This window comes from Streptomyces sp. NBC_00354 (assembly GCF_036106915.1).
Lineage (GTDB): Bacteria > Actinomycetota > Actinomycetes > Streptomycetales > Streptomycetaceae > Streptomyces.
This window is the reverse complement of record NZ_CP107983.1, coordinates 8,343,186-8,398,303: the sequence shown is the minus strand read 5'-3', so window position 1 is coordinate 8,398,303 and position 55,118 is coordinate 8,343,186. Positions and strand designations below refer to the sequence as shown.

At 69.1% G+C, this 55,118-nt stretch carries 56 protein-coding genes and 5 pseudogenes (2 of these 61 cut by a window edge); 28 read left to right on the top strand and 33 right to left on the bottom strand.

All coding sequences use genetic code 11. From position 1 onward, the window contains the following. Both OHT74_RS38730 and OHT74_RS38725 read left to right on the top strand, forming a co-directional pair. A pseudogene (locus OHT74_RS38730) lies at nt 1-760 on the top strand (FAD-dependent oxidoreductase); its annotated part reaches 44 nt to the left of the window's first position; the annotation flags it as partial. Between the two features lie 215 nt (nt 761-975). Beyond that, entirely contained in the window at nt 976-1,791 is an 816-nt protein-coding gene (locus OHT74_RS38725) for a sulfite exporter TauE/SafE family protein (RefSeq protein WP_328622942.1), read from the top strand. A 16-nt stretch (nt 1,792-1,807) separates the two neighbouring features. Here OHT74_RS38725 and OHT74_RS38720 read toward each other — a convergent pair whose 3' ends face one another. The 3 genes from OHT74_RS38720 to OHT74_RS38710 are packed head-to-tail and all read right to left on the bottom strand — an operon-like array spanning nt 1,808 to nt 3,200. After that, the gene (locus OHT74_RS38720) at nt 1,808-2,173 is read right to left on the bottom strand and encodes an ArsR/SmtB family transcription factor (RefSeq protein WP_328622941.1); all 366 of its coding nucleotides are present in this window, start codon (nt 2,171-2,173) and stop codon (nt 1,808-1,810) included. Between the two features lie 43 nt (nt 2,174-2,216). Next, entirely contained in the window at nt 2,217-2,969 is a 753-nt protein-coding gene (locus OHT74_RS38715) for an NAD(P)-binding domain-containing protein (protein ID WP_328622940.1), read from the bottom strand. Nucleotides 2,970-3,029: 60 nt separating this feature from the next. Continuing rightward, nucleotides 3,030-3,200 carry an FAD-dependent oxidoreductase gene (locus OHT74_RS38710; RefSeq protein ID WP_328623481.1) on the bottom strand — a complete coding sequence of 57 codons (171 nt, stop codon included), beginning with the start codon at nt 3,198-3,200 and terminating at the stop codon, nt 3,030-3,032. Nucleotides 3,201-3,264: 64 nt separating this feature from the next. On the opposite strand from OHT74_RS38710, the gene OHT74_RS38705 reads away from it, so the two are divergent. Both OHT74_RS38705 and OHT74_RS38700 read left to right on the top strand, forming a co-directional pair. Next, nucleotides 3,265-4,620, top strand: coding sequence for an NAD(P)-binding domain-containing protein (locus OHT74_RS38705; RefSeq protein ID WP_328622939.1), 1,356 nt, complete (start codon nt 3,265-3,267; stop codon nt 4,618-4,620). A gap of 8 nt (nt 4,621-4,628) precedes the next feature. Continuing rightward, complete coding sequence (locus tag OHT74_RS38700) at nt 4,629-5,861, top strand: MFS transporter (RefSeq protein ID WP_328622938.1); 1,233 nt, start codon at nt 4,629-4,631, stop codon at nt 5,859-5,861. A 195-nt stretch (nt 5,862-6,056) separates the two neighbouring features. On the opposite strand, the gene OHT74_RS38695 is transcribed toward OHT74_RS38700, so the two are convergent. After that, nucleotides 6,057-6,635 (bottom strand): TetR/AcrR family transcriptional regulator, encoded by a 579-nt coding sequence (locus OHT74_RS38695; protein ID WP_328622937.1) that lies wholly within the window; start codon nt 6,633-6,635, stop codon nt 6,057-6,059. Between the two features lie 90 nt (nt 6,636-6,725). Between OHT74_RS38695 and OHT74_RS38690 the strand changes: the two genes are divergently transcribed. Both OHT74_RS38690 and OHT74_RS38685 read left to right on the top strand, forming a co-directional pair. Continuing rightward, complete coding sequence (locus OHT74_RS38690) at nt 6,726-7,172, top strand: DUF1772 domain-containing protein (protein ID WP_266671576.1); 447 nt, start codon at nt 6,726-6,728, stop codon at nt 7,170-7,172. A 229-nt stretch (nt 7,173-7,401) separates the two neighbouring features. Then, on the top strand, nt 7,402-7,827 hold the full coding sequence (locus OHT74_RS38685) for a DUF4267 domain-containing protein (protein WP_328622936.1): 426 nt from the start codon (nt 7,402-7,404) through the stop codon (nt 7,825-7,827). A gap of 132 nt (nt 7,828-7,959) precedes the next feature. Here the strand turns inward: OHT74_RS38685 and OHT74_RS38680 are convergent, their stop codons facing one another. The 5 genes and pseudogenes from OHT74_RS38680 to OHT74_RS42285 form a co-directional block, all read right to left on the bottom strand. Further along, complete coding sequence (locus OHT74_RS38680; RefSeq protein ID WP_328622935.1) at nt 7,960-8,589, bottom strand: transposase family protein; 630 nt, start codon at nt 8,587-8,589, stop codon at nt 7,960-7,962. 209 nt (nt 8,590-8,798) lie between these two features. Next, entirely contained in the window at nt 8,799-9,347 is a 549-nt protein-coding gene (locus tag OHT74_RS38675) for a hypothetical protein (RefSeq protein ID WP_328622934.1), read from the bottom strand. 475 nt (nt 9,348-9,822) lie between these two features. After that, nucleotides 9,823-9,972 carry a hypothetical protein gene (locus OHT74_RS38670; RefSeq protein ID WP_328622933.1) on the bottom strand — a complete coding sequence of 50 codons (150 nt, stop codon included), beginning with the start codon at nt 9,970-9,972 and terminating at the stop codon, nt 9,823-9,825. A gap of 127 nt (nt 9,973-10,099) precedes the next feature. Continuing rightward, nucleotides 10,100-10,288 carry a zinc-ribbon domain-containing protein gene (locus OHT74_RS42290; RefSeq protein ID WP_443047760.1) on the bottom strand — a complete coding sequence of 63 codons (189 nt, stop codon included), beginning with the start codon at nt 10,286-10,288 and terminating at the stop codon, nt 10,100-10,102. Between the two features lie 158 nt (nt 10,289-10,446). Further along, nucleotides 10,447-10,806: pseudogene (locus OHT74_RS42285) on the bottom strand (zinc-ribbon domain-containing protein); the annotation flags it as partial. Here OHT74_RS42285 and OHT74_RS38665 point away from each other — a divergent pair. From OHT74_RS38665 to OHT74_RS38655, 3 genes are all read left to right on the top strand, one after another. Further along, nucleotides 10,805-11,323, top strand: a complete 519-nt coding sequence (locus OHT74_RS38665; protein ID WP_328622932.1) for a MarR family winged helix-turn-helix transcriptional regulator — start codon at nt 10,805-10,807, stop codon at nt 11,321-11,323. The pseudogene OHT74_RS42285 and the gene OHT74_RS38665 sit on opposite strands and share 2 nt — an antisense overlap. 172 nt (nt 11,324-11,495) lie before the next feature. Next, nucleotides 11,496-11,891, top strand: a complete 396-nt coding sequence (locus OHT74_RS38660) for a hypothetical protein (protein ID WP_323139639.1) — start codon at nt 11,496-11,498, stop codon at nt 11,889-11,891. Nucleotides 11,892-12,005: 114 nt separating this feature from the next. Further along, complete coding sequence (locus OHT74_RS38655; RefSeq protein WP_443047645.1) at nt 12,006-12,872, top strand: NmrA family NAD(P)-binding protein; 867 nt, start codon at nt 12,006-12,008, stop codon at nt 12,870-12,872. A gap of 363 nt (nt 12,873-13,235) precedes the next feature. Here OHT74_RS38655 and OHT74_RS38650 read toward each other — a convergent pair whose 3' ends face one another. Continuing rightward, nucleotides 13,236-13,673: a hypothetical protein gene (locus OHT74_RS38650; protein ID WP_328622930.1), complete on the bottom strand. Its 438-nt coding sequence runs from the start codon at nt 13,671-13,673 to the stop codon at nt 13,236-13,238. A gap of 614 nt (nt 13,674-14,287) precedes the next feature. Here OHT74_RS38650 and OHT74_RS38645 point away from each other — a divergent pair. Further along, the gene (locus tag OHT74_RS38645) at nt 14,288-14,953 is read left to right on the top strand and encodes a hypothetical protein (RefSeq protein WP_328622929.1); all 666 of its coding nucleotides are present in this window, start codon (nt 14,288-14,290) and stop codon (nt 14,951-14,953) included. A gap of 277 nt (nt 14,954-15,230) precedes the next feature. Here OHT74_RS38645 and OHT74_RS38640 read toward each other — a convergent pair whose 3' ends face one another. Beyond that, nucleotides 15,231-15,419 carry a hypothetical protein gene (locus OHT74_RS38640; RefSeq protein WP_328622928.1) on the bottom strand — a complete coding sequence of 63 codons (189 nt, stop codon included), beginning with the start codon at nt 15,417-15,419 and terminating at the stop codon, nt 15,231-15,233. Between the two features lie 417 nt (nt 15,420-15,836). Between OHT74_RS38640 and OHT74_RS38635 the strand changes: the two genes are divergently transcribed. After that, entirely contained in the window at nt 15,837-17,477 is a 1,641-nt protein-coding gene (locus OHT74_RS38635; RefSeq protein ID WP_328622927.1) for an alpha/beta fold hydrolase, read from the top strand. 589 nt (nt 17,478-18,066) lie between these two features. Here the strand turns inward: OHT74_RS38635 and OHT74_RS38630 are convergent. Next, nucleotides 18,067-18,900 carry a hypothetical protein gene (locus OHT74_RS38630; protein ID WP_328622926.1) on the bottom strand — a complete coding sequence of 278 codons (834 nt, stop codon included), beginning with the start codon at nt 18,898-18,900 and terminating at the stop codon, nt 18,067-18,069. Nucleotides 18,901-18,968: 68 nt separating this feature from the next. On the opposite strand from OHT74_RS38630, the gene OHT74_RS38625 reads away from it, so the two are divergent. Further along, complete coding sequence (locus tag OHT74_RS38625) at nt 18,969-19,445, top strand: hypothetical protein (protein ID WP_328622925.1); 477 nt, start codon at nt 18,969-18,971, stop codon at nt 19,443-19,445. Nucleotides 19,446-19,518: 73 nt separating this feature from the next. Here OHT74_RS38625 and OHT74_RS38620 read toward each other — a convergent pair whose 3' ends face one another. The 4 genes from OHT74_RS38620 to OHT74_RS38605 form a co-directional block, all read right to left on the bottom strand. Then, nucleotides 19,519-20,841, bottom strand: coding sequence for a hypothetical protein (locus tag OHT74_RS38620; protein WP_328622924.1), 1,323 nt, complete (start codon nt 20,839-20,841; stop codon nt 19,519-19,521). A 114-nt stretch (nt 20,842-20,955) separates the two neighbouring features. Continuing rightward, nucleotides 20,956-21,108 carry a hypothetical protein gene (locus tag OHT74_RS38615; RefSeq protein ID WP_328622923.1) on the bottom strand — a complete coding sequence of 51 codons (153 nt, stop codon included), beginning with the start codon at nt 21,106-21,108 and terminating at the stop codon, nt 20,956-20,958. A 45-nt stretch (nt 21,109-21,153) separates the two neighbouring features. Further along, complete coding sequence (locus OHT74_RS38610; RefSeq protein WP_328622922.1) at nt 21,154-22,047, bottom strand: nucleotidyltransferase domain-containing protein; 894 nt, start codon at nt 22,045-22,047, stop codon at nt 21,154-21,156. 146 nt (nt 22,048-22,193) lie between these two features. Further along, nucleotides 22,194-22,619 (bottom strand): contact-dependent growth inhibition system immunity protein, encoded by a 426-nt coding sequence (locus tag OHT74_RS38605; RefSeq protein WP_328622921.1) that lies wholly within the window; start codon nt 22,617-22,619, stop codon nt 22,194-22,196. A 296-nt stretch (nt 22,620-22,915) separates the two neighbouring features. Here OHT74_RS38605 and OHT74_RS38600 point away from each other — a divergent pair, with 296 nt between their 5' ends. Continuing rightward, nucleotides 22,916-23,215 (top strand): hypothetical protein, encoded by a 300-nt coding sequence (locus tag OHT74_RS38600; protein ID WP_328622920.1) that lies wholly within the window; start codon nt 22,916-22,918, stop codon nt 23,213-23,215. On the opposite strand, the gene OHT74_RS38595 is transcribed toward OHT74_RS38600, so the two are convergent. Genes OHT74_RS38595 through OHT74_RS38585 form a run of 3 tightly spaced genes read right to left on the bottom strand, consistent with a single transcriptional unit; the run spans nt 23,176 to nt 25,372 of the window. Then, nucleotides 23,176-24,099: an ABC transporter permease gene (locus tag OHT74_RS38595; protein WP_328622919.1), complete on the bottom strand. Its 924-nt coding sequence runs from the start codon at nt 24,097-24,099 to the stop codon at nt 23,176-23,178. The two genes, OHT74_RS38600 and OHT74_RS38595, sit on opposite strands and share 40 nt — an antisense overlap. Next, entirely contained in the window at nt 24,096-24,986 is an 891-nt protein-coding gene (locus OHT74_RS38590) for an ABC transporter ATP-binding protein (protein WP_266671546.1), read from the bottom strand. Before OHT74_RS38590 ends, OHT74_RS38595 begins: the two co-directional genes overlap by 4 nt. Continuing rightward, nucleotides 24,983-25,372, bottom strand: a complete 390-nt coding sequence (locus tag OHT74_RS38585) for a GntR family transcriptional regulator (RefSeq protein WP_053789090.1) — start codon at nt 25,370-25,372, stop codon at nt 24,983-24,985. The genes OHT74_RS38590 and OHT74_RS38585 overlap by 4 nt, the downstream gene beginning before the upstream one ends. A gap of 37 nt (nt 25,373-25,409) precedes the next feature. Here OHT74_RS38585 and OHT74_RS38580 point away from each other — a divergent pair, with 37 nt between their 5' ends. Further along, nucleotides 25,410-25,589 carry a hypothetical protein gene (locus tag OHT74_RS38580; RefSeq protein ID WP_266673463.1) on the top strand — a complete coding sequence of 60 codons (180 nt, stop codon included), beginning with the start codon at nt 25,410-25,412 and terminating at the stop codon, nt 25,587-25,589. Between the two features lie 448 nt (nt 25,590-26,037). Here the strand turns inward: OHT74_RS38580 and OHT74_RS38570 are convergent, their stop codons facing one another. Then, nucleotides 26,038-27,579, bottom strand: coding sequence for a hypothetical protein (locus OHT74_RS38570; protein WP_328622918.1), 1,542 nt, complete (start codon nt 27,577-27,579; stop codon nt 26,038-26,040). Nucleotides 27,580-27,839: 260 nt separating this feature from the next. On the opposite strand from OHT74_RS38570, the gene OHT74_RS38565 reads away from it, so the two are divergent. Beyond that, nucleotides 27,840-28,007: a hypothetical protein gene (locus OHT74_RS38565; protein WP_328622917.1), complete on the top strand. Its 168-nt coding sequence runs from the start codon at nt 27,840-27,842 to the stop codon at nt 28,005-28,007. Between the two features lie 137 nt (nt 28,008-28,144). Here the strand turns inward: OHT74_RS38565 and OHT74_RS38560 are convergent, their stop codons facing one another. Further along, complete coding sequence (locus OHT74_RS38560) at nt 28,145-29,197, bottom strand: hypothetical protein (protein ID WP_328622916.1); 1,053 nt, start codon at nt 29,195-29,197, stop codon at nt 28,145-28,147. 199 nt (nt 29,198-29,396) lie between these two features. On the opposite strand from OHT74_RS38560, the gene OHT74_RS38555 reads away from it, so the two are divergent. Further along, nucleotides 29,397-29,627, top strand: coding sequence for a hypothetical protein (locus tag OHT74_RS38555; protein WP_328622915.1), 231 nt, complete (start codon nt 29,397-29,399; stop codon nt 29,625-29,627). A gap of 15 nt (nt 29,628-29,642) precedes the next feature. Here OHT74_RS38555 and OHT74_RS42280 read toward each other — a convergent pair. Beyond that, nucleotides 29,643-29,732 (bottom strand): annotated as a pseudogene (locus OHT74_RS42280) (hypothetical protein); the annotation flags it as partial. An 88-nt stretch (nt 29,733-29,820) separates the two neighbouring features. Then, nucleotides 29,821-31,032: a hypothetical protein gene (locus tag OHT74_RS38550; protein ID WP_328622914.1), complete on the bottom strand. Its 1,212-nt coding sequence runs from the start codon at nt 31,030-31,032 to the stop codon at nt 29,821-29,823. A 267-nt stretch (nt 31,033-31,299) separates the two neighbouring features. On the opposite strand from OHT74_RS38550, the gene OHT74_RS38545 reads away from it, so the two are divergent. Beyond that, a complete protein-coding gene (locus tag OHT74_RS38545; protein ID WP_328622913.1) occupies nt 31,300-31,593 on the top strand; it encodes a hypothetical protein in 294 nt (97 codons plus the stop codon). A gap of 542 nt (nt 31,594-32,135) precedes the next feature. Here the strand turns inward: OHT74_RS38545 and OHT74_RS38540 are convergent. Both OHT74_RS38540 and OHT74_RS38535 read right to left on the bottom strand, forming a co-directional pair. Beyond that, nucleotides 32,136-32,315: a hypothetical protein gene (locus tag OHT74_RS38540; RefSeq protein ID WP_328622912.1), complete on the bottom strand. Its 180-nt coding sequence runs from the start codon at nt 32,313-32,315 to the stop codon at nt 32,136-32,138. Between the two features lie 170 nt (nt 32,316-32,485). Next, nucleotides 32,486-32,794, bottom strand: a pseudogene (locus OHT74_RS38535) (VOC family protein); the annotation flags it as partial. Nucleotides 32,795-33,195: 401 nt separating this feature from the next. On the opposite strand from OHT74_RS38535, the gene OHT74_RS38530 reads away from it, so the two are divergent. The 4 genes from OHT74_RS38530 (at nt 33,196) to OHT74_RS38510 (ending at nt 35,630) form a co-directional block, all read left to right on the top strand. Further along, nucleotides 33,196-33,501, top strand: coding sequence for a hypothetical protein (locus OHT74_RS38530; RefSeq protein WP_328622911.1), 306 nt, complete (start codon nt 33,196-33,198; stop codon nt 33,499-33,501). Between the two features lie 576 nt (nt 33,502-34,077). Then, the gene (locus OHT74_RS38520; RefSeq protein ID WP_328622910.1) at nt 34,078-34,257 is read left to right on the top strand and encodes a hypothetical protein; all 180 of its coding nucleotides are present in this window, start codon (nt 34,078-34,080) and stop codon (nt 34,255-34,257) included. A gap of 252 nt (nt 34,258-34,509) precedes the next feature. Continuing rightward, nucleotides 34,510-35,040 (top strand): hypothetical protein, encoded by a 531-nt coding sequence (locus tag OHT74_RS38515; protein ID WP_266671518.1) that lies wholly within the window; start codon nt 34,510-34,512, stop codon nt 35,038-35,040. A gap of 86 nt (nt 35,041-35,126) precedes the next feature. Beyond that, nucleotides 35,127-35,630: a hypothetical protein gene (locus OHT74_RS38510; protein ID WP_328622909.1), complete on the top strand. Its 504-nt coding sequence runs from the start codon at nt 35,127-35,129 to the stop codon at nt 35,628-35,630. Here OHT74_RS38510 and OHT74_RS38505 read toward each other — a convergent pair. Beyond that, a complete protein-coding gene (locus tag OHT74_RS38505; RefSeq protein WP_328622908.1) occupies nt 35,617-36,354 on the bottom strand; it encodes a VOC family protein in 738 nt (245 codons plus the stop codon). The two genes, OHT74_RS38510 and OHT74_RS38505, sit on opposite strands and share 14 nt — an antisense overlap. 690 nt (nt 36,355-37,044) lie before the next feature. Between OHT74_RS38505 and OHT74_RS38500 the strand changes: the two genes are divergently transcribed. Continuing rightward, the gene (locus OHT74_RS38500; RefSeq protein ID WP_328622907.1) at nt 37,045-37,704 is read left to right on the top strand and encodes an MSMEG_1061 family FMN-dependent PPOX-type flavoprotein; all 660 of its coding nucleotides are present in this window, start codon (nt 37,045-37,047) and stop codon (nt 37,702-37,704) included. 213 nt (nt 37,705-37,917) lie between these two features. On the opposite strand, the gene OHT74_RS38495 is transcribed toward OHT74_RS38500, so the two are convergent. Further along, nucleotides 37,918-38,040 (bottom strand): hypothetical protein, encoded by a 123-nt coding sequence (locus tag OHT74_RS38495; protein WP_328622906.1) that lies wholly within the window; start codon nt 38,038-38,040, stop codon nt 37,918-37,920. 108 nt (nt 38,041-38,148) lie between these two features. On the opposite strand from OHT74_RS38495, the pseudogene OHT74_RS38490 reads away from it, so the two are divergent. From OHT74_RS38490 to OHT74_RS38480, 3 genes and pseudogenes are all read left to right on the top strand, one after another. Further along, nucleotides 38,149-38,271 (top strand): annotated as a pseudogene (locus tag OHT74_RS38490) (ATP-binding protein); the annotation flags it as partial. An 840-nt stretch (nt 38,272-39,111) separates the two neighbouring features. Further along, a complete protein-coding gene (locus OHT74_RS38485) occupies nt 39,112-40,356 on the top strand; it encodes a PP2C family protein-serine/threonine phosphatase (protein ID WP_328622905.1) in 1,245 nt (414 codons plus the stop codon). 889 nt (nt 40,357-41,245) lie between these two features. Then, nucleotides 41,246-43,039: an ice-binding family protein gene (locus OHT74_RS38480; RefSeq protein ID WP_328622904.1), complete on the top strand. Its 1,794-nt coding sequence runs from the start codon at nt 41,246-41,248 to the stop codon at nt 43,037-43,039. A 238-nt stretch (nt 43,040-43,277) separates the two neighbouring features. Here the strand turns inward: OHT74_RS38480 and OHT74_RS38475 are convergent, their stop codons facing one another. Beyond that, complete coding sequence (locus tag OHT74_RS38475) at nt 43,278-44,141, bottom strand: helix-turn-helix domain-containing protein (RefSeq protein ID WP_328622903.1); 864 nt, start codon at nt 44,139-44,141, stop codon at nt 43,278-43,280. 1,775 nt (nt 44,142-45,916) lie between these two features. On the opposite strand from OHT74_RS38475, the gene OHT74_RS38470 reads away from it, so the two are divergent. Next, nucleotides 45,917-46,222, top strand: a complete 306-nt coding sequence (locus tag OHT74_RS38470) for a Ku protein (RefSeq protein ID WP_328622902.1) — start codon at nt 45,917-45,919, stop codon at nt 46,220-46,222. A 2-nt stretch (nt 46,223-46,224) separates the two neighbouring features. After that, a complete protein-coding gene (locus OHT74_RS38465; RefSeq protein ID WP_328622901.1) occupies nt 46,225-46,650 on the top strand; it encodes a hypothetical protein in 426 nt (141 codons plus the stop codon). 244 nt (nt 46,651-46,894) lie between these two features. Here OHT74_RS38465 and OHT74_RS38460 read toward each other — a convergent pair whose 3' ends face one another. The 5 genes from OHT74_RS38460 to OHT74_RS38440 all read right to left on the bottom strand — a co-directional run bounded on the left by OHT74_RS38460 (nt 46,895) and on the right by OHT74_RS38440 (nt 54,221). Beyond that, nucleotides 46,895-47,257, bottom strand: a complete 363-nt coding sequence (locus OHT74_RS38460) for a DUF6188 family protein (RefSeq protein WP_328622900.1) — start codon at nt 47,255-47,257, stop codon at nt 46,895-46,897. Nucleotides 47,258-47,390: 133 nt separating this feature from the next. Continuing rightward, entirely contained in the window at nt 47,391-51,671 is a 4,281-nt protein-coding gene (locus tag OHT74_RS38455; protein WP_328622899.1) for an nSTAND1 domain-containing NTPase, read from the bottom strand. A 135-nt stretch (nt 51,672-51,806) separates the two neighbouring features. After that, nucleotides 51,807-52,274: a CU044_2847 family protein gene (locus OHT74_RS38450; protein WP_328622898.1), complete on the bottom strand. Its 468-nt coding sequence runs from the start codon at nt 52,272-52,274 to the stop codon at nt 51,807-51,809. A 199-nt stretch (nt 52,275-52,473) separates the two neighbouring features. After that, nucleotides 52,474-53,730 (bottom strand): MFS transporter, encoded by a 1,257-nt coding sequence (locus OHT74_RS38445; RefSeq protein WP_328622897.1) that lies wholly within the window; start codon nt 53,728-53,730, stop codon nt 52,474-52,476. Continuing rightward, nucleotides 53,721-54,221, bottom strand: a complete 501-nt coding sequence (locus OHT74_RS38440; RefSeq protein ID WP_328622896.1) for a MarR family winged helix-turn-helix transcriptional regulator — start codon at nt 54,219-54,221, stop codon at nt 53,721-53,723. Before OHT74_RS38440 ends, OHT74_RS38445 begins: the two co-directional genes overlap by 10 nt. Nucleotides 54,222-54,472: 251 nt before the next feature. Between OHT74_RS38440 and OHT74_RS38435 the strand changes: the two genes are divergently transcribed. Beyond that, a protein-coding gene (locus OHT74_RS38435; RefSeq protein WP_328622895.1) for a type III polyketide synthase crosses the window boundary here: on the top strand, nt 54,473-55,118 show its 5' portion. Its footprint extends 407 nt past the window's final position; the window shows 646 of its 1,053 coding nt (coding positions 1-646); it begins with the start codon at nt 54,473-54,475; its stop codon lies beyond the right edge, outside the window.

Here is a 55,118-nt window from a genome sequence, read left to right as displayed (position 1 = left end):
AGGACTCGCCGCCGGATACCACCTGCGCCGCCTGGGCATCGAGTTCGTCATCCTCGACGCCCAGGCGGCACCGGGCGGAGCCTGGCAGCACACCTGGGACTCCCTCCGGCTGTTCTCCCCGGCCGCGTACTCTTCGCTGCCCGGTCGGCTCACGCCCGTCCAGCCGGGCGAGGTCTATCCGGACGCACAGCACGTGGTGTCGTACCTCGCCGACTACGAGAAGCGATACGAGCTTCCCGTCCAGCGCGGCGCGCAGATCGCCGCCGACCTCGCGGGTACGGCCGATCTGACCTGGGTCACCCAGCGTCCGCCTCGCTACCTGCCCGACGAGATCGATGGCCGCGCGCTCTTCGACGCCGCGACCGCCCGTCGCCAGGCCCTGGACGCCGGCCGCACGGACACCGGTGGCGTTGCCTCGCTCGGCGACATCGTCGCCGTCCCGCCCGTACGCGCGGCCCGCGACGCCGGCCTCCTCACCGCCGCGCCCATGTTCAGCCGTCTCACCGAAGAGGGTGTCGCCTGGGCCGATGGAACGAGCGCGCAGGCCGACGCGATCATCTGTTGCACCGGCTTCCGCCCGGACCTGGCCCATTTCGCCCCGCTCCGCCTGCGCGGCACCCGAGGCCACATCGCCACGACCGGCACCCGCGCCGTCGATGAACCTCGCCTGCACCTACTCGGCTACGGCGACTGGACCGACCCCGCCTCCGCCACCCTCATCGGCGTCGGCCGCCCAGCGCGCGAAGCCGCCCGCGAGATTTGCGGAACTGCTCCGAGCCTGACCCGCAAGTCAACGAGCCCGCAACGCCACGTGGTCGTCACTGGCCGCAGAGGAGCGTCAGCCCGGAAAGAGCTCGGGCGTCGCCGCAGACACTCGGAGGTCCGGACGAATCCCGAGCGGACACCCGGTGCCTTTCCCCGAAGGTGGGGTCGTGGCGTAGCAGGCAGGCACGGCGACCAGCGAGTACGCCCGTCGTGACCACTGATCAGAACCTCGCTCCCCTCCGCCGGACGCAGTCAGCGCCCTTGGTGTTCGGTGCGGGAGCGGCCATCGGCGTTCTGGGCGGGATGATCGGGCTGGGCGGGGCGGAGTTCCGCCTGCCGCTGCTGATCGGCCTCTTCGGATTCGCCGCACTCTCGGCCGTCATCCTGAACAAGGCGATGAGCCTGGTGGTGGTGCTGGTTGCGCTGCCGGCCCGCCTGGCGGCGGTCCCGGCCGCCGAAGTGGCTGCACGCTGGCCGGTCGCCGTCAACCTTCTGGCCGGGAGCCTGCTGGGCGCCTGGGCCGGAGCATCCTGGGCGGTACGTATGCGCTCGGCCACCCTCTACAAGGTGTTGGCCGCGCTGATGGTGCTCATGGCGGCCGCCCTGCTGGTCGCGCACACCACCACGCTGGACACGCTCGCGCTGCCGCTGTGGGCGCAGGTGCCCTGCGGGGTCGTGGCCGGGTTCGGCATCGGGGTGGTCGCGGCGATCATGGGCGTGGCCGGAGGTGAGCTGCTGATCCCGACGATCGTGCTGCTCTTCGGGGTGGACATCAAGACAGCGGGAAGCCTCTCCCTGCTGGTGTCGCTGCCGACGATGCTCGTAGCCTTCGCCCGCTACAGCCGTGACGGCAGCTTCGCCGTGCTCGGCGCGAACCTGCGCTCCACCCTGGTGATGGCTGCAGGCTCCGTCGTCGGCGCCGTACTGGGCGGGCTGCTCCTCGGCGTGTTCCCGGACCTGGTGCTCATCCCCGCGCTGGCCTTGATCCTTCTCGTTTCCGCGGTCAAGCTCGCCCGTCACGACTGACCGGCAGGGGCAGGACCTAAACGCTGGCTGCGCGGGTCAGGAGCTGGGCCATGGCCGCGAGGACCGCCGGTTCGACCCGGTAGTACACCCATGTACCGCGCCGCTCGGAGGAGAGCAGTCCGGCCTCCTTGAGCTTCTTCAGGTGGTGGGAGACGGTCGGCTGGGAGACGCCCACGTCGGAGATGTCGCAGACGCACGCCTCGCCGCCCTCGTGCGAAGCGACTGCGGAGAAGAGCCGCAGTCGCACGGGATCGCCCAGGGCCTTGAACATCGTGGCCGTGCGCTCCGCCTCGTCCGCGGTCAGCGGACGCTCGGTGAGCGGCGGGCAGCACGGCACGAGGGCTTCCGGCTCCAGCAGCGGCAACACGTTCACATTCGACATGCGTCTATGTTGACACATGTCGAACTAGTCGGCCAGGGGCGTCTCACCTGCGGAGGCCGGATGCCATGCGGCGAGCGACCCGCTCGGCGTCTCGCCCGACCCCGCGCAACGCGTTCGACGACAGGCTGCGCTGACATTCCAGCCCCACGAACGCATCGACCTCCTCCTTCACGCTGTCCGACCACACGACCTGCTTGCCCGCAATGGAAGTGAAGAGCGGGCGGCGATCCGGGGCAGCGGCATTGACGGCGGCTCGATATCGGCCGGTGTCGAAGACCGGCTGGGTCGGCGGAGTTCGCAGGAAGCGCCCGACGGGGGCGGAATCCACGCCTGAGCGGACGAGCCAGAAGTGCATGTCGCGCCCGAGGATGCGCTGAGGAGCGAACTTCACGGGGTTGCGGCTGGCCAGCGTCACCCGGGCCACGGAGGCGAGTTCGACCGCTATCTGCACCGCCGTGTTGCCCGCACCCGTGACGATCACCCGCTGACCCGTGAACACCTCCGGACTGCGGTACTCGGAGGCATGCAGCACCGCACCCTCATAGCGGTCCAGGCCGGGAAGAGAGGGTCGGTAGGGGCTGCCGAAGCTGCCGGAGGCGGACACCACGGCCCCGGCCGACATTCGGGCACCGTCCTCCATCGTCACGACGAACCCGCCCTCGCGACTCACCTCGACGCCCTCCACGCGCCTACCGGTACGAATGTCGGCGTCGAGGCGAGCGGCATAGGTCGTGAGGTAAGCGACGACCTCGTCCCGGTGGGGGTAGCGGTCCGGGTCCCTGCCGCCGAACGGCATCCCGGGCAGGGAGCTGAACCGTGCCGACGAGAACAGGGTGAGGCTGTCGCAGTACCGCGGCTACGATCCGGCCGGCTGGTCGGACGCTTCCAGGACGATCGGCTTGAGCCCATGCCCGACCAGGGCGTATGCCGTCGCCAGTCCGGCTTGGCCTGCTCCGACCACGACGACGCGTCGACGTGCTCCATTAAACGATCTCCCGATTCGATGAATGTCTATGTTGACCCTCATCGAATCAAGTGCCATGCTGGCTGCGCAAGCCATCGACAGATGTCGAAACACCGAGGAGTCGACCGTGAACGCGCCTGCCAACATCGAGCTGCCCGTCGTCGTCATCGGAGCGGGCCCCATCGGCCTGGCCGCCGCCGCACACCTCGTCGACCAGGGCATCGAGCCCCTGGTCCTGGAGGCCGGACCGGTCGCCGGCAGCGCCGTGCGGGACTGGAGCCACGTACGGCTGTTCTCCACCTGGGGCGAGGTCGTCGACCCGGCCGCGGAGAAGCTCCTGGCCCCCACCGGCTGGGTCAAGCCGGACGAGGCCGCCTACCCGACCGGCGGCGACTGGGCCGAGCAGTACCTGCTGCCGCTGTCCGCCGTCCTGGGCGAGCGCGTCCGCGTCGGCGCCCGCGTCACCGGCGTCTCCCGCCTCGGCCGCGACCGGGTCGTGGACGCCGACCGTGAGACCCAGCCCTTCACCGTCCACATCGCACACACCGACGGCAGCGAGGAACGACTGACCGCCCGCGCCGTCATCGACGCCTCCGGCACCTGGTCCACCCCCAGCCCCATCGGTGGCGACGGCCTGCCCGCCCTCGGCGAGCGCTCCGCGGCTGGCCGGACCTCGTACCGCGTCCCGGACCTGAAGGACCCTGCCGTCCGCGCCCGGTATACCGGCAAGCGCACGGCGGTCATCGGATCCGGTGCCTCCGCGTTCACCGCGCTCGCCTACCTGGCCGACCTCGCGAAGGACGAAGCGGGTACACACACCACCTGGATCCTGCGGCGCGGCATCAGCGGCTCCACCTTTGGAGGTGGCGAAGCCGACCAGCTGCCCGCCCGCGGCGCCCTCGGTCTGGCGGCCAAGGCCGCCGTCGACAACGGCTACGCCGACGCCGTCACCGGCTTCCGCACCACCGCCGTGGAGAAGGCCGGCGACCAGCTGGTCCTCGTCGCCGAGGACGGCCGGCGCCTGGACCCGGTGGACGAGGTCATCGTCCTCACCGGCTTCCGTCCCGACCTCACCTTCCTCGACGAGCTCCGCCTCGGCCTCGACGAGCGCCTCCAGGCCCCGACCGCGCTGGCCCCGCTGATCGACCCGAACCAGCACTCCTGCGGCACCGTCTACCCGCACGGCGTCAACGAGCTCGCCCACCCGGAGAAGGACGTCTACCTCGTCGGCATGAAGTCCTACGGCCGCGCCCCGACCTTCCTGGCCATGACCGGCTACGAGCAGGTCCGCTCCATCGCCGCCGCCCTCGCCGGCGACCAGGAGGCCGCCGAACGCGTCGAACTCACCCTCCCCGAGACCGGCGTCTGCGGCGGTGCAGGCCTCTTCGACGAGCCCGAGGCCGCCGCGGCGACCGGTGGCGGCTGCTGCGCAGCCCCCGCCACCCTCACCATCGGCGCCCCCGCCTCTTCCGGCGGCTGCTGACCAGCGAAGTGACAAACCTTCACAGCGGCGTGGCCGCAACCGGGACGGGGGTCCGGTCGCGGCCGCGCGCCGCGCTGCCCGCCCTGTGCGCCACCCAGATCACCGGCTGGGGCATCATCTACTACGCGTTCCCCGTCCTCCTCTCACGCCTGACCGCCGACACCGGCTGGTCCGCCAACGCGGCAACGGGCGCGTTCTCCATGGCCCTTCTCGTCTCCGGCGTGGTGGGAATCCCGGTCGGCCGCATCCTCGACCAGCGCGGTCCCCGCGCGGTCATGACCACCGGCTCGGTCATCGGTGTGCTCGCACTCCTGCTGATCGCGGCCGCCCCCAGCCTGCCCGTCTTCTTCCTCGGCTGGATGCTGGCCGGTATAGCGATGGCTGCCACCTTCTATCCGCCCGCCTTCGCCGCCCTCACCCGCTGGTGGGGCCCCGACCGCATCCGCGCCCTGACCATCGTCACCCTCGCCGGCGGACTGGCCTCCACCGTCTTCGCCCCGCTGACCGCCGTCCTGGCAGAACACCTCAGCTGGCGGCAGACGTACGCGGTCCTCGCCGTGATCCTCGCGGCCATCACCATCCCCGCCCACGCCCTGGCCCTGCGCGCCCCCTGGCCGGCCGCACCACCCCAGCCACCCACAACGGACCGCACCCCGATCCCCCGAAGCCGCCCCTTCCTCCTCCTGGCCTCGGCCTTCACCCTCTCCAGCTTCGCCATGTACGCCGTGGTCATCGGCCTCATCCCGCTCCTCACCGAGCGCGGAGCCAGCGCGTCAACAGCCGCCTGGGCACTGGGACTCGGTGGGGCAGGACAGACCCTGGGGCGCACCCTGTACGCAAGCCTGTCGGCCCGCACATCCGTCACGACCCGCACGGCCACCCTCATCGCCCTCGGCGGCGCCACCACAGCCGCCCTCGCCCTCATCCCAGGCCCGATGCCCCTGCTGGTCGGACTCGCGGTCCTGGCAGGAATCGTCCGCGGCAACCTCACCCTTCTCCAGGCCACCGCCGTCACCGACCGCTGGGGCACCACGCACTACGGCCGCCTCTCCGGACTCCTGGGCGCCCCCGCCCACATCGCCGCAGCCCTCGCCCCTTGGGCCGGCGCCGCCCTCGCCAGCCTCCTCGGCGGATACCCGACTCTCTTTGCCGTCCTGGCAGCCGTCTCCGGAGCCTCTGTCCTTCTCGCCCTGGGCACCGCGCCGAAGTCCATCATGGAGCGCCCAGGACTCACGCCGTAGACACGTCGTCAGCGCGGCCGGCGCTTGGGAGGAACGGGACCCGGGATGACATCGAGGTCGAGATGTTCTCTGGTGCCCGCCTGGGGTACGGGTCCGGCGATCTGCGGCTGTGCCGTGTGGGCGCGAGCGACCGGACGCGGTGCCGCAGGCAGCCGGGCCCGAGAACCCCGGCTGCGTGCCCGCTGGGACGGTGTGTCAGACCATGGAGAGCCGGTCCACCAGCAGTTCCACCCTCTGCTCGGTGTCCTCCGGCGGCAGTCGTCCGGCCCGGGTCAGGGTGGCCAGCCCGTGCAGGGCCGCCCAGAACGTCTCGGTGAACAGCCCCGGGTCGACGCCGTCCCCGGCGACCTCGCCGAGGCTCTCCAGCAGCGCGGCGAAGGCGTCCTTGAGAGGTGCCGGGGTGTCCTCCTGTGCGTACGGGAGACCGCCGTCGAGCTGGAAGATGGCGTCGTAGACCGCCGGGTTGCGTGCGGCGAAGTCGAGGTAGGCGCGGGCGAGGGCGTACACCCGCTCGCGCGGGCCCTCTGCGGCGGCGGTCGCGGCACGCACCGCCGCGGCCAGCTCGGCGGCGCCCTCCAGGGCGACGGCGCCGATGATCTCCCGTTTGCCGCGGAAGTGGCTGTAGAGGACGGGCTGGCTGTATTCGATGCGCTCGGCGAGCCGACGGGTGGTGACCGCGTCCCAGCCCTGCTGCTCGGCGAGTTCGCGGGCCGTCGCCACGATGAGGCGCTCGCGCTCCGCCCGTTCGCGCTGCTTGCGTTCCTGTACCGACATGATTCGATCCTAGCACCGCTAGACAATCAAGCGGCAGCAGTACTAGCGTTGCCTCGTCAGCTAGCGGCACTAGATACCAAGAGGGTCATCATGCTCAACGCACTCGAGGTCGTCACCATCGTGGTCGTCGGCGTGATGGTGGGGGTGGAGCTCTCCGTCGCCTTCGTCATGAACCCGATCCTCAACGCCCTCCCGGAGGACAGTGGCCAACTCGGCCACGCCCACGGGGGCCGGATGCTCGGCGCCGTGATGCCGGTCTGGTACATCGGCTCGCTCGTCCTCGTCGCGGTCTGGGCCATCGCCGGATGGCACCACCACGGCACCGGCCTCGTCGTCACAGCCGGCGCGCTGCTGCTCCTCAGCGTGGTCATGTCGCTCCTGCTGCTCGTCCCGATCAACAACCGGAACAAGACGTGGACCCCCGAGAACCGGCCCGAGGACTGGAAGGAGCAGATGCACCGCTGGGAACGCTTCCACTACGTCCGCGTCGCCGTCATCATCGCCGCCTTCACCCTGCTCGTCGCCGCCCTCGTCTGAGCCCGCAGGCCGGCCCCGCGCCGGCGGCGCACGATCCCCGCTTCCCGGGCGGCAGCGGGCCACCGAACTCCCGACATCCGGGAATGCGGCTGCCGCTCAGATCCCACAACTGCGATCCCGACAAATGACGCCCCTCGATCAGCCGCGTCCGCGCGGCCTGATCAGGCCCCACACGACTCAGCAAGCTCCACGCTCACCAAGCTGACGAAGACTCGCAAGGAGAAGAACAATGTTACTGAAGAAGATCAACACTGTCCTGGCCGCCACCTTCATCCTCTTCATCCTCTGGTTCGGGACGGAGTTCATCCTGAGCCCGGAGACGACGGCGCCGGGCTTCGGCCTGCCGAGCTGGCCATCCGGCGACGGCGGCGGCTTTCTGATCATCAAGGGAATCCGCGACGTCGTCCTGGCCCTGGTCCTGGGCATCCTGCTGGTGACGGGCCACCGGCGGGCGCTGGGCTGGGTGCTGCTGGTGGAGGCCTTCGCCGCGTACGGCGACATGACCACCGTGCTGGCCCACCACGGCTCCGTGGCCACCGCGCTCGGCATCCACTGCCTGACCGCGACGCTGATGGTGGTCAACGGCCTGCTGATAATGCGCGAGACCCGCAAGGCCGCGACCGCTCCGGCAACCCCCGCCACGCAGCCCGCCTAACGCCACCTTGGCGCGTGTCGGTATTCGCCCGTCAGTGCCCGCCGGGAAGGCGAGGCGCACGAACTTCTTCCAGTGGGCGGCGGCCTGGTCTCGATTCTCCGGGACGGCGCAGCGCGCCCCCCTGCCCGATTCTCATAAACGGTGCTTGTCGCCGTCGCAGGCGTCGTCCTTCGGACTCTTCGGCGGGGCGCTCACTTGGCGGGGAAACTCCTTGGCCGGCCCTTGATACCCGGAGTCGACCTCGGCTTTCACACCGGGCCGGTGGCGGAACTGCTCGGCAATGCCCTCGCTGCGGACCGCCGTCCGGTCATGCATGCGGCCCTGCCGGACGACACCGGACAACAGCATGCGGCCCTGGCCGTCACTGAACGTCGTCGTCTTGATCGTGTTCTGCCTGCGCTTGCCCGAGACGAACGCCCGCCGGCCGGGCCGCCCCGCCTGCGGGCGGCGGACCTGAGTCTCCGCCCCGTCCAACCGCAGCTCGACCCCCTCGGCCTCGGCATAGGCAAAGACGTCCGCCAACGTCTTCAGCCGCAGGCCGGGACGGTCGGGCACTGCGAAACCCCGGGCCGCGAGCAGGGGACGGACCTGGCGGATCGCGGCGGAGACAGTGGAGCGGTCCACGCTGAAGGATTCGGCCAGGACTGCGTGCGGCAGCCCGTGCCGCAGGTGGATGAGAGCGACCAGCAACCGATCGACGAAGACCAGTTTCGGCTTGCGCCGGCCCCACCGATCGGCGCTGGGGACCGCCACGCTGATCACGTAGCGCGGACTCGCGCGCTGCTTCCCACGGAGCTGCGAGTTCTTCGAGCAACTCGCTGAAGTGCGCGCGGGAGATTGCCGGACAGGGCTGGATGGGAGCAGGCCGCACGGGCCCAGGTCAGCTTCACAACTCACCCAACTCGTGCGGCCCGTCTCATGTCACGGTCCGCAGTCCCGCATGGCCGATCCGCGGTGGCAATGTCGGCCTGTCAGCTCTCCACCGGCAGCAGCTTCTTGATCGCCGTGACGGCGGCCTGAGGTTCGTCGGCGTGGCAGCGGACCGTATGAACCTCCGCGCGCTGCCCCAACAGACTTACGGTGGTGACTGGTTGGGTCAGTTCGATAGTGATCGAGGTCTGCGACGCGATGGCCACGTCCAGCACACCGTCCTCGGACTTGTTCGCGTCCGGGAAGCGGAGTTCGTAACGGGCGGACGCGATCCGTTCCAAGGGAATCCGCAGATCGAGCCGTGCACCGCGCCGCACCCGCAGCTCGCCCGGCCCCACGACGTGTGGGCGTGTGACCGCGGCGGCGTGCAGCCCCAAGACCAGAAGCACCGTGTAGAGGTCGAGAAGCAGCATGACCAGGTGGGCGACCGGATACGCGGCGAGCATGAAGGACACCCCCAGCGTCTCGACCACGAACACGAACACCAGCCCGTACGCCGTCGGCGCCTGAGCACGCGCGTACCCGACAGCGATGTCCGCTTCCCCGACCCCGTGCGAGCGCCGAGCCACCCACAGCCCGAGGCTCGCCATCCACCGCCCCTCGTGTGCCGCCAGCAGTCGCGTCTGTGTGATGAATGCCCCGATCCCCATGTGTCTCAGTGAATCAGAGGGCCCCATAAATTCTCCCCAGGTCGTAAGTGTTGTGGTCAGGAAGATCCTTCGACCGTGCTCCCAGCGCGGGAACCCGCTCCCTGTGAAGTCCAGGACGTCGCGCCGGTTCTGCTCGGCGTCCTGCCGTACCAGGTCCTGGCGGCAGCTGCGGGCACGCCGTGCGGCGCTCGACGCCGGCGACGAGGCACTGCCCGCCCTGGTCACCAGCCGCCGTCACCTCTGGCCCCAGTTCAGGTGCCCGGAGTGTGGCTGAGTCTGGTACTTCAGCGACACCCCGTTCGGCCGACGGAAACGGTCGGACAGCCGGTACTGCTCGCCCCGGTGCAGGACAAGAGCATGGCGGCGAAGGCAGTCACGTTCGGGAAGCGTCACGGTGTGACGCCTCCCGGTGACGCTACTGCCGGGTGCCGCCGTCCTCATACAGACGACGCCGCAGACGCAGGAGCACAGCGAGATCCCCGACAGTGGCCAGACGGGTCAAGAGGCACCGGATCGCTGGATCGTCGCCGTTCCTGACCGCAAGAACGATCTGCTCGATCAACATCTCATCAGCGTCGGGAACGACCGGCGGCCGGGACGAGGCCCAACCATGGTCGTCCCGACCACTCGGCCCTGCCGGACCCGTCAGCTCTGGTGGCATCCCCACATTCAACGGACGCCGCAGCCTGAGGTCACCCCGCCGGGACCTTGACACCACAGCTGGAGTGGAGCAGTTCGGCGACTTCCAGCTCGAAGCGGGAGCGGCCGAAGCCGTTGCATCGCGGGCAGCCGGAGCCGTTCGCGCGCACGTAAACCGGGGACGACCATTCGTGACCGCGGCTGCACCGCAAACGGCACCGGTCGTTCGCCTGTGCGGGCATATCGGGAACCATCCTGCCGAAGTGAGTTTCGTTGGCCACGAGCTGACCGACCAGGTGAGGATGCGTATCGGCGAGGGACATGCCCGGGCGGGGAGCACGACGGGGCGCGGCGCTCTGGATGACTCCGCACCTCGGGCAACCGCTGCTCTTCGCACCCGATTTGCGATTGTGGCCTCCCAAGCGTGGCCACACTCCATACAGCGCCACACGCACCGGTCGATCGATGCCGACCGACGCTCCTCCAGACCAACGCCGGGCGAAGTGAGATTCTCGATCAGTTCCGCGACGAGAGCCGGTGCTCGATCCGCGGCCGAGACGTCCTCGCGGACCGCTCGCCGAGCAGCTGCGCAACGCTCGTTCGCGCACCGGGGGCAACCTCTTCCCGCTGTTCGGTTGGCCACAGTCGCCACCCACTCGTGTCCGCAGCACGCGCATCTCCAGCAGCACCTCTGTTGTGAGCCTGCACGCAGTCGGGGCGCCTTGACAGCCCAAGTGGTTAGCCGCCATATTACTTGCATGACGAGGGACGGCATCGATGGCGAGGCACCCACGCTGGACCAGGCCAGGCGGCAGGTCGAGCACTACGGCCTGGAGGTCGACCCGCAGGCGGTACTGGTCGCGGTGCGGCTGATCTCGGCGGGCGCGCGGGTCGGGCGGGCGGCCGAGGCGCACTTCGCCCGGTTCGGCCTGTCGACGGGGCGCTACCGCCTGCTCGCCGACCTCGAAGGCCACGGCGGGGAGAAGTCCCCCTCGCACCTCGCGGTCGACCTCGGTGTCTCCAGGGCCACGGTCACCGGACTACTGGACGGTCTTGAGCGCGAGGGCCTGATCGCCCGCCGCCCGTCCACGGAGGACGGCCGGGGAACGGTGGCTGTCCTGACCGCGCGCGGGGCGCAGCGCCTGCGCGACATGGCATCCGAGCATTTCGGGCGGCTCGAGGCGATGGTCGGCGGACTTTCCGTCGAGGAGCGCGCGGTGTTCCTGGATCTCCTCGCCCGTGTCGTGCGCGGCAGTGCGGCCCTGGCCGCCGACTGACGCGACCCCAGCCGGTTTGGCCCCACCCTCCAGGTAGGGCCCTTTTTACGAAGTAATAGTTAGCCCCCTAATTATTAAAGAGAAAGAGGCCAGCATGTCCGCAACGAAGGACAGACCCAGCCGAGTCCGGGCAGCCTCCCGGCCATCCCGGCCATTCATCCTGTGGCGCGAGGTGCTGACCGCCTACGCCGCCCCCGCGCTCATGGCCGGTACCGCCGGAGTCGTCACCGGGCAGCAGGACCTGGCCGTGGCCGCTTGTACCTCCATCGCCGGCACCTCCGCCGCAGTGGCATTCCTCGTCGGCACCTGGCTGCGACACGGCGGGCAGCCCCGACGGTGGACCACCACCACGCCGCGCGTCGCCCTGACCGCCGCACTCGTCATCACCGCCGTCGGCGCGGCAGCCCTGCTGGGATGGTTCACCGCCCAATGGCTACCCGCCCACACCCCGATCCCCGCCACCCCGTGGCTGGAGCGCCTGCGCATCGACCTGCCCGTCTCCGCAGCCCTCGCCACCACCATCGTCACCCTGCGCTGGCGCAGCACCACCACGGCATCCCGGGCATAGCCCCCTCCGATACCGGCCCACCCGCCCCACGCCCCCAACCCGACCGACCCCGACCCGACCCAGCCCACCCCGGCAGCACCCGCCGCCGGGAAGTCACCAAGGAATGAGCACACGATGATCGTTGTCATGGGAGCGACCGGAGCAACCGGGAACGCCCTGCTCCACAGCCTGCACACGCTCGGCACACCCGTCCGCGCACTGACCCGCACCCCGCACAGGCCGATCCCCGGCACGGCCGACGCACACCAGCCGCCCGTTGAGGTTCAGTACGCCGACGCCACCGACCCCCACTCCCTGCGCACCGCCTTCAAGGGCGCCGACCGGCTCTTCCTCGCCATGGCCAACAGCCCGGCACAGGTCGAACTCGAAACCCGCGTCATCGACATCGCCGCCCACACGGGCATCGGACACATCGTCAAGATCTCCGTGCCCGCCGCCGAACCCGACTCCCCCGTCGCCATCTCCCGCGGACACCACGCCGTCGAGGAACACCTGCGCGCCAGCGGCCTCGGCCACACCATCCTGCGCCCCTACGCGTTCATGCAGAACGTCCTGCGCCTGGCCCCCACCGTCGCCCAGGGCGTCATCCTCGGCACGACGGGCGACGCACTCTTCAACTACATCGACTGCCGCGACATCGGCGATGTCGCCGCCGCCGCCCTCACCAGGCCCGACATCGCCGGTGGCACCTACACCCTGACCGGACCCGAGGCCGTCTCCTACCCCGAACTCGCCTCACGACTGACCACCCTGACCGGCAATCAGATCCGTTACGTGAACCTCACCTCGGACGAACTGCGCGACAACCTCGTCAAGAACGCCCACATGCCGACCTGGCTCGCCGACCACGTGACGGAGATCCAGCAACTCGCCGTTGCCCGACCCGAGGCCCCCAACACCACCGTCAGCGACATCCTCGGCCGCCCGCCCCGCACCCTCGACGTCTTCCTGCACGAACACCAGGCCCGCTTCCGCCGATAGGACGCCGCCTCAAACCTGGTCAAAGAACTGCGAACCGCCCCGCCGCACAAGGCAGATGGCCGGTCATCGGCTCGGCGGTGGGCGGAGCGGGTGATTCTCCGCCCGGCCGCCGGGATGCCGGGCATGCCGATCGGCGACGACGTCCGCTCGGGAACGCCACGAAGCCGGAGGTGCAGTGGCAGCGCGTTCGAACAGCCAGACAGTCGCCTCCACCAGACCCCTGGCGGCCTCAAGAGGTGTGGTGAAGGTCCGTGCCGTCTCTGCGACGGTATGGCCGCCGCAATCCACTTCGGGAGGCACTGGAGTGATCCTGGATTCGAACAGCCTCTGTGCGGAGATGAGCTGATCTCCCTCTCTGAAGGTCTACTTCGAGTCATGTGACTTTTGATCCTGCCGATCGGATCCGGGGAGCGTGGCCGAGCCCGCCGCACACGCCTCTTGCGGTAGTTCCCGGATGGAGGGCCGCGGGGCCCTGAGAGCCGGGGGCGGCACCTCGAAGGCGTAACAGCCTGCCACCGACCGCTCATACACGAAGATGAAGGTCCGTGGCGGTCCCTGACCGAGCACTTCCGCGACCACGGTGACGGCCTCGCCCTGCCGCGTCACACCGACGAAGCCCTTGGCGGACTTCGACGGAGGGAAGACCTGAGCGATCTCCGTATCGGGAAGGCTGCCGTCGGCCGCTGCCTCGCCCAGCCGGCCGCGGAGCACTTCGACGTTCTCCCGCAGGTCCTTGCGCGCCTGGGCCTCATCACGCGCCGGCTGTGTCTCCAGCCAGATCCACACGCCGACGACGACCACGAGCAGTAGTCCCAGAAGGGTCAGGCATCCGTTGAGAAGGCAGCCGCCCGGCGTACCCGTCCGAACCTGTGATCGTCTCGCCATAGACACAGCGTGTACCGCAGGTACACGACAGGCCAATCCACTGCCCCAAGTCGTGACCGAAGTGCATCATCACCAGCGAAGCACCTCGCGGGACCCTACATCGCCGCCTCTCATCGGCACGCCCTTCGAACGCTCCCGGACTCACCGCCCTCCCGAAGTGGTGAACATGTGCTGTCGGTTCTCGGGTTCTGGCTCAACTTCTGTGGAGCTGCGCCATGCGTGCTCGTGCCCGTGTCAGGCCAACTCGCTGACCTGCAGATTCTCGTCGTTCGGTGTCCCGGCGTACTGAGTGTCGAACCGGCACCACAGAAGTTGAGCCAGAGCCGGTTCTCGGGAACAAAGCCAATCAGTGGTGTGGCCAGCCGGGGGTGCCGGTAGGCGGCGTAGGTGACGGCCCCGAGGGGCACCTCGGTCAGCCGGCTGCGGCGGCGGATCTTGTACCAGCAGCGCGCCGAGGGCCGTAGGGCTGGTTCATGCCCTTGACCACCAGGCCTTGTGCACATTCGGTCACTGGCCATATACCTGGCGCCATGATTGTGACCGCGTGGCGTGTGCGGGCCACGGCGGAGGAATTCGACCTCCCTCCCGACGGAGTGCCTTTCGATGTACGGCTGCTGACGGAGGGCCGGGCGGAGTGGCTGCGTGAGGTGGGCGTGGAGGCAGGGACACCCTTCCTCGTCTCACCGGTGTTCGAGTACGACGTCGTCCTGAACCGCTTCTTCCGGTCACCGGGGATGCGGATGCACGCGGTGAACACCCAGTTCGGCTACGCCCGGGACCTTGCGGCGTTCCTGACGTTCCTGTGGCAACGAGTGCCCGCCGCCGGCCAATGCCCGGCCGCGCCGACGTTCCGAGCCGCTGCCGACGCCCCGGCCTCGGAGACCGGCCGCAGCCCGAGCGTGCTGGCACTGGCCACCCGGCTTGGCCTCGCCAACACCACCTTCCGCCGCAACTTCCCCGACATCTGTGCAGAGCTGGCAGCCGCCCCGATGATGGCAACCGCCTCGAAGGCCGTCGACAACTTCACCGCTGTGAAGGCCGACAATGCCCGCCTGCACCGCGACAAACGCGAGCTCGCCGAGCAGGTCGAACTCGCCATCGCCGCCATTCAGCGCCTCAGCGTGGACAACGACCGGTTGCGAACCGCACTGCACGAAGCACGCTCCATCGCCCCACTACCCCGGCGGCCACGCTGACCGCTCAGTTTGCCGTTTGACCGGCTGCCCATCCTCACCGAGGGATTGCAGGTCCCCGATCCACTCGAAGCGTGGTACTCAGGCTGGGCCCGCCGAGCCTCGTTTGTCCTCAACGTGGACGACGTGAAGCTCGGTGCCGTCCCGGTGGCGCTTGGAACGTCCGAACAGCCCTACAGCGATGTGCGACTGATCCTGAGGCTCATCGGGGCCGACATAGGTAAGGACGTCGCTGTGATGACCGGTGGCGACCCATCCCGCGAAACGTCCTTGAGGTCGATCACCCCAAAGCTCCTGCCCAAGATCCGGCGTGCGCCGGGCCGAACTTCTTCAGGAGGTCGGTGGCCTGTTCGGCAAGCTTCCCGTCCGGAGCGGTCAGCACGACACAGGTGCCATGCTCGAACAGCACCAACGACTTGCGAGGGTCGGCGAGAAGCTGCTGCCAGACATCCAGTCTCTCGATGCTCACGCCGATCATCATGCCGCAGGGCATCGACACAGGTTGACGATCGGCCGACGGCTCCTGCGAATACGCGGCTCCTGACCATGCGGGCCTACCAGTCCCAGGCCGGGATGGCACCCCCGCAATCGGCTGAACCCGGTCAAGCGGTCAGCCGCGAACCCTGTCCACAAGACCCCTTGTCGCTAGCTGTCGTCGGTTGTCCTCCCTAAGGGGGACGGGACTACGAGTGGACGGGCGGGTCCGTCCCGGAAGCCCCGGCGGATACGCGGATCTTGGGGATGAGTCTCGGCCACGTGTCCGGATTTCAGGTGGTACGTGCGGGGGACGGAAGGTCCGTTCTTGGGAGGGATCCGGCCTGACCTGCTCGTCCAACACAGTTGAGACGCAAGCGATTTCACCCGACGAAGGAACGAAACCACGCGCATGAAACGTCTCACACGGCTGCTCGCCACCGCCGGACTCCTCGCCGCCGCCCTTCCCGGGCTGGCGACGCCATCGGCCTCCGCCGCCCCGACCCCCGCGTACCTGCGACAGACGCCGGCCTGGCACCGCTGCAGCCCCGATCGGCCGGCGGCGTACGAGTGCGCCACCCTCAAGGTGCCGCTCGACTACCAGCGTCCCGAAGGGCGCACCCTGGACCTCGCCATATCCCGGATGAAGAGCGAGAACCCCGCCAAGCGGCGTGGCGTCCTCCTCCTCAACCCGGGCGGCCCCGGAGCCTCTGGTCTCTACCGGCCGATACGGACGAATGCCGAGATGCCCAAGGACGTCCGCGACCGCTACGACCTCATCGGCTTCGACCCGCGCGGCGTCGGCGAGAGCAGCCCGATCGGCTGTGGTGATCTGAGCGAAGTGGAGGTGGGCGTCGGCGGGGCGTACCGGCCCGAGACCTTCGCCTCGGACGTGTCCTGGGCGCGCGGAATCGCCGACAAGTGCCGTGAGAAGTCGGGCGATGTGATTCCGTACATCACCACCCGCAACACGGCGCGCGACATGGACGTCATCCGCGCCGCACTAGGGGAACGGACGGTCTCGTACCTGGGCTACTCGTACGGGACGTACCTCGGCGCGGTGTACTCCCAGATGTTCCCGGAGCGCACCGACCGGTTCGTCCTGGACAGCGGCGTGGACCCGGGGCGCGTCTGGCGCGGCATGATCCAGGCGTGGGGGACCGAAGCCGAGCCCGCCTTCGAACGGTGGACCCGGTGGGCGGCGGAGCGCTCGGACACTTATGGGCTCGGCGCCACGCCCGAGGCGGTCTCGGCCACCTTCTGGGCGCTGGTGGCGCGGGCCGACCGGGACCCGATCATCCACCACGGGGAGAAGGTGACGGGTGACTACATCAGGGCCGACCCGTCGCTCTTCTTCGATCCCCACGGCGCCTCGGCCGTCGTCAAGTCCATCAAGGCATCGGCCGACAAGGCGCCCCAGCCGCCGGGTGGCACCGCTCCGGGCGGCATGGCTCCGGGTGGCATCGATCCGGGCGCGAGCGGGAAGGGCGCCGACAGGAAGGGGCCCGTCGCGCAGTCACCGCTCGGCGGCGTCCGGACCGGCGTCCCGGGCGTCGACGCGGGAGGGGCGTCGGAAGGTCCGGACGCCACCCCCGCCAGCAACGCCACCGCCGTGTACTGGGCCGTGGTGTGCGGGGACACGGACAGCTGGCCCCGCGATCCGGAGCAGTACGCGCGGGACGCGGCGCGGGACAAGGTGAAGCACCCGCTGTACGGGGACTTCGCGTCGAACATCAAACCGTGCGCCTTCTGGCAGCGGCCGCTGGAGCCCACCACGCCCATGAAGACCCGGGCCGATGTCCTGACCGTACAGAACGAGTGGGATCCGATGACCCCGCTCGGCACCGGCCAGGGGCTGCACCAGTCGCTCAAGGGGTCACGGATGGTGCTGGCGCTGGGGGGTGAGGGGCATGGTGTGTATCTCTCCAACCCCACGGCCTGCGCCAACATACCCGTCAACGCGTACCTGTCGACGGGACGGCTGCCCGCGAAGGACGTGACCTGCCACAACCCGCCGCCCACCCCGGATCCGGAGGGTGCTGGAGCCCGCTAACGACAGGGCCCGGCCGCCCGGCCCCGCTGCAATCGGCTGAACCCGGTCAAGCGGTCAGCCGCGAACCTGTCCACAAAATGCCCTCGACGCCGGAGACGTCCGTCCAGTCCTCCAGCCACTCCCGCGCCTTGGCCAGGTCGGTAGTCATCGGACACAGCGTCCACGGGGCCGACAGGCCGTGGTCCGTGAACAGGGCCTCCAGCAGGGCGCGGCGCTCCCGGTACGACGGGCCAGCAGCTCCACCCCGTCCAGCTGCAGGACGTCGAACGCAACGAAATAGGCCGGCCACCGGGCGGCCAGGCGAGATGCGCTTGCGTATCGGCTCTCGCCTCGCCTGACCCCCTGGGAGCGCCCCTGCGGCGGCAGCCGGCACCGTGCGGGAGGTCAGCTGCTCAGGCGTGCCAGTCGGTACGCCTCTTGGAGGAGTTGGAAGGTCTTGTGGTCGCCGTCGCTGGTGTCGGGGTGCCACTTGAGCGCGGCTGTTTTTGTACCGCTTGCCTGTCGCCGTCTGGCGCATCCGAGCACAGTGGAGCCGCCGGCCGACAGGGGCCGCACATACCCGGCCCAGTGCGAGGGGAAGCGGCGGCGGTCAGCCGATCGGCTGCCGGGACTCGGCTCGCACCTTCAAGGTGGTCTCGGCGACCTTGACCAGGTCAACGGACCCGGGCTTCTGCCCCACGATCTCCGGGGTGACCACGCCGACCGAGGCACCGGTGTTCTCATCCGCCCATGCGCACATCGGCAGGGTGCTCTCGGCACCGCCCTGCCTCATCGTCAGCACCTGGCAGGACAGGGTGATGCCGGAACCAGGGGGCGTGATCTCCCGGGCGGGGACCGCCAGGGTCGCGCCTTCGGCGTCCGCCGCGCCGCCCAGCATCTTCCTGCGGGCGCCTTCGGGGTCCTTGAACTGGCCGTACATCCCGGAGAAGACCAGGGCACCCTGTCCCTTCGGGGAGTTGGAGTTGTACTGGCCGACGACCGGCTTCGGATTGCGGATCTTCGAGTCGTAGCTGCCCTTCAGGGCTTTCTTTCCCTCGGTGTCCGACAGGTCCTGGACCAGCTCGTACTTGCCGTCCAGCATGGTCTTGGGAACAGTGAGCCGGTACCGGGCCTCGGGGAAGCCGGATCCGCTCGCCAAGGATCCGGCCCCCGCCAGCAGCCTCACGCCGAATCCGAGGACGCCGAGCACCACAAACGAGCCCGCGACGATCCCGATCACCATGCCCGTCCGCTTCTTGCGCGGCGAGCCCGTCGGGGGCTGGCCCCACACACCCTGACCGGGATACGGCTGCGGCGGGTAGGGGTGACCCGGGTACTGCTGCTGGTACGGGTGGGGTGAGGACTGCGGGGCGTGCAGCTGTCCACCGTACGGATTCGGGGGCTGCGAAGACCCGTAAGGGCCAGGGGGCTGCGACATGCTCATGCCCGAACGCTACGTCAGCCCCGCATGCCGGAGCCGACCCAGGGTGCGCCGGTCGTAGGGTTCACTGGGTGAGTGACATCTATGAGTTGATGATTGCCGTCGATTTGAGGGACGAGATATCCGAGCAGGAGCTCGCCGAGCTGAGCTGGCATCTGGGGACCGGGCCCCAACCTGAGCGCCTGTCCATCGTCACCGAGTTCCCGGTCGTAGTGGTGGACGACTCTGGGGTCCCGGAGATTGAGGACGACCCCTATCCGCTGCTGGCCGGGGACGGCACAGCCTGGCGGGTGGGTGGTGTGCTCTGCTCGGCACTGACCCGTCGCGCGGACCTGCCGTGGAAGGGCTGGTCGCTGACGTCCCGCCAGGAGATCCACCCCGACGAGTTCGAGAAGGTCGGCGAGCTGCTCTGCTGGCTGGCCGCAAGGGCTCACGAAACGCACCAACTCGGGGATGGCTCAGTCGGGATCGGATCCTTCAGGTTCTATGAAGACGAGGCTCCGGATGCACTTCAGGTCAAGAGCGAGCAGGTCAACTGGCCGACCTGAGAGATGCAGCGAGCAACCTCGGGCCCCCCCAACGGACCGAAAAAACGCCCCTCTTGCCCGAGCCCCGCGCGCCTCAGAAGCGGTGCACCGGCGCCGCCCCCGCCACCCAGTGCCAGTTAACCGGGGCGTACTGCCGCTTGAGCGCGTTGCGCGCAGGACCGTAGCCCTTCAGGGCGGCCCGCACCGCGTCCTCCAGGTCGCCGAGGTCCTCCGGCACCGGCACGCGCAGCAGCAGGTGCTGCTTGTGGTGGACCAGCAGCAGCTCGCCGGCGGGGGTGCAGTCCATCAGGGCGAAGTGGGTGAGCGCCTTGAAGGGCGCGTCCCCGGTGGGGATCCGGGCCCGCATCCGCCCCTCGGCGTCCCACGCGTACAGGCCGTAGCGGTTGAGGTGGAAGGCCCGCGCCCGGTACGCGTCGCCCGCCACGGTGTAGCAGAGCCCGGTGAACGGACTGTCCTCGTAGCGGTGCATCCCCTCCAGCTTCCCCCGCGCCGCGCCCTGCCCGTCGAGCAGCAGGAACGAGAACACCTGCCCGCGGCTGCCCGACCGGTACGTCCGGCCGAAGACGGGGACGACGAACAGGTCGTCGCCCATCGCCGCCGGGCGGCCCATCCGGCAGTCCGCGTAGTCGTAGCGGGCGCGGTCGTCCGTGGAGACCATCTCGGTCAGCGAGGGGGAGGGCCGGTTCGCGCCGCCGACGGGGGCACCGTCGAAGACGACGTGCGGATTCCGGTCGGCCGCGGTCTGCCGGTCGGTGCGCGCGTCGTGCGTTGCGATGGCCCGCAGGGTGGCCTTGGCGCCGGGGCCGAGCGTGCTGCCGGGCTCGGAGAGCGAGACCAGGTTGGTGACCCTCCCGGCCCGGTTGGACACCCCGTACTCGGCCGTCGCGCACAGCAGCCGGCCGGAGGGCGTGACGTCCACCGAGACGGCGAACGGATCACCCGTGCGCTCCGTTTCCCCCGCCCATCCCCATGGCGAGCGCCAGGACTCCACGAGGCAGTCCAGACTGGCCGAGAAGAGGTGGGTGTTCCCCGGCTTGGAGCTGACCGCCACCGTCCCGTCCGGGAGGACGGCCAGGTCGAAGTCCGAGCCCTCGGTGAGCCCCGTCGGGACGTTGCCGGGCGTCGGACCGCCGAGCAGGGCCGTGGCGGTGGGCGTCCCATCGACGTCGTACCGGATGATCAGGTGGTACGTGAAGTTCTGCCGGAAGGGGTCGTGGGAGGCGACGTCCTGCGGCCGGTAGCGGACCGCCGCGCACAGCACGTACGTCTCACCGGCCGCGTTCGCGACAGCGTCGTGTGCCCTGAACCCCCACCCGTCGGAGGGCCGGGCGGTCAGGTCGACACGGTGCCCGTCGACGACGGACGCGGGCAGGGTCAGGGGCAGGATCGAAACCATGATCACCATCATGCCCCCGGCCACTGACACGACCCACGCCCCCGTCCTCCCAGCCTCCCCCGACACCCACCCGACCAGGCATCCACCGCGCCCCACCCACACCAGGAAGCACTACTACAGCCGCCGGTAGCGGTCCAGGAGCTCCTGGGCCTGGTCACCAGTGATCCCAAGAGCCGTACCGAGTTCGTCCGGCTCCATTGACGTGCTCGCGGCACGAGCGGCGGGCGACATGGCGAAAGCGACGTCCCGGGCCGCCGCAGGCAGCATCGCTTCACCGGAAGCCTCCAAGTCGTATGCCGCTGGCCCGGACGGTCAGCTCCGGAAGGCTGCCGCCTTGGGCCCGGGCTGCATCAGCAGCGCGTTCAGGGGGCGCGTCCGTGTGGGCTGGACCACTTCCAGCCAGCCGTCTCCGTCGGCGAGGCAGTACGGGATGCTCTGGTAGCCCTGCCACTTCCAGTTGATCCACCAGCGAGGTTCGCTCCGGTGTCCCGCGCGGCGCCGCACCGTGGGCAGCCGCTGACCGGCCAGCTCAACGTCGTCAAGTTCGGCCTCGAATTCCTTCATGCGGGCCAGGCCGGCCAGTGCCGCGCGGCGCAGCGGGCTGTCATCGCGCCACCGGCGAAAGGCGAAGCGCATGTCCGGGGTCGTGAGCAGGTCGGTGTCGTCGGGCGGGTCGGGCAGTTCGATGCGGGAGATGATGACGGCTCCTTGCTGCTGCCACCCGATCAGTTCCGCCCTCACCTGGCGGGGGATGTAGCGTTCGAAGCCTTCGAACGCGTCGATCATGTCGTGGCGCTCGGCCCGGTCCGCGTCCGGGTCCTCGGCGACCGCGTGGAGCACACCGAGGGCCTGGGCAAGGGTGCCGCCCCGCTCCCACAGCGCAAGCATGGACGCGCCCTCCGCCTCCAGTTGTTCCCGCGCGGAGTTCTCGAACTGGAATTGCAGCCCGCGGGAAGACCCGGCGAGGGCACGGCGCAGCGGCGCGTACGGGTTGCCCCCGGAAAACACGGCGTGGACGACGGCCTGCGTCATCCGTTCGTCGCGGTCGAATCGGATGGCGACGTCGACATCGTGGGGCTCGGTGGCGCCCCGCGTGAAGCTCCCGAACAGCCACATCTGCCGCACCAACGGGAGCGGCCATTCCTGGTCGCTGTCGAGGCGCTGAAGCATCGCTTCGACCAGTCCAACGGCTCGGGCTCGCTTCATGTCAGGCCTCCCTCGTTCACGCCGGGTGCCGGCCTAGCGACCAAGAGAGACCGTCGTGTCCGCCCGTGTACGTGGATGCAGGTGCACAGTGGTGGACCATCGCGCGCCCTGGAGCGGAGTCGGGTCATCCTTCACCTGCGCCTTCATCAGCGAATTGATTCGGCACGCGCGACGAATCGGGCGAGTTCCTCGGCGGCGCCGCGGGGCAGGCCTGTGAGGGCTGCCTCCGGCAATGCCCTGATCACGGCACACAGCTGCGCGGCGAGGTCGGGCAACAGGGACCAGGCCGAAGCGGGGACGTTGACGGTGGCAAGCAGGAGGTCGCCCTCGTAGAAGTAGGCGTCGAGCAGCGGCTCCTCAAGCAGCAAGCGCACTGCGAGCGGAAGCACGTACGACAGCGCCACCTGCTGTGAGATGAGGGTCCGCAGATCCGCCGGCCCGAGTTCGCCCAGCGGAACACGCCGCAACTCATGGACCTTGCGGACCAAATGGGTCGCGTCAGAGACAGGAGGCGCCCAGCGGGGCGGGTCCAGCTCATCGAGCGGGCGGTCGAGGTGCAAGAGATGGTCCATGGTTCATTCTCGCCAGAACAGGCAGAGAGTCTCCGACTCAGGTCACCGGGCCAGTTCGGCCTGGTGCCACGGCACGCCCGTCTTGGCCTGCCCGATCAGGCAGCTGATGCCCTGATTGTCGTCTGGGCTGGTCACAGGCTGTCACCGAAGACCATCGCCGCCTTCGCACCCTCGCCGAGCCGCCACCACGTCAGCCCGAGGCCGTGCAAGGCCGGTGGAAGGGGCGGTAGTCGAGCTCCCCCCCAGGCGAGGACTGCGGTGAACGTCGACGGCAGGGACAAGAATGAGGGACTGTGATGACAGTCCTGGTGGTCGGCGTACCGGAAGGCGAGGAACTGGAGCGGCTGAGGTCGCGGATCCAGCGCAACCCCCACTTCCAGGTCATCTCCCACGCCCGCACGCCCGACATCGCCCTCGCGCACGCCCGGGTCCTGCTCCCCGACATCACCGTGCTCACCCTGGCCGGAGGCTTCCGCGACGACACTGTTCCACGGCGCGAGGCCGGCACCCGGAGAGGGTGCCGGCCTCGCGCCGTGTCCGCGGTGCCGGTGGGTGGTCAGCCGCGGCGGACCCGTACGAGCCGGAAGGCGGCGTAGAGGGCAGCGGCGGCCAGGGCCAGGACGATGGAGGTCTCGATGAGCTGCGTCGGCCAGTAGTGCGAGGCCGGGTGGAAATCCGTGTACCGGGCGATGATGTTCATGTCCGCCGGGCAGTCGCCGCCGCTCTGGGCCCGCCGGAAACAGGCGTCATAGGGCAGGCGCTCGCCCGAGGCGGTGAGGTATCCCGTGTCCATCAGCAAGGCGGAGTTCGGCATCAGGTGCACGGGACTTCCGGGGTAGGGCGCGGTGCCGGTCTCCGTGGGGAGGAACGACCACCGCAGGGCGCCCAGGGCCAGCAGGGTCAGGCCGGTGAGGAGACCGGTGACCGCCATGGCGGCGAGGGTACGCCGTACCAGCTGGCCGACGAGGACTCCGAGGGCCACGCCGAGCAGGCAGTATCCGACGAGGACGGGGCCGGTGGCCTCGTACGCTCCGCGGTCGGCCCAGTGGAACTGGTAGGTCATGGACACCCGGGCCCAGCCGAGGCGGTAGACGCCGACCAGCGCAGCCGAGCCGAGCGCCACCGCCGTCGCGGCCACGAGGACCTTCGCACCGAGCCAGGCCTTCGGGGTGAACGACTGGGTGAGGGCGAGCCGCCAGGTGCCGCTCTCCAGCTCCCGGGCGGTCATCGGGCCGGCCACGAAGGCCCCGACCAGCAGCGGCAGGAACACCAGGCACTTGCCTGCGAACTCCATGAACAGGCGCAGGGCGCTGTAGGCGTGGTTCGAGTACAGAGCGCCGTCGTGGGGGTCGGAGGCCCACGCGCGCAGGGCGAGCACCGCGGCGAGGCCGGCAACCGCGAGGGCGGGCACGGTCCACAGTGCGAGCCGGTGCTGGTGGACGGTGACCCAGTACGGGCCCTTCAGGGTGAGCGCGCTCATGCCCGCACCTCCGCGGTGGCCGGGGAGCCCTCGGCGTCGAACGGCGGAGCGTCGGGGGAACGCAGGTGGGCGAGCAAGAGCTCCTCCAGGGAGGGATGCGTCGTCTGCCAGGTCCCGCTGTCGACGGGGCCCCGCAGCCGCACGAGTGCGGTGAGCTGGCGGCCCGTCGTACGGGACTCGACGACGGTGTGCGCGGCGAGTTCGGCGGAGGCGGTGACGGGGCCGGTGAGCAGCCGGTGGGCCGCACTGACCTCGTCGATGGGGCCGGAGAGGCGGATCCGGCCGCCGTCGGCGAGGAGGAGGTGGTCGCAGGCGCCCTCCAGCTCGGTGAGGATGTGCGAGGACATCACCACCGAGGTGCCGTTCTCGGCGGCGTCGGCCATCAGCGTGCCCATGAGCTGGTGCCGGGCGAGCGGGTCGAGATCGGCCATCGGCTCGTCGAGAAGGAGCACGACGGGGCGCTTGCCGAGGGCCAGGGCCAGGGCGACGCGGGTGCGCTGGCCGCCGGAGAGCGTACGGACCTTCGCGTGCGGGTCGAGTGCCCCGGCGTCGACGATCCGCTGCGCCGCCTCGGCGTCCCAGCGGCCGGGGTTGAGCTCCTGGCCCATGCGCAGGGTCTCGCCGATGGTGAGCTGCGGGTAGAGGGCCTTGTCCTGGCCCACGTAGGCCAACGTCTCGCGCGACGCCGCCGTGCGCAGGGTGCCCTCCGTGGGGAGCACGAGCCCGGCCGCGAGCATCAGCAGGGTCGATTTTCCGGCACCGTTGGGGCCGACGAGGGCACACACCCGGCCTTCGGGCAGCCGGAAGGAGCAGTCGCGCAGCGCCCAGCCTCCCCGGCGTCCGTAGCGCAGGCCGAGGCCTTCCGCCTCTATCACGGTTTGCGTCATGCGTCGCCGTCTCCCTTGAAGTGTCGTTCCAGTACGGATGTGAAGAGCGCGGCCACGTCGTCCCGTTCCAGCCCGGCGTCCCGGGCCCGCCGTGCCCAGTCGGCGAGTTCGTCGCGCAGCGGGGAGTCGGCCGGGGCGCTGCCCAGCGACTTCCGGATGAAGGTGCCCAGGCCCCGCTTCGCCTCGACGAGCCCTTCGCGTTCCAGCTCGCGATAGGCCTTGAGGACGGTGTTCGGATTGATGGCGGTGGCCTCCACGACCTCGCGTGCGGTCGGCAGTTTGTCGCCGGGCTCCAACAGGCCCAGGCGCAGGGCCTGTTTGGTCTGCTGGACGATTTGCAGGTACGTGGCGATGCCGCTACGCCGGTCGATGCGGTATTCCAGCACGCCAACACCACCCTTTCACTAGGTAAGTAGTGAAAGGGTGGTGCAAGGGTGGGTCGCCTGTCAACTCGTCCCGCTCGGCCCGGCCGCGTCCACCGGTCGGTGGACGCGGGTTCAACCCGTCGAGCCTGTCGGCGCGAGCACCACCGCCCGCGAGGTCGGCGACCGGATGGCCGGGCTCCCCGAGGTCGCGGCCGTCGGCGCCCCGACGTGGCTCTGATCGACCTTCGGACGCCGGTCATGGACGGGGGCGCGGCCACCGCCGAGATCGTCGGCGGGCCGAGCGCGACAAGGGGCTCGTCCTCACCACGGACGACACGGACGTGGGGACGAGGATGCCGAGCCACGTCCCAACGGTGTTGACGTACTCGGGGTCAATGGACCGCTGACCCAGCGGGAGGCCGCCGCGTGCGGCGTCAGCTGGTCTCCTTCTCCGCGCGCAAGCGCTCCGCGTCCGCCTCGGCCCGCTCCCCCGCCGTGCGACGGTGCTCCGCCGCTTCCCCCGCCACTTCGCCGGGAGGGCCAAGGCCTCCTTCACGGTGTAGCTGCAGGGCGCCGCCGTCTCTGAGCCCGTCACGTTCGTTATCCGCTGAGGGTGGTCGCCCACCCGCCGGGCGCTCACGGGCCGGAGCGCAGGCGGCCGACGATCCGCCCGGGCCCTGGGCCGCTCACCCCATCGGGGGGTAGCCGTACGTCTGGTCGTCCGTATCTCCCGGGGCGACGGGAGGGGTCCCTGCGTAGCGCACGCTCAGGGAGATGAGGAGGGTCCCGAGCAGGAAGAGGCCGCTGCTGGTGAACCACCATCCGGCGGCCGTCAGGCCGGTGGCCGTCTCGGGGGCGCGCTGGAACTGCCCGATGACGATGAGCACGATGCTGACCACGATGATGCCCACGGCCAGCAGCGCCAGCCCGTCGAAGCCGGCCTCCGTGGACTCCGGAGGCATCTCGGGGCCGGCCGCGGGGGGCGCGTCCTTCGGGGGGATCGCGGCGCTTGGGGGAGGCACTTGGTACGTGGGAAGAGAGTGGGCCTTCCCCACATGGTCGTACGCACGCTCGAAGGCGTTGACTTCCTCAGGGGTGGCGTCCAGGGCTGTGACCAAGGCGGCGAGGTGCTCCCAGGTCATGGGCATGCCCCTGCCCATGCGCAGCACCTGCGCCGCCCACCGCTGGGCGGTGTCCGGCGCGTCGCCGAAGGCCTTGGCGGCCAGCTCGTCCTCCGTTAACCAGATCAAGCTGCCGTCGCGCTCGTCCAAGTGCTTGAACGAGCGCGCCAGGTCCACCGGGGTCTGCGCGGTCTCCAGCAAGTCCAGGAGTCCTTGGTTGTCCCTCTGCTCGGTGCCGTCGTTCTCGCTGTTCACAGCGTTGTCCTGGCTGTCCTGTCGTTGTCCCGGGACACCCGGATCAGCTGCCTGGCCGCGCTCGTCCGTCAGTTGTCCCGGGACAACCGGCGGCCCGGCCGCCACGGTGCCGGCACTGGGCGGGTGGGCGAGGCCGACGCCCTCTCCAAGCTCGTCAAGCTCCGCATCCTGGGCCTCCAGCCGCTCCTCGACCACTTCCAGGAACTGCTCGATCTCCTCCAGCCGAGGCAGGATCTGGTCCTCGGTGAACACGGCCAGCCCAGCCCCCGGCGCATCCCTGCCAAGGTCGCGCAACACCGCTTCGTCGCGGATCACCTGATTCGCAGCCGCTGTATGGACCGTGAAGGCCTTCTCCTCCAGGCGGCGAGCGTGCTCCAACTGCCCGCCCGCCCGGTCCCGGAACCCCCGCAGCTGCTCCAGCTCCAGCTCCAGCTCGGCGCGGCCCTCCTCAGCCCGCTCCAGCTGGACCTCCAGCGTGGTGCACCTCGCCCCCAGCAAGGACACCGTCTTCTCCAGGGCCTGGCGCTGGAGCTCGGACTCGTGGAGCTTCTGCCAGGCTTCGGCGTTCTTCTGCTGGGCGGCGGCTAGGTCCTTGTACGCCTGCGCCACCGGACCCAGCCGCGCACCGCGCGGCGCGGCGGATGGAAGCGCCCCGTCTCCCCGGGCCTGATCGGCCTGCCTGGCCGCTTCCAGAAGCTGCAGGCCGTCCCGGAGCCGTTCGTCCGGCTCCATCGTGACGTAGAGACGCACCACCGTCTCGACGAACTCGTCGGGCGGGAGCCGGCTACCGCGCAGGACCTCGCCGCACGAGGACCTGCTGTACGGGAACTTCGCCGTCTTCAGCCTCTCCACCAGCTCCCGTAACGTGCTCTCCTTCGTAACGCCCCTCAGCCACGCAGCCAGCGCGTCGGCTTCTTCCGTCCGCCCTCGCGGCTCCCCATACGGCCGCCCGGCCATCGCGCCTCCCGAAAAAGCCTCTGTCCTGCGGGACAACCCCCGGCTGTCCCGTTCTTCCGGCCTCCGACCTGCGTAAACGCTGATCAGCCGAAGCGAACATTGTCGTTACTCGCGACGCTGAGTCTCCACCCAATCCCAGAAACCGGAGACTCGTCATGACTGCTCCCAGCACGCCCCCGCGCCGCAGCTGGCCCTACGTCGTCGTCGCCATCGTCGTCCTCGCCCTCCAACAAGGCTGGGACGCCCAGCAGGTCATCACCCTCGCCGTCAGCCTCCTCGTCCTCATCGCCGTCATCACCGCCGCCGGCCACAACCGCGAATAGCACCCCAAGGGCGCGGCCACGCCGCCCCACGCGAACACGCCGTACAAGGGCGACCGGGCCGTGAGCAGCACCCGCTACGGCCGGCACCGGCCCTCCACAGCCCGGACCCTTACGCCCCGGCACTGTCCTCGCCAGCGCTAGCGGGCACGGGCCTGCGGGGCACAGGGGTCGGGCTTGCGGGGCGCCGTCGGCGTCGGCGTCGGCGAGGAGCTCGGAGTGGGCACAGGGCTCGGTGTCAGAGAGGTACCGGGTTCGGGAGAGGCCCGCGCCGACGGGATGGAGGAGGGAAAGCCCTGGATGGGCCTGACCGGGCCCGGGATGAAGGAACCCGGCACCCAGGCGAACGCCGCCGACTGCACGGCTCCCTCAGTTTCGAAGCCAGCTCGGGGAACGAGCTGATCGCCAGCCTGGATCTGACGGCACCCGCCGGACGTCCCGGTCAGGGAGTCCCCCGCCAAGATCACGGCCAGCGCCAGACCCGCCACCACGGTCGCCGCGGTCAGCGAACGTAACGCCGGCCGCAGCACAAGGCCCCTCCCCAGGCGCCGCAACCGGCCGCCGACGCCGTCGGCGGCCGCCCGGGCGTGCAGATCTTCTCCTTCTGCGGGTTGCAACCCGCGGGCTTGGGCGGCCCTCTGGCCAGCTCGGCGCAGGAGCTCGTCCGCGTCGTTGCGGGCCTGGGCGCGCAGTCGTGCGGCGTCGGCTTCCGCGCTCGTGCGGATGCGGTCGGCCTCCGCGTGGGCGTCCTTGCGGAGGGCTTCGGCTTCCAGGGTGGCATCGTCGAGGGTCTGCCGCACGGTAGCGCGGACCCGTCTACGTGCAGGCTGGGCCTGGCGCTGGAGCAGCTTCACGTCCTGCCAACGGCCGCGCCAGGCATCCGCATCCGCGAGTGCGGGATCGACCCGGCACCCGGTCGCAGCGGCCGGATCCATGTCCCCGGAAGTGGTGACGACCCGGACGAACTCGAGCAGCGCCTCCCGCGAGGTGAACCGCGTGCCGGCCAGCATCTCGTTGAGACCGGCCTTGGTCAGCCTCGGCCTCACCGAGGCAGCGGCAATCGTCGCGTAGGACGGAGCGCCATTGGCGATATGAAGCCGGTTCAGCTCATCCGTGAACTCCCCCAGCGCGTTCTCGAACGCAGTGATGGCGGTGGCGTCATGCGGTTCGATCCCGGGACCTTCTTGTGCCACCGGATCACCCCCTTGTCCGGAAAGCAACGCTAGAGGGCCCCGACGCCGTAGGTACACGGAATCCGCCGAACGATGCTGAACGCCCGACGGCGTTCGAGATCCGGCCCGGTTCCCCAGGGCTGTGACCAGCGACGTCCGGGTCCATGCGGGCCCGTACGGATCACTAGGAACCCGCCCCGAAGGCCGCTCTCCTGGAGACATGACCCACAACGACGCGACACCCCAGATGCCCGACCCCGTACGGCCCCCCACCCACCCGGAACCGCCCGCACCCCCGACAGCGAACCGGAACGCAGCCCACGACACCCTCGTGCTGATCGCCCTCCTCGGCACCTGCGCAGCCGTCTACCTCACCGTCGGGGAAGCCGGCTTCGCCGGTGTCGTCAGCGCCGTCGCCGGCCTCTACGGCACCTGGCGCATGCGCCACTGAACCCGTGCCACATCACTCGACGCGCCGACGCTCGTCGAAGTCGATGTCGGCATCGGGCACGGAGACTCGCTCGGGGTTCAGGAACCGCTCGAAGATCAGGCCGTGGGCTCAGTGCCAGGCGGCGAGGCTTCTTGGCTGGCGGGGCGGGCGCCCTCGGCGCTCCCTTCGCTGGTGGGCAAGCGATGCCAGGAATTCAGCAGGCCGGAAGTGAGTCCCGGCCGGTGTCGACGTAGATGCCGGGGATGTATTCGCCGGTGGACATGCGGTACCACAAACCGTTGCGCTCGGCCGGGCCTCGGTAGGCGCCCAGCGAGACGGCTCGCCCGGCAACCTGGCACAGCACCACGATGTCCTGGCCGATGTCGTAGCCGTGCCCTGTGGCCGATCCACGTCCGTGATCGGTGTCGGTGTAGTCGGCGTAGACCCGCACGACCGTTGAGCCGCCGTTGTCGGACCAGGCGATGCGCGAGACGTACCGGCCGGACCTCGAGTCCGCAGGAGACGCGGATGGACTGGGCGATGGGGTGGCGGGCGGTGTCGGGGAGGGCGCTTGGGACTGTGGTGTCCGCGTGGACGATGTCGCCGTCGTCTGGTTTCCCGGCTGGCCTGCCTTGGCATCATCCTTGTTCCCGCCGGACAGGGCGAAGGCGCCGTATCCCGCAAGGCACAGCACAACTCCGGGTGCGACGCGCGCGATGGCGCGTCTCACCATCCATGCCATCACCAGCGCTGGATCTGCTTCTTCCTCCGCCTCCGGCGGTACTGCGAGGTGGTTCGCATGCGAACTGGCCTGCTCAGGGCCTGTTTGCCCTTGCGTTCCAAGGCCCGGACTCTGGCGAGCAACGACGGGGGCCTTGGCTGTCCTGGACTCGGCCAGATCCGTCTGAGCCCGGTCACGACACTCGACAGCGGCCTGCCGCTCCGAGGCGAGCCGGGAGTACTCCTGGCTCAGCCCGTCGAGCCGGCTCTGAAGGTCCTGTCGGCGCAGACGCTCGCCATCCCGGTCCTCGCGCAGTGTCTCCATCTCCGCCCGGAAACCGGATTCCTGCCTTCTCACCTCGTTCATGGCGACTGTCATCTCGCGGATGACCATCGTGGACTTGTACTCGGCCAGCATCGCCACGTGCACGGAGTGCGGCTTCTTCCGGGCACAGTAGAGCGCGAGCAGCTCGCCGTACTCCCGTACAAATGCATTAGCTGCATCGGCCTGGACGTTGCCCCTTTCCTGGGCCTCACGCAGGAGTGCCTCGACGAAATCGAGGGGAGGCAGGTTCGGCTGGTTGCGGGAGGGCGTGGACCACAGGCTCACCTTGCCGTCAGGGAGCCCGATCTTCTTGCCCAGCGCGTTGCCCGAGAGACCGGTCTCCTTCACGAGGTCGCGCACCTTGTCCTTGAAGGTGCTCATGGCCCGAAAAGCTCTCTCATCCGCATCGCCGTCGTCGCCGAGCACAGGTAACCGCTGGTCCGTCACTGGTTCTCACATCCGATGAGGGGTCGGGCAAGAACAGCAGTTTCTCTCACGTGCGCACCCCCTCCGACCACCGTTCTAGTACTCCCCGTGACCGCATCCGCCGGTCACCCCCGGACCAGGTGCGGGGACACCTCGCGGGATGTCGTCCTGGTGCTCGGCCGACACCAGGGCGGCGGAACCGACAATGTGAAGGAATGTCACATGAACGGCCATGACCCGATTCTCATCCTTTTGATCCTGACTCTGGTTGGTCTCACCGTCGGCTACGTGCACCACCGCTGGCCCACGATCGGAGCCTCGATCGACATCGCCGGCAAGGTGCTGCTCGTCGTCATCGGAGTACTCGTCTTTACCGGCGCCGGCGCCAACCCGCCCCAATACACGGTTCCTGCACCCACACCGTCGATGACCGCACCGGCTGCGCCCGGTACCCCGGGCGGGGCGCTGGCACCGGCCCCGTCCACGACGGCTCCAGGCAGCCCGCAGCGCAGCTGATAGGCCGATTTCGCAGCCGTCTGGACCCTCGGAGAGCGGGACCGGACTGCCCGGTGCCGCGCTGTACGCCGGGGGCGACCGGGGCGGTGCCGACAACGGCGCCCACGGCGCTGCGGGCGGTTCTGCCGGGGGCCACGGCGACCTTCAGCACATGGCCCACCGCCGGAACTTTCAAGATCATGTGAACGGCGATCCCCAGGGCAATGACGGTGATGCGGAGGCCGGTGACGACGTTGCCCTGCCCAGGGCAGGTCTCGAACGCCGGGGCGAGGCCGATGACGATGATCGGCTCAACCATGATGAGCGCGATCAGGACCCCGTCCCACCGGCGGAGCTTGCTCCAAATCGCCCTACCTGCTCTCCCGGATGGCCGCGGCGACGTCCAAGAGCGCCCGCGCGCCAGTCCCGGTTGACCAGGCTGGAGTAGACGACGACGGAGAGCAGCGCGCCACTTGGCCTCGCTGGAATCAAGGGCCACGTACTCAACGACTCCGAAGAGCCCGACCCCGACTGGGAACCCGACTTCGACACGTACTGAGGGCTCAGGCGGAAGCTCCGCCGACCGTGCCCCATCCACCGAAGAACTCGGGCAAGGTGCGGCGCTGTTCTTCCTTGTGAGCGACCTGGCGGGCGAGGATGTCGCGGCCGATGTACGGATCGACGGCGGCGAGCACCAGGCGCTGGAGTTCGTCCGGCTCCAGCGCCTCCACCTCCCACTGCACCGGGCGGCGGAGGTCGAAGCCGTAGCGGCGGGCGAAAGCCGGCCACCTCGGGTCGCCGCTCTTGCCCTCGGTCGCCGGGAGCCCGCAGCGGCCCTGGCCACCGGGGCCGCGACGGGAGCCGCGCCACGACAGAGCGAGAGCGTCCGGCTGCGCGGTATCGTTTCTCGTTCTCAGCGCAGTTGCTCGGCCAGTCCGATGATGATGCCCTCCGGGCCGCGGAGGTAGCAGAGCAGATGGCTGTCCTCGAACCGGGCGATCTCGCCGACGAGTTCGGCGCCGTGAGGGCGCAGTCGGGCGACGGTGTCCTCGATGTCGTCGACGGCGAACATGACGCGGTGCGTGCCCAGAGTATTGTGCGGCCGGTTGCGCGGCCCGGCGCTGATCACCGCGGGGCTGCGGTACTTCGCCAGCTCGAGCCGGCTGTGACCGTCCGGGGTCCGGACCATCGCGATGTCACAGCGGACGCCGTCGTGTCCGGTCATTCCTGCGGCTGCGGCCGGGTTCCGCCGAACCGGGGCACGTCGTCGATGGCCGCGTCCAGGCGCAGGCGCACGTACCGGAGCGGGTGCCGGTAGACGCCGCCCCGGTCGATGGAGGTGTCGGCGCTGATCTCCGCGACGAGGCCAGGCTGGACGAGGGTGGTGTCGAGGACGTCGCGGGTGCCCCATGCCGAGGAGAACTTCGCGCCCGTCCAGGGATGGCCGGGTCCGGCCGGGGTGAGGTGCTCGGCGACGTGCGGGCCGCGTCGGGATGCAGTTGGACCGTTCCTGAACTTGTTAAATGATCATGACTCCTCGTAGCCTTACCCGCCGGTACGGGGAGTTTGGCTCGCTGTGTCCCGTACCGGGCGTCTTCGGCGGGCAGCATCGAGGAGAGAAAAATGAAGCACGCAGTACGCCGCATCGGCGCCGCCGTGGCCACGGCGGCGCTCGCCGGCGGGATGGTCGTCGCACTTCCGGGAATGGCAAGCGCCGCAGGCCCCGGATACCACTGCAAGAACTGGCAGACGTCCAGCCACAAGTGGACTGCCTCCTGCACCGTCACTTCTGGCCAGGCGCGCGCCACGACGGAGTGCGGCAACGGCAAGGTCATCTACGGCAAGTGGGTCGGCCGCGGGCAGTGGGCGTTCGGCGGCGAGTGCGGCCAGTACGCGCTCATGGCTTACTCGGTCGACTGGAAGAAGTAGCCCCCGACTCCGCGCTCAGCCAGCCCTCCGATTGAGTGCGGACCGGTGGCGATCTCGGTCCGTGCGCTTGGGACGCGTGTACGTGAGACCTTCGGCGGGACCTGGCACCGCGCTGGATTCTGCCGTCCGCAGCCCCGGCCCCGGAGCTTGACTCCGGACCGGCGTTGCGGATCGCCCGGCCTGCCCGGGACGCTGTCTCGCTCTGTGCCCTGCGGGCGATGCGATGGGCGATCTCACGTCCACGTAACCAGCACCGCAGGTGAGCGTCGTCGTAGCCTTTGTCGGCGTGAATCTTGCCGGGGTGGATGGGTGTCCTACGGAGAGCTGCCCACCCTCCGGGCGGGAGGCTTGCCCAGCGATCAGGTGGCTTGCCCGGGGCGGAAGCGGGAGCGCCAGCCGCGGGCCTTCTCGGCGGTCGCGGTGGCCACCTGGTCCGCTGCCGCGACCGTCTTGTCCTCGCACGGTTCGTAAAGCGTGGGGTCCCACCGGTAGTCCGGCTTTGGGGAGAGCCGGGTTCTCCGGTCGGGCGTTCTCGAACTTCGTCCCGCAGCCGCCGCAGACAGGGCGGGCGGCCTCGTGCTCGGCCCGCTTCTGCTCGGCCGCGCGGCGCCGCTGCTACTCCTCCTGCTGTGCCTTCATCTGCTCCGCCCGGCGGGCGAAGGCGGCGCCCCGCAGGGGCTGCATGTGGTGCGGCCGAACCGCGGCACGTCCTCCACGGTCACGTCCGGACGGATCCGCTGGAACCTGAGCGGGTGACGGAAAACGCCCTGGTAAATGGCCCTGTCGGCGCTGACTTCCGCCACCAGGTCCGGGCGGACAAGCACCACGTCCAGTAGGAAACGCCCTAGCTAGCCGAGAAAGCGAAGTAGTGGGCTCCGCTCCCGGGGGTTTGGCTGCCGGGCACCGAACGGGATGTGTCAGACTCCGCTCGAATGATCATTCGGGGGGAGTTTCACGTTGAACGCGTTCTTGAAGAGGGTGTGGATCGGACTGGCCGCGACTTTGATCGTGAGTCTGGCTGCCGTGGTCCTGCCGGACCAGGTACAGATCGACGACAACGGGCGCGTGCACCTGGGCGCGCCCTTGTCCAAGCCGTCCGAATCCGCGTCGGCGCCCGCGCCGGAGCCTGAACCCACGTCGCCACCCCTCACGCGGGACGAGGTGGACGAAGTGATCCGGACGGCGGTCCGCGCGGCGGGCCTCGACCCGGAGCAGGGCAAGTCGACGGTCCCGGCCGGATCCAACCTCAACAGGACGGGCTGGATGGCCGTCCGGGAGATGGCCGCCGCACAGTCCGAAATGAAGGCGATCTGTGCGGACTTGGAGCGCCAGGGCTGGGTGCTGAACCCGAACGGCGACAGCGCCGACGCCTCCCGCAGTTACAAGCGCGGGGGCTGGTACCTGCTGGTGAGCACGCGCGGGAAGACCCAGGCACCGTCCAACACCCTGAGCGACTCGCAGACCTACCTGACCATGACCGGGCTCCAGCTCAACCTGTCCGACATACCGCTCCCCGAGGTCACCGTCCGCATGCGCTGACCACTCACAGCACAGCCCACACCGTCTTCCGGGCCGACGACGTCGAAGCCGCGGCCGACTTCGCCGCAACCGAGCCGTGGATGCCCGTGCTGCTCGTGGACATCGCTCAGCGCGTCGTCATCCCGGTCACCAACCTGCCCGACCCCGGCACGGAGGGAGTGCCGTGCGACGACTCGTTCGCGCTGTTCGAGCTGGGGATCTGCTTCCTGGGCACCCTGCGGTCCTGGCACGAGCAGGCTGGCCCCGCCGCGGCCGAGGGCATCGCCCGCGCCGTCATCCGCTTCACCGTCCAGATCCTCACCGAGCCACACGAGGACGTCGCCGACATCCTGGAGCAGCTGATGGCCGTCGCGCTGGGCCAGGCACTCGATGCGCACCCTGCACCGGGCCCGCACCCAGTGGGCAGGCACCACCGCCGTGTAGTGCGGTGTGGGGTGCACTCCGGCCGGTGCGGGTTCGGTGCACCGCATCCGGCGCGTGCACCGCGCCGGCTGGTGGTGCGCATCGGCGCATTGGGTGCGCACGCCACGCGGTCTTCGCCGCTAACCCGAAAACGGCCGGAGCCGTTGCTCAAGGTCAGCGAGGAGTGAGGAGGCAGAACTCGTTGCCTTCCGGGTCGGCCAGAACCGTCCAGGAGATTGCGGACTGGTCGATACCAGGGTCCGTGGCGCCCAGGGCGCGCAGTCGGGCTTCTTCTGCTTCCAGGTCGTCACCGGGGTAGGGGCAGACGTCGAGGTGGACGCGGTTCCACACACTCTTGGCGTCGGGGGTGCGGAGGAACTCCAGGTAGGGGCCGACGCCTTTGGCGGATCGCATGGTCGCGTGGTCGTCGGTGACCTCGTGCAGCGTCCAGTCCATCGCCTGGCCCCAGAACCGGGCCATCCCTCGTGGGTCGGTGCAGTCGACCACCACCGCGGCGATCGGCCCCGTGTCCTGGTAGATCGGGCGGGGCTCCAGGACGCAGAACTCGTTGCCCTCCGGGTCGGCCATGACCGTCCAGGGGGCGTCGCCCTGACCCACGTCGGCGAGCGTCGCGCCGAGATCCTTCAAGCGCGCGACCAACTCCGCCTGATGGGCGGTCGAGGTGGTGGCCAGATCAAGGTGCACGCGGTTCTTGACCGTTTTGGGTTCCGGGCGGGCGACGATGTCGATGCAGACGGCCACGGGGTCTGGGTAGGCGAAGCCCACGGGTTCGAGGTTGGTAACGCCGGGTCCCTCGCTGTCGACACCCCAACCGAGTGCCTCCGCCCAGAACCGGCCGAGCACGGAGTCGTCCTGAGCCTTCATATTAATCTGTACGAGTCTTGTTGCCATGTCTCAGATCCTAGAAGCTGTCGCCGGTCCGGACCGCCGTGATCAGACATGTGCTCGACCCGGTGCTGACCGCGCCTTTCGGCGTCGCCGCGGCCAGCCTGTAGGAGTTCCTCGAACAGCTCGGCCAACGGTTCGCGAACCAGCCCGGATCATCGGCCGAGGTTCAAAACCAGTATCCCGCCCCATTGAGGCGATCTCGGTCGTCGGGTGACGTCATTTCTGGTGAACATCCGCAGCACTCAAGATCGCCAGTTGTTGCCCAAACCGCTGACCAATCGCTGCTACTTCACGTGAACGGAGCCAGTCACGGACACCTCACCGCCCCCGACACCTCCCATGCCGGGGGCTTCGTGTTTCCCGGAGGAGAACGCCGTGCCCACCTACGAGGCCACCCCGCTGCACCACTGACCTGGGACGGCGACGGCCGGGCCACCTGGTCCTACGGGCAGGAGATGGTGCACGGCGTGTTGACTGAACTAACCTGCGCGTTTCCACAGGTCAGAAGGCTTACCTGTGAGCTTCTCGACATGCTTGATCACAGGGGTCCCGGGAGGGGCCTGAGGAGCTTCGCCCTGCCTGAATTCGGTCAGCTGCTGGCGACCGAAGATATCTGGGAGCCGTACCAGTTGCTCGATGTCCCCGCACTCACCGACCAAGAGCAATCGCAGGTCGGCCCATTAGGGTCGGGCCATGACGCCACCCCTTGCCAGCAGTGCCTTCGACTCGCTCCGCCTCGACGCCGTGCCCGACCAGGAGGCGCTGCGTCGGGCCTACGAACTCCCCAAGGACGCGGCATTGCGCAAGCAGATGAACGAACTCACCGATCAGACCCGACAGTTGATTGGCTGCTCATCGCTGGTCCTGGTCGCCAGCGCGGACGCCGAGGGCAACTGCGACGTTTCCCCGCGCGGCGGCCCCCCAGGGTTCGTCGCCGTCCTGGACGCACGGACGGTGGCGATACCGGACGCGACCGGCAACAAGCGTCTGGACACCCTGCAGAACGTCATCGCCACCGGACGAGCCGGGCTGCTGTTCGTCATCCCGGGGCGCACCACGACGCTCAGGGTGAACGGCCGGGCCTGCGTCTCCACCCGCCCGGAGCTGCTGTCGCAGCTGACCGCCGTGGGCAAGCCGCCGGCCAGTGCGCTGGTGCTGGGGATTGAGGAGGTCTACCCGCACTGCCCCAAGTCGCTCCTGCGCAGCGGGGCCTGGAAGCCGGAGCAGTGGCTGGCGGCGGACGCCCAGCCGACCTCGGCCGAGGTGACACTGGCCCAGCTGCGGATGCCGGCGCTGACCATCGCTGACATCGAGCAGGCGGAGGCGGATTCGCTGAAGTACCGGTACGAGTAACGGGTCGGCCAGCGATTGCTGAACCACCGGCCCCCCGAACCTCTCAGTATCTGCGACGGACTCCGGCGGCCCCATCGGAACGGGTTCCGTTGGCCCCACCAGGTGTTCGACTGGCGGCCCGACGAGGGCGGGCGCACAAGCGCAGCCAGCCAGAAGAGGCCGTCCGGGGCCCGGGGGGTCGATCGGCTGCCCGTTCGAGGGTGGGGCCACTTCTCACCGTTCGCCTGGCTTGACCACATCAGTAACCGAGGATTCGCAGAGCGGATCGCCGAGCTCACCGAAGCAAACAGGAAGCTCGAACAGGAGGTGATCAAGCTCCGACCGCTCGTTGGCCATGCTCAAGAACTTGAGCGGGATCTGGCCGCAGCCCGCACCAGCCTTCCACAGATGATCCGGGAGGGGAGCCAGCGTTAGGAAGTCCCTTACAGATCACTGTTCGCTCCAGTCCTCGCCACTGCGATCCTCGACCGGCTCCTCCACCACTGCAACGTCGCTCCGATCAACGGGCCCAGCTACCGGCTGAGGAACCGACTCGCCGCCATCGACGGGGACGCCGACGTCGCCTGAGTGATCTCCTTCGCGGCGGCTGCGGCCGCGTGGGATCATCCGGTCATGCGTCTGATCGTCGATGGGACCACAGCCGCCTCGCGCTTGGTGCTCGTGAACGAACTCGAAACCGATGACGGATACGCCCTCGAGCTGGACAGCCCATTGTTCTTGGCAGTTGGCGATCGGGTCAGCTTCGAGGACAGCAACCTCGTCGTCGCTCGCGCGAGCGGTGAACGACTACGGCCCGCTGGCTCCTGGTCCACACGCTGCCGGATCGGTTACCACCGCCCCGCCACCACCTCTCGGGCAACCCGGGTTTTCGCAGTACAGGCGGCGCACGGACCAGTCGATGCGCAGAGGCCGATCTCCGAAAGGAACACCAGCGAGGCGCCGTACGTAGCGGCTGTGACACCAAATGCCGAGCCGGCTGCATCCCGTACGTCCCGCTGGTTCGCCGGATCTCGTGCGGGCTCGGACCGTCACCACGGCATCAGAGACCTCGACCGAGATCACCAGCACATCAGACAACTGCGGTAAGAGACTGCTAGTTCAACAGAGCACCGTCACAGGCTGCCCGCCCTGTGGACCGGCCGACCGTGTCCCCGAGGTGATCTCCGGCTACGAAAATCTTGCCAGAGCCACATTGATGAGTACGCCGACACCGGAGGAATCGGCTGACCGATGGGCAGCCCTCCCTCGTTCCAGGTGCTTGGTCATCCACTACGGCTAGAGGTGCCAGGACCAGGACTCTCCCCGCGGTCAGTGTGGGCCGACATGCCACGCATGGCGCAATGAGCTGCTCCGGCGGCTTCCCAGGTCACTTTGTGCCGAGGCGGTGACCGGCGTTGATGGGTAGGAATGAGGGCGAACCGGGTCGTGGACGAGGAAAGCGTGGACCGGTCGGAGGGTTTCGGTGAGCGGCTTCTCGGCCTGTTGCTGGATCGGGCACGGCAATTGCCGCCGCAACTGATCGCCCCGCTGATCGCGGAGGAGGTAGGCAGGGTCGGAGGCCGTGACGTCTCCATCTTGCTCCAGGACTACGCGCAGGAGCTGCTGGTGCCGCTGCCGGGCAGGAAACTGCACGTCAGTCAGCCCGAGCCGGTGATCGACTCCCCTGCTGGCCGGGCATTCCTGCGCGGGGAGGTCATCGAGGTGCCGCTGGCCCGTGGCGGCGTGCGGATGTACCTGCCGCTGCTGGACGGCAGCGACACGGTGGGCGTGATGGCCCTCACCCTGGACGATGTCGGCGAGGACGACCGGCGCCTGCTGCGCCGGCTCGCCGGCCTGGTCGCCGACCTGCTGGTCACCAAGAACGCCTACACCGACCAGTTCTTCCTGGCCCGGCGCCGGGAGCCGATGAGCGTGTCCGCGGAGATCCAGTGGAGCCTGCTGCCGCCGCTGACGATGACAGTGCCGCAGGTAGCGGTGGCCGGCATCCTGGAGCCCGCCTACAGCGTCGCCGGAGACAGCTTCGACTACGCCCTCAACGACAACATCCTGCACATGGCCGTGATCGACGCGATGGGCCACGGCCTGGACGCCGCCGCGATGGCGACCATCGCCATCGGCGCCTACCGGCATGCCCGGCGCGTGTTCGTCAGCCTGGCCGAGAAGTACACGTACATGGACGACGCCATCTCCGGGCAGTTCGGTCCCGACCACTTCGTCACCGCCCAGCTGATGCACCTGAACGTCGCCACCGGTGAGCTGGAGCTGGTCAACGCGGGCCACCCCGCGCCGCTGCTGATCCGCGACGGCAAGGTCGTGCGGCAGCTGGAGAGCGCGACGACGCTGCCCGTCGGATTCGGCGGCGAGGAGCCCCGGATCAGAGAGCACACGCTCCAGCAAGGCGACCGCGTGCTGTGCTACACCGACGGCATCATCGAAGAGCACGTCGCCGGCGGGGACCTGTTCGGCGAGGAACGCCTCATCCGCTGCGTCAACCGCCTGGGAGAAGAGCCGTCACAGGGGATGCGGGCGGATCTTCGCCGGCTCTCCCACACGCTCAAGAGCGAACGGGGCGGGCACACCAGCGACGACGCCACCCTCTTCATGATCGAATGGCGCGGGGGCGCCGCCGATCACCTCGCGGTTCTTGAGTGAACGCCTCGACGTCAACCGAATCCGAACGGGACAGCACCGCCCGCGCAGACGGTCGGCGGGGACCGACTGGCCGCTTCGACCCCCCTGCATGCTGCGGCCGTAGCCCAGACGTCTGCCACGAGTGTCCCCTCCCGAGAGTCGGCGGTGATCGTCATGGGCATCCTTGCCGACCCCTCGGGCATCGCAGGCCGGTTCGACGCGGACTTGGCCCCGCGGGCCGTGGTCGCCCTCGGTCGCCCGCCGGTTCAGCGGTGCGGCAGTAGCTGACGCCTGGCCTCGGCGACTGCGAAGTGCACGGCCTTCTGATCGCAGCGCGGCCGGCGCCTCGCCTTCACCGCCTGCCACCCCGTCGCGTCCGCCGGGTCGGCGGCCTCGGGACCTGAGCCGCCGATCTCGCACGTCAAGCGGATCAGATCCAGCCTGTCCGCGCGTGCTCCCCACTGTGACCACGCAACCGATTCGCACGGGCGTGCGACACATCCGCCCCCCTGACGCTGCGTCACTCATGCAGCCCCTTTTTTCCGATTTGTGGTCTATTGCTGTGAAATATGCGTGAATACTGCCGGGTGACGGCGCATCACCACCCTGGCAGGGAGTCGTTCTGCGGGTCCCCCCGCTCAGGGTGAGCCTGCGCGCCGGCGCAGGTAGGGAGCTTGCGGCCCTGAGCAGTCATCGTCGCGGGCGCTCGGAATCCTCCTTCGGGAGGACTGAGGATCGAAGCAACAAGGAAGGTCCTGTTATGGCATTGGATGTCATCCGGTCGGCTCCACCCGACGCAAGCCCTCAACGCAATCTGCTCAAACGGGGAGCCTTTGTCCTGCTCCCCGCAGCGCTCCTGGCGTCGGCGGCCCTGGTCCCGACACTCGCCCACGCCGCAGAAGCCCCTGTATTGCTGGGGACCACCGCCAGTTACGGGGTCCTGGCCGGTTCGACGGTCACCAACACGAACCCCACCGTCATCAACGGCGACGTGGGCCTCTATCCGGGCACATCAGTGACCGGCTTCCCGCCCGGCATCGTCAACGGAGTGACGCGCGTAGCCCCCAACGCCGCCGCCGCTCAGGCGAAGTCCGACCTCGTCGTCGCCTACGACGACGCGGCAGGCCGGGGGCCCGGGACCATTCTCGCTTCGGACGAGATCGGCGGACTGACGCTGGCGCCTGGCGTCTACACGGCCCCGGCGTCCCCGCCGTCCCTGCAACTCACCGGGACGGTCACCCTCGACGGCGAGGGCGACCCCAACTCCGTCTTCATCTTCCGGATCCCCTCGACCCTGACCACGGCTTCGTCGAGTTCCGTGGCCTTCATCAACGGAGCAAATGCCTGCAACGTGTTCTGGCAGGTGGGCAGCTCCGCCACCCTCGGCACGACCACCCAGTTCAAGGGCACCATCCTGGCCATGCAGTCCATCACGCTGAACAACAGCGCCGTGATCGAAGGCCGCGCCTTGGCGCGTGAGGCCGCGGTCACGATGGACAACAACACCATTACGAGGCCGACCTGCGCCGTTGGCCCTCCCGGTCCGAGCGGTCCTCCCGGCCCGACCGGCAGCCCCGGCCCGACCGGCAGCCCCGGCCCGACGGGTGCTCCGGGCCCGACCGGTGCCCCCGGCCCGACCGGCGCCCCCGGCGCTCCCGGTGCACCCGGCCCGACCGGCAGCCCCGGCGCCCCCGGCGCCCCCGGTGCCCCCGGTGCACCCGGCCCGACCGGCAGCCCCGGCGCTCCCGGCGCTCCCGGTGCCCCCGGTGCACCCGGCCCGACCGGCAGCCCCGGTGCCCCCGGCGCTCCCGGTGAACCCGGCGCCCCCGGCGCTCCCGGCGCCCCCGGTGCACCCGGCCCGACCGGCAGCCCCGGTGCCCCCGGCGCTCCCGGTGAACCCGGCGCCCCCGGCGCCCCTGGCGCACCCGGCCCCACGGGCAGCCCCGGCGCCCCCGGCGCTCCCGGTGAACCCGGCGCCCCTGGCGCCCCCGGTGCACCCGGCCCGACCGGCAGCCCCGGCGCTCCCGGCGCTCCCGGCGCTCCCGGATCCCCCGGTGCACCCGGCCCGACCGGCAGCCCCGGCGCCCCCGGCGCCCCCGGCGCCCCCGGTGAACCCGGCCCGACGGGCAGCCCCGGCGCCCCCGGTGCTCCCGGATCCCCCGGCGCACCCGGCCCGACCGGACCCGCAGGACCTGTCGGACCCACCGGGCCCGTAGGCCCCAAGGGGCCTCGCGGTGACAAGGGTGACAAGGGCGAGAAGGGGCACCACGGCCACGACAAGGACAAGGACAAGGACAAGGACAAGGACAAGGGCGGGAACGGCCACCACGACAAGGACAAGGACAAGGACAAGGACAAGGGCGAAAACGGCCGCGACGACCACGACAAGGACGAGGACGGCGACCACGACAAGGGCGAGAACGGGAACGGTCAGGACGACCACGACGAGGGCAAGCCGCCGTGGGCCGACTTCCTGCCGAACAGCCAAGACGGTGATCCCGGCGCCGAGGGTCCCCGCCACGCGGCCAAGAGCGTCAACTTCGCCCACGTGAGCGCCGCCACCGGCCAGCAGCCGGCGGGGGCCGGCTCAAGCAGCGGGACCGGCATCATGGCCGCCTCTGCAGCAGCGCTGGCATTCGTCGGAGGCTCGGTCCTCTTCACCATGAAGAGAATCCGGCGAGGTACAACAACCCGACAGGACTAGCCCATCGCAGACTTGACCGCGTCACGCCCCTGACCCTTCGGGTCTCGAGCACTCGGCCGGATCGGCCAGCGCTCCGCACTCCCGTCACCGACTGCTGCGTACGGGTCGGCGGCAGGGGCTGAAGCTCGGTCAAGCACGCAGGACGTCCCGTCCGCCGTTCGGCGGCTGAGCCCCTGGACACATCGTCCAGGGGCTCAGTGGCGCTCGCGAGTGATCAGCTCCGAGATCGGCCCTCACGTCATCCCTGGCCTGCGTACGCCTTCATGGCTTCGTCGATGAAAGGCCGGGTACTGTCCGGGCTCAGCGCCTGAGCTTGCAAGTGCGCATACATAGCGCCGTAGAGCCGCACGTCGGAACGTTTCTCCAGATAGAGGTCGCTGGTGAACCTTTCCAGATACACCACGCTCGCATCGGTGGCGTCGGCGAACTCGAGCAGCGAGAACTGCCCTGAGACACCCGGGTGCGCACCCACGCCGTGTGGGAGAACCTGCATGGTGATGTGCGGCTGGGTACCGAGGTGGGTCAGATGGTCCAGCTGCTTGCGCATGACCTCGCGGCTGCCCACGACGCGCCGCAACGCCGATTCGTCCAGTACGGCCCATAAGCGCAGCGGGTTCCGCGGGGCTCCCAGCCGGTCCTGGCGCCGTAGCCGCACCTTGAGGCGTGCGGCGGCCTGTTCGGGGGTGACATGAGGGATCGTTCCTGCAATGACCGCCCGGGCATAGGCTGGGGTCTGCAGCAGGCCGGGGATCACCAGCGGCTCGTAGAGCCGGATCGCGGCCGCCTCGGCCTCCAGACCGATGTAGTCGCCGTACGGGATGTCGCCGTAAGAGTTCCACCAGCCCTGCTGACCCGATTCCCTGGCCAGCTGCATCAGATGGTCAACCCTCTGCTGATCCTGAACTCCGTACAGCCCGCAGAGATCGCGCACATCGCGCGGCTTGATGACGCGGCGGCCGTTCTCCAGCAGGCTGATCTTGGGCTGGGAAATCAGCAGGCGCTCCGTCACCTGCTGTGTCGTCATACCGCTGATCTCACGGAGCCGGCGTAGCTCCGACCCCAGTCGGCGCCTGCTGACGGTGGGATTGACAGTAGCGCTCACAGGACGCGCACCTCCGCTCGAATAACCTTACACAGGCGAGCAGATTGTCACGACCGGGTCGGCTGGATCCGCTTTGGCGACGTGTTGCGCACGACGATTATCGCCGGGCGAATGGCGGCCTCGGGTTGCATTAATTCTCACCCGACTGGCCATATTTTATGGTTCGAATAATTAGAATCGAAATATCCTTATGTTGCTTTTCTGTCCACGCGAATGACAGATTGCGCTCTGCGTAATATGCCTGCTCGGAGGGGATCGCCCCCAGACCCACCTTTGGGCAGTCTGGACCATGCCGACCGCCCGGCTCGTATCGCGCGAAAAGCCCCTGATGCCGGGGATGCGCCAGCGGCATACCATGGCAAGTGGGTCACTGCACTCTCACGTGCGGCGACCCGGAAGGGCGGCCCCGGCGTGTGAATGTGCCGGGGTCGCTGTATCACCGTCGATGCGGAAGGGCACAGGATCGGCGCTCTGGAAGCGATCTACGTCCGCCAGCTTGCCGCGACTGCACGGTGGCGTCGGCGTCAACGGTGACCGGGCCGTGGGAGATGGCGAATACCGCGACGCCTCCGATCTCAGATGTCCGTCGAAGCGAAGCAAGCCCAGGCTTCACGGCTGCCGCGGACCAGGCCACAACGCCACCCGCAGCACCCCAGAACCCGCCGGCGCCGCCACCGAAGCGCATTGGACCGCCTTCTACGAGCACCTCGCCGCCCATGGTGTGCTCCGGTAGGCGGCCCTGGCCGCGGGTATCCGGCCGGAGGCCGTCCACGACCGGCGCAGAACAGACACCGACTTCGCGAAGCAGACCCTCCGGACCGGCCGGTTCGGAGGCAGGGAAGTGGTCGGCCGGCACGCAGCCGCGGTGGCGGCGGCGACTTCCTGAGCGCGCCGGGACATGCCCTGCCACAGGTGAAAACGGTCGCTGACCTGGACGGCGTCGGGGCGCCGTCGGCCAGGCCCTGCCGGTATGTGAGTGAGTCGTCGCGGCAGGCGATCTCGACTCCGGGATGCGCGCGGAGCTACCGGCTGAGCTGTTCGGCGTCCCGGCCCTCCCAGAGCGTGAGCGGGAGGCGGGTGGTGGCCTCGACCAGAAGGGTGCCGTAGGTGTCGCCGTAGAGCGCGAAGTCATCCACCCTCCAGCACCCGGGGTGTGACCAGCGGCGGCAGCCGCACCCGCATCAGCTGGGCGAGCACGGTGCACCGCGAGAGCCTGACGTTCAGGACCCGCAGCATCCGGGCCCCGCCCCGGCCCGCCAGCACAACACCCGACCGACTCGACCAGGTGCTGCAGCAGCGGCGTTCCCCGCTGGCAGCGGACAGTCAGCCCAGGCATCTGTTCGGCGAAGGTCACCTTCGGGCAGGACGGGTTCTCGCCGTACAGACAGCGCACGGACAAGTCGATCCGGACTGGCCGGCCGCCGAGCGCCGCATCGGCGAGGTGCCGGACATAGCGGCCGTGGGCCCAGTCGATCAGGACACCGCACCCGCTGCCTCCCGCTGGAACACGGGAGCGGGTACGAGCCTCGATCACCACGACTGGACCGGAAGTATCAGCCGAGAACACCAGTAACCCGTCCAAGTGCGGTAACAACTTTGACAGTTCAACAGAACACACTCAAGGGCTGCCCACCCCGCAAACCGGGCGACTGCCCGCATCGGGACGATCTCCGGCTACGAAAATCTTGCCAGAGCGACATTCGCGAGCTCAGTGCGGCTCTTGTGGTTGACCCGCTGCATTGACACATCTGACCGTACGTCCCTCAAAGGTCGAGATGGCCGGTTTCGTCGACCTCGACACCGTCGACCCGATGTTCTTCGACAAGACCTACTACGCCGGGCCGAAGGGTGCCCAGTACGGCAAGGTGTACGCCCTGCTCGAGCGGGCGCTGGCCGAGGCGAACAAGGCCGGCATCGCCACGTTCGTCATGCGGGGGCGCGAATACCTGGTCGCGCTGAAGGCCGAGGAAGCCGAAGGCCTGCTCACCTTGCACATGCTGCACTGGGCGACGAGATCCGGGACCCCCACGCCGAGGTTCCCGACCTGCCGCAGAAGGCCGAGCCGACCGCGGCGGAGGTGAAGATGGCCATGCAGCTGATCGACGCCCTCGCCATCGACTGGGACCCCGAAGCCTTCCACGATACGTTCCGCGAGAAGGTCGAAGCCCTCGTCAAGGCCAAGGCGGCCGGGGAGACCGTGGAGAAGGCCGAGCCCGCAGCAAGCCGACCGGCGCCGTCGACCTCATGGAAGCCCTGCGCGCCAGCGTCGGGAAGGCAAAAAAGCCCCAAGGACACCTGCGAGAAGGCGGCCACCGGCTCGACCAAGGCCGCCCGCGGACACAAGAAGCCGGCGCCGAAGAAGCGGACCGGCACGGCATCCGGAGGCCAGGCGCTGATGTCGCTGACGAAGACCGAACTGTACGAGAAAGCGGCCGCAGTCGGCATCCCCGGCCGCTCCACCATGACCCACGACCAGCTCGCCGACGCCCTCACCCGCCGCAAGGCCTGAGACCTTTCCCTCCGGTCCTACTCACCGGGCTTGACGCTGAAGATCTCCATTTCCGTCGCGCCGGCAGATTCCAGCTCCTGTTGGCGCCGCTCCGCGCTGGGATGGTCGTAGCTCACGGCCGACTGTCCCGTCCCGCAACGTAGGTGGCAGATTCTCAGCGCTTCGCAGCTTGACCTTGCGGATTCTCGCTCATTCCGAAGCGGGACCAAACGGCAAGGTCTCCGCCGGGCAACGAGATGAAACGCTATCCTCGTGGCTGTGTGACCTGCCAGGCTTCGAATGATGCGTCGGCCGAAGACGTCAGATGCATGCCGTTATCGAACACCATCCGCAGGACGCCGGACTTGAACACAACCGCGGACAGGACCTTCGTCCCGAACAATGGAAGAGCCGGAGCCACGTCCTGAGACTCCGGCGTCAGAGGCAGGCCAGGACCGGTGTGGATTGACCCTGTCGAGAGCCGAGCCGGTGCTTCCAGCACGACTTCCCACCCCGCATCCAGGACGAGGGTCAGCCGAAAGTCGATGCTGATCCTGACGACACTCAGGCCTCGGAGGTTCAGGACCCACCGGTCTTCGTGCTCGATCGGTTCCACCTCAGTGCTCATCACCACACCATGGTCCACTCCGTCACAGGCACCAAGGAATTTTGCTCTCCTCGGCATCACCCTCTGCTGAGCCGTCGATGCTCACTGCCTCTGGACGTTCCGCAGAAGCCGGCTTCCCACTCGTCGCCCGTGTTCAGGGGCAGATCCGGTCCGGGAGTCCGCCGGGCATCCCACCGCGTTCGTCCTGGGTTAGGTCACGGCCGACGACGTCGCACAGGTGGCGTTTCCACAGGTCGGGATCGAGGCGAATCAGGTCCCCGCGGCCGTGGACGACCCGTACCAACGTCTTGCCGTCCCTGCTCGCGGCGACGAAGTGCTGTTCCTCCGCGAAGTCGTAGGAGTCGAAGTGGCTGGGGTCGTCCGCCCGCTGGAAACGCACGGAGTTCCCGTTGGCCACGAAGAACTCGGTCCCGTGCCCGGTGAAGCCGAACCGGAACCCATCCCCCCAGGACACGTCGTTCGCTCCCACTGGCCCTAGCGGACCCACCACTCTGTGGGCCTCTCGCCCCGGCCGCACCGACCACAGCTCCAGCATGGCCCCCTTCGTCTTCGCGGCCGCATAACGCCCACTGCTGTCGAGAAATGCGCGGTCGTTGTCCGGCCCGAGGCTGACACCCAGCGCCTTGTCCTCCTTGCCTGTGCGTAAATCGACGGCGTGCAGTGCCGGGTTACCCCGGACCATGATCTGTACGTATCCCGGCTCGGGGCGCCTGTTCACTGCGAAGCCGGAGTCAAGGGGCTTCTCCTCCGAGGTGTACAGCGGTGGGTTCTCCTTGGTGAGCCCGAGGTCACGCGCGTCCACGGGTTCTGAGAGCCGTCGGCCATCCCTGGTGTTCCATCGCTCGATCCGACTGCCGGACTGCGTGATCAGTTCGTTTTCTCTCGCGAAGAACAGCGACAGCGGCTCCGCCTTCCCGTCCTTACGGACAGGGGGCATGAGCGTGGTGATCTCCGCGACCTCGTGCAAGGACGGAAGGCTCCGGATGAGGATCTTGTTGCGTCCCACCACGTCGGCTACCAGAGTCTCGGCCTCGTTCACCGCCAGCACGTTGGCGGGATCCGGGTCCGTGGGCGCATCCGTCGTGGGCCGCTCCACCTCGGTCGTCACCTTGTCGGTCACCACGTCGTAGAGCACGAGCTTTTCAGCGGTCAGGCCGGAGGAGCCCCTGGTCCGGGTCACCTGGGCCACCTGGATACGACCTTCGTCGATCAGCACCGGGTTGCTGGCGACCATGTTGTACTCACTGTCGCTGATCGGTTGCAGGGACAACCCCGTCACCGTTGTCTCGTCCCAGGTGGTGACTACGGGATGGACCGAATCCCCGAGAAGTCTGTTACCGAAGTTGGCAGGCTTCGACCCCATCGCCTTCTTCTCTCCGCCGCTTTGTCCATTGTCACCAAGCACCCACTCACCGCCGTACACCGCGAAACGCTGCCCCGACTCGTTCAGAGAGACACCGTTGCAGCCGTGCGAATCGCTGTTGTAGCGGTTCAGCTCCCGCCCGTCACTCACGCGTATGAAACGGTAGACACCGTTCCTGAGGCCGTCCTTGCCGGCCTCCTGCCGGCACCAGGCCAGCGCCCCGCCGTCGCCCGAGAGACTGACCGCGGGGGCGCTGTACACACCGTCGGTGGGACTGAAGGTCCCCACATCGGTAGCCAACTCGCGAATCCTGCCCGTACCGGTGTTCACAGCCACGTACGCGTATTTGTCGGCGTTGCGCCGCTGGCCCACAAGCGTGTCGCCGTCGGATCCGAACCACACGGCCTCGAACGCGGGCAGCCCTGAGGGAAGTTCCTCATGCCGTCCCGTCTCCAGGTCCCACAGCCGCAGCCGCCCGTCGCCTGTCACCGTGACCACTCGCCGGGCGTCGGGAGAGAAGTCGGCGGTGTGGACCTGATCGCTGCTGTGCCCCTGTTCCTCAGCCCTTTCCTTGAACTCGCCGTCGCGGATCGTGTGTGCCGGCCCCAGCAGTTCCGCCGTGCTGTCCGCCTCCGGATCGAGGTCGTGCCATACCAGCGCGCCCGCTCCCGACGTATAGGCGATCCGCCGCCCGTCCCTGCTGACCATGGGGCGGAAGGCCATCTCATTGAGACGAAGCCGCGTACTCATGATGCTCTTCCCGGCTCCTCGGACGAACAGTGACGGCCGCCCGAGCTGGGTCGTCACAAGCGTCACTGTGCCGTCGTTGCTCATCGCCGTATCGACGATCTTCCCCTCGGTGCCGCTGAGCACCCAGTCGGCCCGCGTGAACCGGTCGTATCCGCGCAGCACGGCGTTGCGGGCCTCCTGCGTCGGCGCGATCTCGTACGCCGCCATGGCGACGAGTGCGGCCTGTCCCGGATCACTCCTGTCCAACTGGCCCGCGAGGACGGCCATCGCCCGGGAGCGTGCCTCCGAGTCCCGCCGTTCGCTGACCTTCCCCTGGTATACGAGGAACGTACCGAGCCCGGCCATCACCGCGAGCACCACGGCGGTCGCGATCCACGCGGCGCGCAGCCGGTTCCGTCGCGCCCGGCGGCGCTGCCGCGTGAGTTCGAGGAAATTCCGTTCGTCCGCGTCGAGTTCGTCCTCCCGGTTTTTCAAGTGCCGTTCCAGAGCGGCTAGTTGGAGCCCCCCAGGTAACAGCCCGGCCGCCTTGTCCCCGTCGGCCCATCGCTCACGCTCATGGGCGAGTTCCCACCGCGCCGCCAGGAACTCGCTGTCGGACCGCACCTGCTCCTGGAGGGCCGGCCATTCGGTGACCAGCGCTTCATGGGCCAGTTCAACGGACTCCGGTTCTCCCTGCCCGCCATGGACGACGAGCAGTCGGCGCTCGGAGCCGGCGAGCCGGATCGCGATGTCCCATCGCTTGTCGCCCGCCTCCTGCCGGGTGAGCCTGCGGCGTAGCGGATGAGGGCTGCCGGGCAGCACCCGGACGAGCCCGGTGAGCAGCCGACTCGCCTCGCCGTCCTTCTGTTTCTCCTCGTCTGTGACGCACTGGTCCCAGGCCTGCGTGGCATGGCCTGCCAGCGCGCCGGAGACACCGCCAGCCTCCTCATACGTCGCCGTCCGGAGTCGGCCGCCTTCCTTGCCCTCCCATAACTTTTCCAGGACGAAGCCGAGGAGCGGCAGCGTCCCCGCTTCGCTGCCGGCATCGTCCAGGATCCGTTCGACGAGCCCTGGTTCGTAGGTCACAGCGACGCCCGGGAGGTCATTCAGCGGCTTGGTGATCACATCCGTGAGCTGCTTGCGGGACATCGGCGTCAGCGGCAGGGTGTCTCCGCGATGCAGCGCGGGACCGAGGCTCGGGTGTCTGAGGGCGGCGTCGATGAAGTCGGCCCGGAGTGTGACCAGGACGCTGGGCGCGCCGACCGGCCGGTTCTCCGGGAAGAGCACATCGACCGCTTGGGCGACCTCGGTGTCCTTGCCGGCGAGCAGTGCTTCGGCCTGGTCGAGTACGACGAGGAGCTTGCCGCCCGACTTCCCACACAGGCGATGGAGGGTGTCCACGAGCCCCAACTCCGTGAGCCACTCCTGTACTTCACCGGCGTTCCCCGCCCCGTGCCGCCCAGTGCCGTAGGCCTCGTACAGCTCGGTGGCGAGCGCGGCCAGCGGCGAGGAGACTGCCCCGGCGTCCACCACCAGGACGTCGTACCCCTTCTCACGCATCTGGGGCACCACACCGGCCAGCGCGAGCGACGACTTGCCCGAGCCCGACGGCCCGTACACGGTGACGCTCGGGCGCCCGCCCAGCAGGGCTCTGGTCACCTTCGCCTTGTCGTCCTCACGGCCGAAGTAGACGTCCACGTCGCACTCTTGAAAGGTCTTGAGGCTCCGGAAGGGCGACGGCGGTTCCACGATCTTCTCGAGGTCGGGGATGAGCCTCAGTACCGTGCTCGCGCGGATCACGAACGTCTGTTGGGCCTCGTTGGGCCCCCGCTGGGTCACTGCGACGAGGCCTACGACCGCACGGCCGCGGGAATCCCAGACAGGGCTGCCGCTGAAGCCCTCCTCGATGTAGGGCCTGGTCTTACCGGTCCGAGAGAGCTGTCGCCAGCCCTCCTCCGTCGGCCCGCCGAGGACTCCCCAGTACCAGGATCCACCCGGCCGTCGTCCCGTGAATCCGACGATGCCGACTCTCTTGTCCCAGGCGGTCGCGGGCTCGGCCAGGGCCAGCGGACGGCCGCCCGGTATGGCGCCCCGTACGCGCAGGACCGCGACGTCCCCGGTGCCGTCATCTTTTTCTTCGACGAAGTGCTCGACCTCGGCGGTCCAAGACCGCCCCGCCAGGTCCGCGTCCAGCGGCATGTCCAGCGTGACCGGGGTCCCGGCCGCCACCTTCGCCGTGCCGTGTTCCTCCCCCGAGGCGTACGCCAGCACATGGGCGCAGGTCAGCACGACGTCTGGTGCCAGGAGGAAGCCCGCGCCCACGGGTTCACCGTTCTGTCCCTTGATCCGAACGACCGACGAGACCAGCGCCTCGTCGGGCTCCTGCGGCTCCGGCTCCGCTCTCGTCACATGGCCTCCGTTTCCCCACGGCCCAACAATCCCCACCGGCTCAACTTCTCACGAATTGTTGACCGTTGTCTCAGGATCGTCTCTCCTGTTCCATGTGAGGGTCACAGAGAAGTTCGCCGCAGTGGCGGTGCTCGCGATGACCACATCGGCCTCGGCCGAGAGCGACACCCCGAACTCCAGAGTGATCTCATCAGGCGCGTTGGCCAGTCCCCGGAACCGTCCGACGAAGCTCTCCGCGACGGGCCGTACAGTGTCCAGCATCTCGCCGAACGATCTCTGGGCCCGCGCCACGGAACGGCCACCGCGACCCACCCGCACCAGGGATTCGTCCACTTCGCGGATCTGCACCCGTATTGTCTCTTCGCCACCGTCACGGAGGGGTACCTCAACCGTGTGGACCGGGCGTTCACTCACTGCGTCCTCCAGCACTCGGAAGCTGGAAAGCATAACGAATCCCGCGCACGGTTCGCCGGTGGAGGTCGTCGGCTCGGCCCGCTTCGCGTTCCAGTTACTCACTCATGACATTCGAAGGTACAAGCGGTGAAGCCCCACCCGAGTCGGACTGGGTGGAGGCGGCGCTTCCGGACGCCGGACCCCATCAAGCCGAAAGGCAGTCACGAACAGGAGCACGACGCAATACGGCACCGCACGGCTCGGCGCGCCCTGGCAGTTGCCCCTCCGATCTCGCAAGCCGGCGGCCGGCCCCGGCCCCGGCTCATGAACTGGCCGACGCCGTACGGACGGAGGCGGAAGCTGAGGAACTGCGCAGGTCTGCCGTCGTGGCGCCCACCCAGGCCACGGCACCGAGGCAGAGCAGGCCGCCGCTGATGAGGGCTGCCGCTCCGGACGAGGCGTCCGCCACGAGGCCTCCTCGCATATTGCCGATGTCGGGCCCGGCTTGCCCCACGATCTGCTCGGCCGCGCTGACGCGGCCGAGCAGATCGCGGGGCGTGTTCATCTGGACGACGGTGCTCCGCGAGACCACGGAGACGGTGTCGGCGGCGCCGGCCACGACGAGGAAGGCCAGTCCGGCCCACCGGTTGGATGACGCGCCGAACAGCGCCAACGCCGCGCCCCATGTGGCGGAACCGCCGAGCATCACCAGCCCGGGACGCGGGAACCGGGTGAAGGTTCCGGAGAAGAGCGACGCCGCGACACCCCCGACAGCGATCGCCGTGAGGAACAGTCCGAAGGTGCGCGGGTTTCCGCCGAACCGTTCTGCGTTGATCAAGGGGAACAGGCTGATGGGCATCGACAGCACGGTGGCGGCCAGGTCTGTGAGCAGGGCCCCGCGGATGATGGGGGTTCGCCCCAGGAAGACGAGGCCGTCCAGCGCCCCCCGCAGGCCGGGCCGCGCCGGCTCGTCTCCGGGTTCCATCTTCGGCAGGCCGAAAGCACCGTAGAACGCGGCGACGAACGTGAGGGCATCGATCAGGTAGCAAGCCCCGACTCCCAGCCCGCCCACGACCAGTCCGCCGAGCACCGGGCCGAGCAGCATGGCGCCCTGGAAGGCGATCCGGCTCAACGCAAGTCCCACGGCCAGCTGCTGCTTGGGGAGAAGGTGCGGGATGAAGGTGCGCGAGGTCGGGCCACTGCCCGCGACGAAGCACGACTGAAGCGCGACGAGCCCCAGCACGCCGGCGGCGGGGACGTGCCCGAAGAAGCCCTGGAGTGCGAGGAGGAGCGAACACACGGCTTGTCCGCTGGTCATGAGCAGATAGAACTTCCGCCGGTCCACCCGGTCGACCAGCGATCCGGCGAACAGTCCGAGCGCGATGAGCGGAACGGCCTGGGCCAGTCCGACGGCACCCGTCCAGGCAGGGCTCTTCGTCATCTGCCAGACCTGGAACATGACGGCGATGAGTGTCATCTGGCTGCCGAAACCCGACAGGGTCTGGCCGGTCCACAGCCGCCGGAACGGTGGCGACGTCCGTAACGGAGCCACGTCGATGAGCGTGCCCTTCAGCCCCATGCGGGATCCTCCGCCAGCTTCTCGGCGATCCGGTCGCGGAAGCTCTTCCGCTCCAGGGCCGCTTCGACATCGGTGACCACCCGGGAGAGCGGGTAGGGAATGTCGGCCTCCAGGTCGGCGATGGCGGCCTCGGTGGCCCGCCATTCCGCCGCCAGGCAACCGACGATGCGGCGGGCCTTGCCGGTGAGCGTCACCTTCCTGGTGCGCGCGTCGTCGCCCACGACGGTCTGGACCCAGCCGGCCTTCCGCATCGCGGCGACCTTCTGGCTGAGTGCCGAATGCGTGAGCTGCACGGACTCGGCCAGTTCTGCGATGGTCATGGGTCCGCGAGCGTGGAGCCGGAGCAACTCCATGACGAAGCTGGGCTTGAGCCCTTCTATCCGCTGGCTGGAATAGACCTCGGCGATGTCGGCGTCCATGGACGCCTGCAGCAGACGCAGGGGCCGCCAGAGGCTCTGCTGCGTCGGGTCGAGCGCGCGGGTGTCGGCCATGCACCTCACCGTAACAGCACTTATATAAGCACTGTCACTTCTGGCTCAGTGGCCGTTGCCCGCGGCCGGACCGGGCCGCCCAGCCGCCAGCGCGTCCCCACGGCATCGGCTGGGGATTCGACCGGGCCGCCTCCCTCGGCCTGCTTATACGACCCCAGGGGCACGAATGGGTGACCTGGGCGGATCGTGATCGTTAAGGACGCGTCCGGGTCAACGGAGGCACTCTCGTGCCAGTGGGGTAGGGGTGTTGCATGGCGACCTTGTGTCGGCCGGCCGTGTCGGTTCCGGAGTACGTCATCACCATGGAGGAGACGCTCGAGCTCGCGCGCTCTCGGCATGCCGGCCATCCCCAACTCGGCCTCGCATTACGCCTGATCGAGAACACCGGGGTGCGAACCCGGCACCTCGTGCAGCCGATCGGTGAGACGCTCGCGCACCCGGGCTTCGAGGAGCGCAACAGGCTGTATGCGGCCGAGGCGAAGGCCCGCGTACCGCTGGTCGTTAGGCGCGCGCTGGAGGACGGCGAGCTGCGGGCCACGGAGATCGACGTGATCATCTACGTGTCCTGCACCGGCTTCATGATGCCTTCGCTCACGGCCTGGCTCATCAACACGATGGGATTCCCCTCCAGCACAAGGCAGTTGCCGATCGCTCAACTGGGCTGCGCGGCGGGTGGGGCTGCGATCAACCGGGCGCACGACTTCTGCACGGCCTATCCGGGGGCGAACGCCCTGATCGTGGCATGCGAGTTCTGCTCACTGTGCTACCAGCCCACCGACATCGGCATCGGATCGCTGCTGTCCAACGGTCTGTTCGGTGACGGCGTGGCCGCCGCGGTCGTCCGCGGAACGGGTGGTCACGGCATCAGCCTGGAGCGCAACGGCTCCTACCTCCTTC

Bases quoted from the DNA above. Each gene is read 5' to 3' on its own strand.
- OHT74_RS38720 (WP_328622941.1), bottom strand. From the start codon at position 2,173: ATGTCGAATGTGAACGTGTTGCCGCTGCTGGAGCCGGAAGCCCTCGTG.
- OHT74_RS38715 (WP_328622940.1), bottom strand. From the start codon at position 2,969: ATGCCGTTCGGCGGCAGGGACCCGGACCGCTACCCCCACCGGGACGAG.
- OHT74_RS38710 (WP_328623481.1), bottom strand. From the start codon at position 3,200: ATGAGGGTCAACATAGACATTCATCGAATCGGGAGATCGTTTAATGGA.
- OHT74_RS38695 (WP_328622937.1), bottom strand. From the start codon at position 6,635: ATGTCGGTACAGGAACGCAAGCAGCGCGAACGGGCGGAGCGCGAGCGC.
- OHT74_RS38690 (WP_266671576.1), top strand. From the start codon at position 6,726: ATGCTCAACGCACTCGAGGTCGTCACCATCGTGGTCGTCGGCGTGATG.
- OHT74_RS38685 (WP_328622936.1), top strand. From the start codon at position 7,402: ATGTTACTGAAGAAGATCAACACTGTCCTGGCCGCCACCTTCATCCTC.
- OHT74_RS38675 (WP_328622934.1), bottom strand. From the start codon at position 9,347: ATGGCGAGCCTCGGGCTGTGGGTGGCTCGGCGCTCGCACGGGGTCGGG.
- OHT74_RS38670 (WP_328622933.1), bottom strand. From the start codon at position 9,972: ATGTTGATCGAGCAGATCGTTCTTGCGGTCAGGAACGGCGACGATCCA.
- OHT74_RS42290 (WP_443047760.1), bottom strand. From the start codon at position 10,288: ATGCCCGCACAGGCGAACGACCGGTGCCGTTTGCGGTGCAGCCGCGGT.
- OHT74_RS38665 (WP_328622932.1), top strand. From the start codon at position 10,805: ATGACGAGGGACGGCATCGATGGCGAGGCACCCACGCTGGACCAGGCC.
- OHT74_RS38655 (WP_443047645.1), top strand. From the start codon at position 12,006: ATGATCGTTGTCATGGGAGCGACCGGAGCAACCGGGAACGCCCTGCTC.
- OHT74_RS38645 (WP_328622929.1), top strand. From the start codon at position 14,288: ATGATTGTGACCGCGTGGCGTGTGCGGGCCACGGCGGAGGAATTCGAC.
- OHT74_RS38635 (WP_328622927.1), top strand. From the start codon at position 15,837: ATGAAACGTCTCACACGGCTGCTCGCCACCGCCGGACTCCTCGCCGCC.
- OHT74_RS38630 (WP_328622926.1), bottom strand. From the start codon at position 18,900: ATGAGCATGTCGCAGCCCCCTGGCCCTTACGGGTCTTCGCAGCCCCCG.
- OHT74_RS38620 (WP_328622924.1), bottom strand. From the start codon at position 20,841: ATGGTTTCGATCCTGCCCCTGACCCTGCCCGCGTCCGTCGTCGACGGG.
- OHT74_RS38615 (WP_328622923.1), bottom strand. From the start codon at position 21,108: ATGCTGCCTGCGGCGGCCCGGGACGTCGCTTTCGCCATGTCGCCCGCC.
- OHT74_RS38610 (WP_328622922.1), bottom strand. From the start codon at position 22,047: ATGAAGCGAGCCCGAGCCGTTGGACTGGTCGAAGCGATGCTTCAGCGC.
- OHT74_RS38605 (WP_328622921.1), bottom strand. From the start codon at position 22,619: ATGGACCATCTCTTGCACCTCGACCGCCCGCTCGATGAGCTGGACCCG.
- OHT74_RS38600 (WP_328622920.1), top strand. From the start codon at position 22,916: ATGACAGTCCTGGTGGTCGGCGTACCGGAAGGCGAGGAACTGGAGCGG.
- OHT74_RS38595 (WP_328622919.1), bottom strand. From the start codon at position 24,099: ATGAGCGCGCTCACCCTGAAGGGCCCGTACTGGGTCACCGTCCACCAG.
- OHT74_RS38590 (WP_266671546.1), bottom strand. From the start codon at position 24,986: ATGACGCAAACCGTGATAGAGGCGGAAGGCCTCGGCCTGCGCTACGGA.
- OHT74_RS38565 (WP_328622917.1), top strand. From the start codon at position 27,840: ATGACTGCTCCCAGCACGCCCCCGCGCCGCAGCTGGCCCTACGTCGTC.
- OHT74_RS38555 (WP_328622915.1), top strand. From the start codon at position 29,397: ATGACCCACAACGACGCGACACCCCAGATGCCCGACCCCGTACGGCCC.
- OHT74_RS38550 (WP_328622914.1), bottom strand. From the start codon at position 31,032: ATGAGCACCTTCAAGGACAAGGTGCGCGACCTCGTGAAGGAGACCGGT.
- OHT74_RS38545 (WP_328622913.1), top strand. From the start codon at position 31,300: ATGAACGGCCATGACCCGATTCTCATCCTTTTGATCCTGACTCTGGTT.
- OHT74_RS38530 (WP_328622911.1), top strand. From the start codon at position 33,196: ATGAAGCACGCAGTACGCCGCATCGGCGCCGCCGTGGCCACGGCGGCG.
- OHT74_RS38505 (WP_328622908.1), bottom strand. From the start codon at position 36,354: ATGGCAACAAGACTCGTACAGATTAATATGAAGGCTCAGGACGACTCC.
- OHT74_RS38500 (WP_328622907.1), top strand. From the start codon at position 37,045: ATGACGCCACCCCTTGCCAGCAGTGCCTTCGACTCGCTCCGCCTCGAC.
- OHT74_RS38495 (WP_328622906.1), bottom strand. From the start codon at position 38,040: ATGGCCAACGAGCGGTCGGAGCTTGATCACCTCCTGTTCGAGCTTCCT.
- OHT74_RS38485 (WP_328622905.1), top strand. From the start codon at position 39,112: ATGAGGGCGAACCGGGTCGTGGACGAGGAAAGCGTGGACCGGTCGGAG.
- OHT74_RS38470 (WP_328622902.1), top strand. From the start codon at position 45,917: ATGGCCGGTTTCGTCGACCTCGACACCGTCGACCCGATGTTCTTCGAC.
- OHT74_RS38465 (WP_328622901.1), top strand. From the start codon at position 46,225: ATGGCCATGCAGCTGATCGACGCCCTCGCCATCGACTGGGACCCCGAA.
- OHT74_RS38460 (WP_328622900.1), bottom strand. From the start codon at position 47,257: ATGAGCACTGAGGTGGAACCGATCGAGCACGAAGACCGGTGGGTCCTG.
- OHT74_RS38445 (WP_328622897.1), bottom strand. From the start codon at position 53,730: ATGGGGCTGAAGGGCACGCTCATCGACGTGGCTCCGTTACGGACGTCG.
- OHT74_RS38440 (WP_328622896.1), bottom strand. From the start codon at position 54,221: ATGGCCGACACCCGCGCGCTCGACCCGACGCAGCAGAGCCTCTGGCGG.